This is a genomic window from Streptococcus ovis DSM 16829 (genome assembly GCF_000380125.1).
Taxonomy (GTDB): domain Bacteria; phylum Bacillota; class Bacilli; order Lactobacillales; family Streptococcaceae; genus Streptococcus; species Streptococcus ovis.
In genome coordinates, this window is sequence record NZ_KB904562.1 from 56,945 (window position 1) to 113,480 (window position 56,536).

Annotated in this window: 62 protein-coding genes, 1 tRNA gene and 1 riboswitch (2 of these 64 cut by a window edge); of the genes, 52 read left to right on the forward strand and 11 right to left on the reverse strand. The window is 41.5% G+C overall.

Translation table 11 applies throughout. From position 1 onward, the window contains the following. Positions 1–422, forward strand: the end of a protein-coding gene (locus A3I9_RS0100290; protein WP_018377080.1) for a DNA translocase FtsK. Its footprint begins 1,930 nt before the window's first position; 422 of the gene's 2,352 nt are visible here — the last part of the coding sequence; the start codon falls outside the window, past its left edge; it ends in the stop codon at positions 420–422. A gap of 1 nt (position 423) precedes the next feature. Further along, entirely contained in the window at positions 424–810 is a 387-nt protein-coding gene (gene gloA2 / locus A3I9_RS0100295) for an SMU1112c/YaeR family gloxylase I-like metalloprotein (protein WP_018377081.1), read from the forward strand. Between the two features lie 38 nt (positions 811–848). Here the strand turns inward: gloA2 and A3I9_RS0100300 are convergent, their stop codons facing one another. Continuing rightward, on the reverse strand, positions 849–1,199 hold the full coding sequence (locus tag A3I9_RS0100300) for a DUF3397 domain-containing protein (protein WP_018377082.1): 351 nt from the start codon (positions 1,197–1,199) through the stop codon (positions 849–851). A 154-nt stretch (positions 1,200–1,353) separates the two neighbouring features. Between A3I9_RS0100300 and rplK the strand changes: the two genes are divergently transcribed. From rplK to cvfB, 5 genes are all read left to right on the forward strand, one after another. Continuing rightward, complete coding sequence (rplK, locus tag A3I9_RS0100305) at positions 1,354–1,779, forward strand: 50S ribosomal protein L11 (protein WP_018377083.1); 426 nt, start codon at positions 1,354–1,356, stop codon at positions 1,777–1,779. Positions 1,780–1,873: 94 nt separating this feature from the next. Next, a complete protein-coding gene (rplA, locus tag A3I9_RS0100310; RefSeq protein ID WP_018377084.1) occupies positions 1,874–2,563 on the forward strand; it encodes a 50S ribosomal protein L1 in 690 nt (229 codons plus the stop codon). Between the two features lie 222 nt (positions 2,564–2,785). Further along, on the forward strand, positions 2,786–3,514 hold the full coding sequence (pyrH, locus tag A3I9_RS0100315) for a UMP kinase (protein WP_018377085.1): 729 nt from the start codon (positions 2,786–2,788) through the stop codon (positions 3,512–3,514). Between the two features lie 10 nt (positions 3,515–3,524). Next, the gene (frr, locus tag A3I9_RS0100320) at positions 3,525–4,082 is read left to right on the forward strand and encodes a ribosome recycling factor (RefSeq protein ID WP_018377086.1); all 558 of its coding nucleotides are present in this window, start codon (positions 3,525–3,527) and stop codon (positions 4,080–4,082) included. 100 nt (positions 4,083–4,182) lie between these two features. After that, entirely contained in the window at positions 4,183–5,037 is an 855-nt protein-coding gene (gene cvfB / locus A3I9_RS0100325; protein WP_018377087.1) for an RNA-binding virulence regulatory protein CvfB, read from the forward strand. A 29-nt stretch (positions 5,038–5,066) separates the two neighbouring features. On the opposite strand, the gene A3I9_RS0100330 is transcribed toward cvfB, so the two are convergent. Beyond that, on the reverse strand, positions 5,067–5,969 hold the full coding sequence (locus A3I9_RS0100330; RefSeq protein WP_018377088.1) for a diacylglycerol/lipid kinase family protein: 903 nt from the start codon (positions 5,967–5,969) through the stop codon (positions 5,067–5,069). Positions 5,970–6,113: 144 nt separating this feature from the next. On the opposite strand from A3I9_RS0100330, the gene A3I9_RS0100335 reads away from it, so the two are divergent. The 4 genes from A3I9_RS0100335 to A3I9_RS0100350 all read left to right on the forward strand — a co-directional run bounded on the left by A3I9_RS0100335 (position 6,114) and on the right by A3I9_RS0100350 (position 9,702). Continuing rightward, positions 6,114–6,329 carry a YozE family protein gene (locus A3I9_RS0100335; RefSeq protein WP_018377089.1) on the forward strand — a complete coding sequence of 72 codons (216 nt, stop codon included), beginning with the start codon at positions 6,114–6,116 and terminating at the stop codon, positions 6,327–6,329. Between the two features lie 146 nt (positions 6,330–6,475). Further along, complete coding sequence (locus A3I9_RS12305) at positions 6,476–7,516, forward strand: PhoH family protein (protein ID WP_083903901.1); 1,041 nt, start codon at positions 6,476–6,478, stop codon at positions 7,514–7,516. Positions 7,517–7,528: 12 nt separating this feature from the next. After that, positions 7,529–8,023 carry a GNAT family N-acetyltransferase gene (locus A3I9_RS0100345; protein WP_026217264.1) on the forward strand — a complete coding sequence of 165 codons (495 nt, stop codon included), beginning with the start codon at positions 7,529–7,531 and terminating at the stop codon, positions 8,021–8,023. A gap of 173 nt (positions 8,024–8,196) precedes the next feature. Continuing rightward, positions 8,197–9,702, forward strand: coding sequence for a phosphohexomutase domain-containing protein (locus tag A3I9_RS0100350; protein WP_018377092.1), 1,506 nt, complete (start codon positions 8,197–8,199; stop codon positions 9,700–9,702). 41 nt (positions 9,703–9,743) lie between these two features. Here A3I9_RS0100350 and ald read toward each other — a convergent pair whose 3' ends face one another. Beyond that, positions 9,744–10,856 carry an alanine dehydrogenase gene (ald, locus tag A3I9_RS0100355; protein WP_018377093.1) on the reverse strand — a complete coding sequence of 371 codons (1,113 nt, stop codon included), beginning with the start codon at positions 10,854–10,856 and terminating at the stop codon, positions 9,744–9,746. Between the two features lie 120 nt (positions 10,857–10,976). Between ald and A3I9_RS0100360 the strand changes: the two genes are divergently transcribed. After that, positions 10,977–11,049, forward strand: a tRNA-Thr gene (locus tag A3I9_RS0100360). A gap of 47 nt (positions 11,050–11,096) precedes the next feature. Here A3I9_RS0100360 and A3I9_RS0100365 read toward each other — a convergent pair. Then, entirely contained in the window at positions 11,097–11,474 is a 378-nt protein-coding gene (locus A3I9_RS0100365; RefSeq protein ID WP_018377094.1) for a DUF3021 family protein, read from the reverse strand. A 366-nt stretch (positions 11,475–11,840) separates the two neighbouring features. Between A3I9_RS0100365 and A3I9_RS0100370 the strand changes: the two genes are divergently transcribed. The 18 genes from A3I9_RS0100370 to A3I9_RS0100455 all read left to right on the forward strand — a co-directional run bounded on the left by A3I9_RS0100370 (position 11,841) and on the right by A3I9_RS0100455 (position 28,530). Continuing rightward, a complete protein-coding gene (locus A3I9_RS0100370) occupies positions 11,841–13,568 on the forward strand; it encodes an ABC transporter ATP-binding protein (protein ID WP_018377095.1) in 1,728 nt (575 codons plus the stop codon). Between the two features lies 1 nt (position 13,569). Then, positions 13,570–15,312, forward strand: coding sequence for an ABC transporter ATP-binding protein (locus A3I9_RS0100375; RefSeq protein ID WP_018377096.1), 1,743 nt, complete (start codon positions 13,570–13,572; stop codon positions 15,310–15,312). 168 nt (positions 15,313–15,480) lie between these two features. Next, on the forward strand, positions 15,481–16,185 hold the full coding sequence (locus tag A3I9_RS0100380) for an HAD family hydrolase (protein WP_018377097.1): 705 nt from the start codon (positions 15,481–15,483) through the stop codon (positions 16,183–16,185). A 156-nt stretch (positions 16,186–16,341) separates the two neighbouring features. Continuing rightward, a complete protein-coding gene (gene ybeY / locus A3I9_RS0100385; protein WP_018377098.1) occupies positions 16,342–16,839 on the forward strand; it encodes an rRNA maturation RNase YbeY in 498 nt (165 codons plus the stop codon). Then, complete coding sequence (locus A3I9_RS0100390) at positions 16,820–17,227, forward strand: diacylglycerol kinase family protein (protein WP_018377099.1); 408 nt, start codon at positions 16,820–16,822, stop codon at positions 17,225–17,227. Before ybeY ends, A3I9_RS0100390 begins: the two co-directional genes overlap by 20 nt. A gap of 66 nt (positions 17,228–17,293) precedes the next feature. Beyond that, the gene (gene era, locus A3I9_RS0100395) at positions 17,294–18,193 is read left to right on the forward strand and encodes a GTPase Era (protein ID WP_018377100.1); all 900 of its coding nucleotides are present in this window, start codon (positions 17,294–17,296) and stop codon (positions 18,191–18,193) included. Positions 18,194–18,228: 35 nt separating this feature from the next. Beyond that, complete coding sequence (locus tag A3I9_RS0100400; protein WP_026217266.1) at positions 18,229–18,924, forward strand: toll/interleukin-1 receptor domain-containing protein; 696 nt, start codon at positions 18,229–18,231, stop codon at positions 18,922–18,924. Between the two features lie 21 nt (positions 18,925–18,945). Next, the gene (locus A3I9_RS0100405) at positions 18,946–19,422 is read left to right on the forward strand and encodes an NUDIX hydrolase (protein WP_018377102.1); all 477 of its coding nucleotides are present in this window, start codon (positions 18,946–18,948) and stop codon (positions 19,420–19,422) included. A gap of 194 nt (positions 19,423–19,616) precedes the next feature. Further along, positions 19,617–20,438 (forward strand): DNA-formamidopyrimidine glycosylase, encoded by an 822-nt coding sequence (gene mutM / locus A3I9_RS0100410; protein ID WP_018377103.1) that lies wholly within the window; start codon positions 19,617–19,619, stop codon positions 20,436–20,438. Next, the gene (gene coaE, locus A3I9_RS0100415; protein ID WP_042361573.1) at positions 20,435–21,025 is read left to right on the forward strand and encodes a dephospho-CoA kinase; all 591 of its coding nucleotides are present in this window, start codon (positions 20,435–20,437) and stop codon (positions 21,023–21,025) included. Before mutM ends, coaE begins: the two co-directional genes overlap by 4 nt. Positions 21,026–21,164: 139 nt before the next feature. Then, entirely contained in the window at positions 21,165–22,358 is a 1,194-nt protein-coding gene (locus A3I9_RS0100420; RefSeq protein WP_026217267.1) for a multidrug efflux MFS transporter, read from the forward strand. Further along, on the forward strand, positions 22,355–22,504 hold the full coding sequence (rpmG, locus tag A3I9_RS13095) for a 50S ribosomal protein L33 (RefSeq protein ID WP_083903891.1): 150 nt from the start codon (positions 22,355–22,357) through the stop codon (positions 22,502–22,504). The genes A3I9_RS0100420 and rpmG overlap by 4 nt, the downstream gene beginning before the upstream one ends. 46 nt (positions 22,505–22,550) lie before the next feature. Next, positions 22,551–22,784 (forward strand): preprotein translocase subunit SecG, encoded by a 234-nt coding sequence (secG, locus tag A3I9_RS0100425; protein ID WP_018377106.1) that lies wholly within the window; start codon positions 22,551–22,553, stop codon positions 22,782–22,784. Positions 22,785–22,834: 50 nt separating this feature from the next. Further along, on the forward strand, positions 22,835–25,141 hold the full coding sequence (gene rnr / locus A3I9_RS0100430) for a ribonuclease R (RefSeq protein ID WP_018377107.1): 2,307 nt from the start codon (positions 22,835–22,837) through the stop codon (positions 25,139–25,141). Continuing rightward, entirely contained in the window at positions 25,104–25,571 is a 468-nt protein-coding gene (gene smpB / locus A3I9_RS0100435; protein ID WP_018377108.1) for an SsrA-binding protein SmpB, read from the forward strand. The genes rnr and smpB overlap by 38 nt, the downstream gene beginning before the upstream one ends. A 176-nt stretch (positions 25,572–25,747) precedes the next feature. Continuing rightward, the gene (nt5e, locus tag A3I9_RS0100445) at positions 25,748–27,805 is read left to right on the forward strand and encodes a cell surface ecto-5'-nucleotidase Nt5e (protein WP_018377110.1); all 2,058 of its coding nucleotides are present in this window, start codon (positions 25,748–25,750) and stop codon (positions 27,803–27,805) included. 22 nt (positions 27,806–27,827) lie between these two features. Then, a complete protein-coding gene (locus A3I9_RS13785) occupies positions 27,828–27,956 on the forward strand; it encodes a hypothetical protein (protein ID WP_018377111.1) in 129 nt (42 codons plus the stop codon). Positions 27,957–28,065: 109 nt separating this feature from the next. Next, positions 28,066–28,530, forward strand: coding sequence for a GNAT family N-acetyltransferase (locus tag A3I9_RS0100455; protein ID WP_018377112.1), 465 nt, complete (start codon positions 28,066–28,068; stop codon positions 28,528–28,530). Between the two features lie 11 nt (positions 28,531–28,541). Here the strand turns inward: A3I9_RS0100455 and A3I9_RS0100460 are convergent, their stop codons facing one another. Genes A3I9_RS0100460 through A3I9_RS13310 form a run of 3 tightly spaced genes read right to left on the reverse strand, consistent with a single transcriptional unit; the run spans position 28,542 to position 32,214 of the window. After that, a complete protein-coding gene (locus A3I9_RS0100460) occupies positions 28,542–29,810 on the reverse strand; it encodes a hydroxymethylglutaryl-CoA reductase, degradative (protein WP_018377113.1) in 1,269 nt (422 codons plus the stop codon). Between the two features lie 55 nt (positions 29,811–29,865). Further along, positions 29,866–31,026, reverse strand: a complete 1,161-nt coding sequence (locus A3I9_RS13305; protein WP_018377114.1) for a hydroxymethylglutaryl-CoA synthase — start codon at positions 31,024–31,026, stop codon at positions 29,866–29,868. Positions 31,027–31,029: 3 nt separating this feature from the next. Beyond that, positions 31,030–32,214 (reverse strand): acetyl-CoA C-acetyltransferase, encoded by a 1,185-nt coding sequence (locus A3I9_RS13310; protein ID WP_018377115.1) that lies wholly within the window; start codon positions 32,212–32,214, stop codon positions 31,030–31,032. Positions 32,215–32,432: 218 nt separating this feature from the next. On the opposite strand from A3I9_RS13310, the gene A3I9_RS0100475 reads away from it, so the two are divergent. The 4 genes from A3I9_RS0100475 to A3I9_RS0100490 all read left to right on the forward strand — a co-directional run bounded on the left by A3I9_RS0100475 (position 32,433) and on the right by A3I9_RS0100490 (position 36,315). Beyond that, positions 32,433–33,125 (forward strand): phosphoglycerate mutase, encoded by a 693-nt coding sequence (locus A3I9_RS0100475; RefSeq protein WP_018377116.1) that lies wholly within the window; start codon positions 32,433–32,435, stop codon positions 33,123–33,125. 336 nt (positions 33,126–33,461) lie between these two features. Next, on the forward strand, positions 33,462–34,232 hold the full coding sequence (locus tag A3I9_RS0100480; RefSeq protein ID WP_018377117.1) for a formate/nitrite transporter family protein: 771 nt from the start codon (positions 33,462–33,464) through the stop codon (positions 34,230–34,232). Between the two features lie 73 nt (positions 34,233–34,305). Continuing rightward, positions 34,306–34,689 carry a lactoylglutathione lyase gene (gloA, locus tag A3I9_RS0100485; RefSeq protein ID WP_018377118.1) on the forward strand — a complete coding sequence of 128 codons (384 nt, stop codon included), beginning with the start codon at positions 34,306–34,308 and terminating at the stop codon, positions 34,687–34,689. A 231-nt stretch (positions 34,690–34,920) separates the two neighbouring features. Continuing rightward, entirely contained in the window at positions 34,921–36,315 is a 1,395-nt protein-coding gene (locus tag A3I9_RS0100490) for a polysaccharide deacetylase family protein (protein ID WP_018377119.1), read from the forward strand. Between the two features lie 128 nt (positions 36,316–36,443). On the opposite strand, the gene A3I9_RS12945 is transcribed toward A3I9_RS0100490, so the two are convergent. Beyond that, positions 36,444–37,637: a hypothetical protein gene (locus A3I9_RS12945; protein ID WP_018377120.1), complete on the reverse strand. Its 1,194-nt coding sequence runs from the start codon at positions 37,635–37,637 to the stop codon at positions 36,444–36,446. Between the two features lie 220 nt (positions 37,638–37,857). After that, positions 37,858–38,940, reverse strand: coding sequence for a DEAD/DEAH box helicase (locus A3I9_RS0100500; RefSeq protein WP_018377121.1), 1,083 nt, complete (start codon positions 38,938–38,940; stop codon positions 37,858–37,860). A gap of 170 nt (positions 38,941–39,110) precedes the next feature. Between A3I9_RS0100500 and udk the strand changes: the two genes are divergently transcribed. The 6 genes from udk to A3I9_RS13105 all read left to right on the forward strand — a co-directional run bounded on the left by udk (position 39,111) and on the right by A3I9_RS13105 (position 43,124). Further along, positions 39,111–39,740, forward strand: coding sequence for a uridine kinase (gene udk / locus A3I9_RS0100505; protein WP_018377122.1), 630 nt, complete (start codon positions 39,111–39,113; stop codon positions 39,738–39,740). Position 39,741: 1 nt separating this feature from the next. Further along, positions 39,742–40,290: a PadR family transcriptional regulator gene (locus A3I9_RS0100510; protein ID WP_018377123.1), complete on the forward strand. Its 549-nt coding sequence runs from the start codon at positions 39,742–39,744 to the stop codon at positions 40,288–40,290. 53 nt (positions 40,291–40,343) lie between these two features. Beyond that, positions 40,344–40,634: a DUF1294 domain-containing protein gene (locus tag A3I9_RS0100515; RefSeq protein WP_018377124.1), complete on the forward strand. Its 291-nt coding sequence runs from the start codon at positions 40,344–40,346 to the stop codon at positions 40,632–40,634. 73 nt (positions 40,635–40,707) lie between these two features. Further along, entirely contained in the window at positions 40,708–41,205 is a 498-nt protein-coding gene (locus A3I9_RS0100520) for a GAF domain-containing protein (RefSeq protein ID WP_026217268.1), read from the forward strand. Further along, on the forward strand, positions 41,205–42,869 hold the full coding sequence (gene dnaX / locus A3I9_RS0100525) for a DNA polymerase III subunit gamma/tau (RefSeq protein WP_018377126.1): 1,665 nt from the start codon (positions 41,205–41,207) through the stop codon (positions 42,867–42,869). The genes A3I9_RS0100520 and dnaX overlap by 1 nt, the downstream gene beginning before the upstream one ends. Before the next feature lie 117 nt (positions 42,870–42,986). Beyond that, positions 42,987–43,124, forward strand: a complete 138-nt coding sequence (locus A3I9_RS13105; RefSeq protein ID WP_245538917.1) for a DUF3272 family protein — start codon at positions 42,987–42,989, stop codon at positions 43,122–43,124. On the opposite strand, the gene birA is transcribed toward A3I9_RS13105, so the two are convergent. Next, positions 43,105–44,040 (reverse strand): bifunctional biotin--[acetyl-CoA-carboxylase] ligase/biotin operon repressor BirA, encoded by a 936-nt coding sequence (birA, locus tag A3I9_RS0100530; protein WP_018377127.1) that lies wholly within the window; start codon positions 44,038–44,040, stop codon positions 43,105–43,107. The genes A3I9_RS13105 and birA overlap by 20 nt on opposite strands. Before the next feature lie 67 nt (positions 44,041–44,107). Between birA and A3I9_RS0100535 the strand changes: the two genes are divergently transcribed. Next, positions 44,108–45,142 carry a M42 family metallopeptidase gene (locus A3I9_RS0100535; RefSeq protein ID WP_018377128.1) on the forward strand — a complete coding sequence of 345 codons (1,035 nt, stop codon included), beginning with the start codon at positions 44,108–44,110 and terminating at the stop codon, positions 45,140–45,142. Between the two features lie 59 nt (positions 45,143–45,201). Here A3I9_RS0100535 and ypfJ read toward each other — a convergent pair whose 3' ends face one another. Then, a complete protein-coding gene (gene ypfJ, locus A3I9_RS0100540) occupies positions 45,202–46,110 on the reverse strand; it encodes a KPN_02809 family neutral zinc metallopeptidase (RefSeq protein ID WP_018377129.1) in 909 nt (302 codons plus the stop codon). Positions 46,111–46,274: 164 nt separating this feature from the next. Here ypfJ and A3I9_RS0100545 point away from each other — a divergent pair, with 164 nt between their 5' ends. The 11 genes from A3I9_RS0100545 to A3I9_RS0100595 all read left to right on the forward strand — a co-directional run. Then, on the forward strand, positions 46,275–46,742 hold the full coding sequence (locus A3I9_RS0100545; protein WP_018377130.1) for a deoxycytidylate deaminase: 468 nt from the start codon (positions 46,275–46,277) through the stop codon (positions 46,740–46,742). A gap of 324 nt (positions 46,743–47,066) precedes the next feature. Further along, positions 47,067–47,909, forward strand: coding sequence for a carbon-nitrogen hydrolase family protein (locus A3I9_RS0100550; RefSeq protein ID WP_018377131.1), 843 nt, complete (start codon positions 47,067–47,069; stop codon positions 47,907–47,909). A 304-nt stretch (positions 47,910–48,213) separates the two neighbouring features. Continuing rightward, on the forward strand, positions 48,214–49,416 hold the full coding sequence (metK, locus tag A3I9_RS0100555) for a methionine adenosyltransferase (RefSeq protein ID WP_018377132.1): 1,203 nt from the start codon (positions 48,214–48,216) through the stop codon (positions 49,414–49,416). 261 nt (positions 49,417–49,677) lie between these two features. Next, positions 49,678–50,937, forward strand: a complete 1,260-nt coding sequence (locus tag A3I9_RS0100560; RefSeq protein WP_018377133.1) for a UDP-N-acetylglucosamine 1-carboxyvinyltransferase — start codon at positions 49,678–49,680, stop codon at positions 50,935–50,937. Positions 50,938–51,009: 72 nt separating this feature from the next. Then, positions 51,010–51,546, forward strand: coding sequence for a GNAT family N-acetyltransferase (locus A3I9_RS0100565; protein ID WP_018377134.1), 537 nt, complete (start codon positions 51,010–51,012; stop codon positions 51,544–51,546). Between the two features lie 14 nt (positions 51,547–51,560). Further along, the gene (locus A3I9_RS0100570; RefSeq protein WP_018377135.1) at positions 51,561–52,421 is read left to right on the forward strand and encodes a methionyl aminopeptidase; all 861 of its coding nucleotides are present in this window, start codon (positions 51,561–51,563) and stop codon (positions 52,419–52,421) included. A 30-nt stretch (positions 52,422–52,451) separates the two neighbouring features. Then, entirely contained in the window at positions 52,452–53,408 is a 957-nt protein-coding gene (locus A3I9_RS0100575; protein WP_018377136.1) for a YihY/virulence factor BrkB family protein, read from the forward strand. A gap of 75 nt (positions 53,409–53,483) precedes the next feature. Further along, the gene (locus tag A3I9_RS0100580) at positions 53,484–53,930 is read left to right on the forward strand and encodes a MarR family winged helix-turn-helix transcriptional regulator (RefSeq protein WP_018377137.1); all 447 of its coding nucleotides are present in this window, start codon (positions 53,484–53,486) and stop codon (positions 53,928–53,930) included. Positions 53,931–53,942: 12 nt separating this feature from the next. Further along, positions 53,943–54,653 (forward strand): B3/B4 domain-containing protein, encoded by a 711-nt coding sequence (locus tag A3I9_RS0100585; protein WP_018377138.1) that lies wholly within the window; start codon positions 53,943–53,945, stop codon positions 54,651–54,653. 219 nt (positions 54,654–54,872) lie between these two features. Next, positions 54,873–54,970, forward strand: a riboswitch (PreQ1 riboswitch). Beyond that, positions 54,968–55,483, forward strand: a complete 516-nt coding sequence (locus tag A3I9_RS0100590) for a QueT transporter family protein (protein ID WP_018377139.1) — start codon at positions 54,968–54,970, stop codon at positions 55,481–55,483. (Overlaps the previous riboswitch by 3 nt.) 198 nt (positions 55,484–55,681) lie before the next feature. Then, on the forward strand, positions 55,682–56,536 hold the 5' portion of the coding sequence (locus tag A3I9_RS0100595; protein ID WP_018377140.1) for a glycoside hydrolase family 1 protein. It continues 522 nt past the right edge of the window; the window shows 855 of its 1,377 coding nt (coding positions 1–855); the start codon lies at positions 55,682–55,684; its stop codon lies off the right edge, out of view.

Consider the following 56,536-nt stretch of genomic DNA (forward strand, 5'->3'; position numbering starts at 1 on the left):
CGATTTTAGATGTCAATGGCGCAGAAAAGCTTCTCGGAAGAGGAGATATGCTCTTTAGTCCGATTGGGGAAAGTCATCCTGTCCGCTTACAAGGCTCCTTTATCTCAGATAGCGATGTCGAAGCTATTGTGACCTTTATCAAGAATCAGGCAGATGCTGAGTACGATGAGAGTTTTGATCCTGGAGAGGTCTCTGAAAATGATTTTGAGACAGGTTCCACAAGCGTTGAGGAAGGCGATCCTCTATTTGCAGAAGCTCGTGCCCTTGTCGTAGAGACACAAAAAGCTAGTGCGTCTATGATTCAACGTCGCTTGTCAGTTGGCTTTAATCGCGCTACTCGACTGATGGAAGAATTAGAAGAAGCAGGAGTGATTGGCCCTGCAGAAGGCACTAAGCCACGAAAAGTATTGGAGACGCAATAGAATGACATTCGATATCCTTCATCATGTAGCTATTATTGGTCGTGAATATGAAAAAACGCGGACATTTTATGTGGATAAGCTTGGCTTTGAACAGGTGGATGAGCATATTCGCCCCGAAAAAGAAGATATTTTATTTAATGTCAAGAAAGGGGAGTTGGTATTGGAAATCTTTATCAAACCAGATGCGCCCCCTCGACCTACTATTCCAAATCCTGAACATACAGGCTTGCGGCATCTAGCTTTTCGAGTAAAGGATGTCGAAGACTGTTTAGCCTACTTTGATAGTGTGGGCATTCCACATCAAGGTCTTAGGACAGATGATTTTGATGGTAAGAAGATGGCCTTCTTCTTTGATCCAGATGGGCTTCCCCTAGAAATTCATGAATAAGAAAAACCTCCTCAGTTATAACTGAGGAGGTTCATGTTTTAAACGAAGAAAATAGCGATCACCAAAGTGAGGTAGAGAAAGAAGGTCAACAAAAAGCCAGCTCGCCAAAAGAATTTGAAAAATCGGGTATAAGAAAAATCACGCTTTTTTACTAAAAAATACGTCGCAATCGCAATAGCGAGCAAAGATAAAGCTAAGACAAGATGGGGGAGTAAGCTGTGATAGTAAACCTTGTCTGAAATTAGGTAAAACTCTGCTACAAACATCGGAAAGGCGATATCTGCAAAATTCCATCCTTTTTTTTGCAACCCTAGCAGTTTGACCAGAATGATAGCAATCGTCAAGGTTAGTACGATAAACAAAATTGAAGCAACTCTTAAGAATAACATATCCTTATTCTATAAAAATTGTAGAAAAAAGTAAACTTATATCTTGCTTTTTCTGTAAATTCCTGTATAATAAAAAGGTATGTGTATTTCACATACTTGTGGGAGGTAAAAATCTTTAATTACCGCCAAAACCACAATAGGAGGATTTTATATCATGGCGAAAAAAGTCGAAAAACTCGTAAAACTTCAAATTCCTGCAGGTAAAGCTACTCCAGCTCCACCAGTCGGACCAGCACTTGGTCAAGCAGGTATCAATATCATGGGATTCACAAAAGAGTTTAACGCTCGTACAGCTGATCAAGCTGGTATGATTATCCCAGTCGTTATCTCTGTGTATGAAGATAAATCATTTGATTTCATCACAAAAACTCCACCAGCTGCAGTTCTTTTGAAAAAAGCTGCTAAAGTGGAAAAAGGATCAGGCGAACCTAACAAGAAAAAAGTTGCAACAGTGACTCGTGCGCAAGTACAAGAAATTGCTGAAACAAAAATGCCTGACTTGAACGCTGCAAATCTTGAAGCTGCAATGCGCATGATTGAAGGTACTGCTCGTTCTATGGGATTCACTGTTACTGACTAATCAGCAAGGATTCCGAAAAACCGCAGCCTTCATCAATTTTGGATGACGAATGTGGGAGATGATTTCGATTTAACATTACAAGGAGAATAATATAATGGCTAAAAAAGGCAAACAATTGCGTGCTGCACTTGAGAAAATCGACAGCACAAAAGCGTACAGCGTAGAAGAAGCTGTAGCACTTGCAAAAGAAACTAACTTTGCAAAATTTGATGCAACTGTAGAAGTTGCTTACAACTTGAACATCGACGTTCGTAAAGCAGATCAACAAATCCGTGGTGCAATGGTATTGCCAAACGGAACTGGTAAAACACAACGCGTTTTGGTTTTTGCACGTGGTGCAAAAGCTGAAGAAGCAAAAGCTGCTGGTGCAGACTTTGTTGGTGAAGATGACTTGGTTCAAAAAATCCAAGGTGGTTGGTTAGACTTTGACGTGGTGATTGCAACACCTGACATGATGGCACTTGTAGGTCGTCTTGGTCGTGTGCTTGGTCCACGTAACCTCATGCCAAACCCTAAAACTGGTACAGTAACTATGGATGTTGCAAAAGCAGTTGAAGAGTCTAAAGGTGGTAAAATCACTTACCGTGCTGACAAAGCAGGTATCGTACAAGCTATCATCGGTAAAGTATCATTTGAAGAAAATAAATTGGTTGAAAACTTCAAAGCTTTCCATGATGTAATGGCAAAAGCTAAACCAGCTACTGCAAAAGGAACTTACATGACTTCTGTAACCATCACTACAACACAAGGTGTTGGTATCAAAGTTGATCCTAACTCACTTTAATCAGTCTTTAAAAAGAGCGTGATGAAAATCATGTTCTTTTTTGTTTTAGATAGATGCGCTGTAGCCTCAATTCTTGGATAGAAGGTTAGAACTTTTGAGGTGAAACGAACAGTTAAAATGACCGCTTGGTGGATTTTCCCTTTTTAATGGAAATAATACTATATAAAAATGATTTTTTATGATAAAATAGATAAGATAAAAAAGAGGAGTAAGACAATTAGCATGAAACCCAAATATGAACGTATTCTCATTAAATTATCTGGTGAAGCTTTAGCCGGGGAACGTGGTATCGGAATTGATTTACCGACTGTTCAGGCAATGGCAAAGGAAATTGCAGAAGTTCATGATTCTGGCATTCAGATTGCTCTTGTAATCGGTGGCGGAAATCTATGGCGTGGGGAACCTGCGGCAGAAGCAGGGATGGATCGAGTACAGGCCGATTATACAGGGATGCTCGGTACAGTTATGAACGCTTTGGTAATGGCAGATAGCTTACAACAATATGGTGTGGATACACGAGTACAGACTGCTATTCCAATGCAAAATGTGGCTGAGCCGTACATTCGTGGACGTGCCCTTCGTCATTTGGAGAAAAATCGGATTGTCATCTTTGGAGCAGGGATTGGTTCTCCTTATTTCTCAACAGATACAACAGCTGCTCTTCGGGCTGCTGAAATCGAAGCTGATGCCATTTTGATGGCGAAAAATGGTGTAGATGGTGTCTATAATGCGGATCCGAAAAAGGATGCTAATGCAGTAAAATTCGATGAATTGACTCACCGTGAAGTTATCAATCGTGGGTTGAAGATCATGGATGCAACAGCCTCTACTCTTTCAATGGACAATGACATTGACTTAGTTGTCTTTAATATGAATGAGCCAGGTAATATTCGTCGTGTTGTCTTTGGTGAAGCCATCGGAACAACTGTTTCAAATAAAGAAGATAAATAAAGGAGGACATATGTCAAAAGAAATCGTAACAAAAGCAAAGGAACGGATGGCGCATTCTCATCAAAGTTTGGCGCGTGAATTTGCTTCTATTCGTGCAGGTCGAGCGAATGCTAGCCTATTGGACCGTATTCAAGTGGAGTACTACGGTGTACCAACTCCTCTTAATCAGCTTGCTGGGATTACAGTGCCTGAAGCACGTGTACTTCTCATCACTCCATTTGATAAATCTATTTTAAAAGATATTGAGCGTGCCTTGAATGCTTCTGACCTTGGTTTGACGCCACAGTCTGATGGTACAGTGATTCGCTTGGTGATTCCAGCCTTGACGGAGGAAACTCGTAAAAGTTTGGCAAAAGATGTGAAAAAAGTGGGCGAAAACTCAAAAGTTGCCATCCGTAATATCCGTCGTGATGCTATGGACGAAGCAAAAAAAGCTGAAAAAGCCAAAGAAATCACAGAGGATGAATTGAAGACTCTTGAAAAAGATATTCAAAAAGTAACAGACGATGCCATCAAAACGATTGATAGCATGACAGCTGACAAAGAAAAAGAATTGTTGGAAGTGTAATCTTCTCATATAACAGGTGGTTAGAAAAGTCCTAGCCCATTATCACAAACAAATAGCAGGGTCAGTGACGTATTCACTGGCTCTGTTTTAGAAAGAAATTATGAATACAGTATTAGCAACTTTTGTCACTGGTTTGGTGACAGATGAAAATAAGGATTTTTATTTTGTCCAGAAAGATGGCTTAACCTTTGCGTTGGCAAAAGAGGAAGGAGAACGCCGTCTGGGAGAAGCTGTCAAGGGCTTTGTTTATACGGATATGAAACAACGTCTCCGTTTGACAACGAAAGAAGTAACAGCTACTCGCACAACATTTGGCTGGGGAACAGTGACAGAAGTCCGTAAGGACCTGGGTGTCTTTTTGGATACAGGTTTACCGGATAAAGAAGTGGTTGTTTCACTGGATATATTGCCAGAAATCAAGGAACTTTGGCCTAAAAAGGGAGACCAGCTCTATGTAAAATACTATGTGGATAAAAAAGACCGTATTTGGGGGCTTCTTGCCTTTTCAGAGGATTTCCAGCGCTTGGCAGGTCCTGCCTATGACAATATGCAAAATCAAGAATTGCGTGCCATTGTCTATCGCTTAAAATTGAACGGAACGCATGTTTATTTGCCAGATAACAATATGCTAGGCTTTATCCATCCAAGTGAGCGGTACACAGAACCGCGTTTGGGGCAAGAGCTAAAAGCGCGGGTCATTGGTTTCCGTCAAGTAGATCGGACTTTAAATCTTTCTTTGAAACCTCGTTCCTTTGAGATGTTGGAAAATGATGCGCAAATGATTTTAACTTATTTGGAAAGTAACGGAGGCTTCATGACCTTGAATGACAAGTCTTCACCTGAAGATATCAAGGCGACCTTCGGGATTTCCAAAGGACAATTCAAAAAAGCCCTTGGTGGGCTGATGAAGGCTGGTAAAATCAAACAAGATAGTTTTGGGACGGAATTGCTATAAGAAAAAAAGAGATTGGAATTCAATCTCTTTTATTTTGGCACGATTGTGGTAATCGCCTGGGGATGGATAGTAATGGTGGCGGGAAGGCGTGAGCCTGTATCTCCATCAATGCGGACAACAGGATTCTTAGCGCGTGATTTGCGACGATTGATGATACGTAATTCTCCTGTCCGGAAGTGTTCCCAGTGTCGGTATTGGTTAAAGTGTCCTTTGCGGATGAAGAAGAACCACAGGAAGCGAAGGAAATGGAGTTTTTTCAGAGAATACACGCTGAAGAGGCCATCATCTGTGTCTTCATGAGGGGTAAATCCTTGCTGGCCTGCGATGGTATTGCTCATGGTGATTAGAAGAAGTTTGGTCTTGATTTTCCGTCGTTGGCCGTTGTATTGCAAGATGAGTTTGTAGCTACGTTGGCGGATCCAGATTTTCCAACCGGCCTTGATAAAGGATAATGGACCTAACTTTCGCTTGTCCTCTGGTGTAACGCCTAAGGCCATATCCGCCATCAGACCCAATGTCAAGCTGGATACCATGTAATCATCATTGACTTGAGCGATATCAAAGGCTTTTTCTTGCCCCTGAAGGAGATTGTTGAGAGCAGAAGAGAGGTCTAGGGGGATGTTGAGGGATTTGGCTAGATTATTGACAGTACCAGAAGGAATAATGCCAAGTCGTGAGTGACCGCCCCCTTCAAAGATGCCAGCACAGACTAAATTGATGGTCCCATCTCCTCCTAAAGGGATAATGAGATCCACCTTATTTTCACAGGCTTCTTTGGCAAATTGTCGGGCCTCATCTGGACTTTCAGGAGAAAGAATGGTGATGGAGTCAGTACCAGCTTTCTTTTCAAAAAATGTTTGTATCTCGTGGATAAGGCTGTTTTTGCTCTCTTTTCCAGATTGTTGATTGACAATGATGACAATATCTTTCATAGAACCTCCTTCCTAATTAGTGTTATTATAACATAGTTTCTATAGCTTTTGACATAGCATTCGATATGGATGGTCTAGGTCAGACATTTTTTCTATTTTCTGCTACAATAGGACAATAATAAAGTGAAAATGAGGTCGGAGAGAATGAGAAAATCCTTTTATACTTGGCTGATGACCCAGCGTAATCCCAAATCAAATGAGCCAGTCGCAATTCTAGCGGATTTAGCCTTTGAAGACACAACATTTCCCAAGCACACAGGTGAGTTTGAAACGGTTAGCCGTTACTTAGAAGACGAAGCCAGCTTTTCCTTTAATTTGGGCCAATTTGACCAAATTTGGGAAGACTATCTGGGACATTGAAAAGCGAAGGAGTTAGTAGTTAAAATTTTTCCGTATTGAAAGAAATTTATTTCTGTTTTTATAAAAACTTGTCACGCCTTGGCGTGATTTTTTAGGATAAATAGATTATAATGAAACTAGAAAAAGGAAAGAAAGAGGAATTCTGTTTGCAAGAGTATTCTGTTGAAATTACATTACAACATCCTGATGATGTGCTGGCGCTCTTTGGAAGCAACGAACGCCATTTGCGCCTGATGGAAGAAAATCTGGGAGTCGTCATTCATGCGCGGACAGAGCGAGTACAGATTTTGGGAGATGAAGAAGAGGCAGTTGAGGTGGCTCGTCTGACCATTCAAGCTCTCTTAGTGCTTGTCGGTAGAGGCATGATGGTCAATACCTCTGATGTCGTGACAGCTTTATCCATGGCGCAAAATGGCACTATTGACAAGTTTGTGGCTCTTTATGAAGAGGAGATTATCAAGGACAATGCTGGGAAACCCATTCGGATTAAAACTTTGGGGCAAAAGGTCTATGTTGATAGTGTCAAAAATCATGATGTGGTGTTTGGGATTGGTCCAGCAGGAACTGGGAAAACTTTTCTGGCAGTTACGCTAGCTGTTACGGCTCTGAAACGTGGTCAGGTCAAACGGATTATTCTCACTCGTCCTGCGGTGGAAGCAGGAGAAAGTCTCGGGTTCTTGCCGGGTGATTTGAAAGAAAAGGTTGATCCTTACTTGCGTCCGGTTTACGATGCCCTTTATCAGATTTTAGGCAAGGAACAGACGACGCGTCTCATGGAGCGCGAAATCATTGAGATAGCTCCCTTAGCCTATATGCGTGGTCGAACCTTAGATGATGCCTTTGTCATCTTGGATGAGGCGCAAAACACGACCATTATGCAGATGAAGATGTTCTTGACCCGTCTTGGTTTTAACTCCAAGATGATTGTCAACGGGGATATTAGTCAGATTGACTTGCCTCGTCAGGTCAAGTCTGGCTTGATTGATGCGACACAGAAATTGCAACATATTTCGCAGATAGATTTCGTATATTTATCTGCAAAAGACGTGGTCCGTCATCCTGTTGTTGCAGAAATTATCAATGCCTATGAAGGTGCGGTAGAAACCGAGCAGGGTTCTATTCGTGGAAAGCATAGAGAATTAGCCAGCGATGAAAGAACCGAAGAGTCTGCTGAGAGTAAAAAGTAGAGCGGGGAGAAGATAGTGAAAACATTGTCATCACGTTTTAGGGTAACTTCTATTAAAGAGGATACCTTGCAGCAAGTGTTAGATTTGTATGAGAGCAATCCGCTGTTTTTCAAATATTGCCCACCCAGACCAACTTTGGAGACAGTCAAGGAAGATCTGTCTCGTTTACCAGATGGGAAATCTCTTCAAGATAAGTTTTATGTTGGTTTTTGGGATGAAAATCATTTAGTTGCGGTGATGGATTTTGTGCGTGCTTATCCTGATGATGAAACGGTGTTCATTGGATTTTTTATGCTCCATAAAATGTATCAAGGAAAAGGATTGGGAAGTTCCCTATTTCAAGAAGCCTCTGCTTATTTTGCGAAGGATTTCAAGAAAATCGGTCTAGCCTATGTAAAAGGCAATCCCCAAGCGCAGCATTTTTGGGAAAAGCAAGGCTTTTTGCCAACTGGTAGAGAAGTAGAACAAGAACTCTATACAGTGGTAATCATGGAAAAGGTATTGTGAGATGGAGTGATTGGCTTCGTTAGTAAATTAGTATTGATATTAAGCCCTCTGGGCTTTTTTTGTTGATGTAAGCAGAAGAAATTTTTTAAAATTTAGGGTGAGTTTTCCAATAAAAGGCGAGATATGGTAAAATGATGGTATTGAAAACGTCATCATTTTAAGGAGGATGGTCTATGTCAGATTTGACAAAATTGCAAAATGGTTCAGATATTCGTGGTATCGCGATTGCGACAGAAGAATGGTCTGTCAATTTAACAACTGAAGCAGTCAAACAGATTGCAGCAGGCTTGATTCGTTGGTTGCGCGAATCTAATGAGGCAGCCTATCAAGCAGGTAGGTTGCGGATTGGTGTAGGGCGAGATAGCCGCTTGAGTGGCCCTGCTCTAGCCCAAACCTTGATAGAAGAGTTGGTGGCACAAGGAGTAGAAGTGATTGACTTTGGTCTAGCGACGACACCCGCTATGTTCATGGCGACCCAGTACGAGCAGTTTGCTTGTGATGCTGGCGTTATGATTACGGCTAGTCACTTACCATACTATTTCAATGGGATTAAGATTTTCAGCAAAAATGGCGGAGCGGAACACGAGGATATTGACTTTATTTTGGAACATACAGAGCCAAATGACAATGGTCAGACAGGTAGTCAGACAAGTGCTGATTTGCTGACACCTTATGCTGCGGATTTGGTAGAGAAAATCCGCAAGGGTAGCAAGACAGAATCAGATCAACCTCTTAAAGGTATGAACATCATCGTAGATGCGGGAAATGGTGCTGGTGGGTTCTTTGCGGAGAAGGTTTTGGCTACTCTCGGAGCTGACACGACGGGCTCCCAATTCTTAGAACCAGATGGCACCTTCCCAAACCATATTCCAAATCCTGACAATAAGGAAGCCATGGCAAGTATCAAGTCAGCAGTCTTAGCAACAAAGGCGGATTTGGGAATTATCTTTGATACCGATGTGGACCGTGCAGCGGTTGTGACTAGCAAGGGCGAAATTCTCAATCGGAACAATCTCATTGCCATCCTTAGTCAGATTGCCCTATCAGAACATCCTGGAACCAGCATTGTCACTAATTCACCAACGTCAGACCATCTGAAAGACTTTATCGAAAAATTAGGTGGCAAGCAGATTCGCTATATTTCTGGCTACCGCAATGTCATTAATCGCGCGATTGAGGCCAATGAAGCAGGTGTAGATTGTCAACTAGCTATTGAAACGAGTGGACACGCTGCTTTCAAGGAAAATTATTTCCTTGACGATGGTACTTACGCAGCTGCAAAAATCCTCATGCTCCTACCACAGCTTGCAGAAAAAGGCCAATCTGTAGATGACTTGATTGCGGATTTGAAGCAACCTGTTGAAACACAAGAAGTCCGCTTCAAATTGGAAACTGAGGAGTTCAAAGCACTTGGAAAACAAGTGATTGCGGATTTTGCACATGTCGATGTGGCAGGCTGGGCAGTTAATCCTGAAAATGAAGAGGGCATCCGTTTCACCCTGTCAGAACCATTTGGCCAAGGCTGGTTCTTGCTTCGTCTTAGTCTGCATGAGCCACTCCTTGTTTTGCAAGTAGAAAATGATGAGGCAGGTCATATCCCCTCTGTCCTCAAAGAAATTAGTAGTTTATTGGATGTTTACCCGGCAGTTAATCAAAGCAAATTACTAGAATTAGTGTAACTTAAAAAGGTTTGAGAATTCCTCAAACCTTTTCTAGTAGATTAGATCAAATCTGCAATGGCTGTATAGTCATAGCCAAGTCCTTCAGCAACAGGAAGGCTAGTGATGTTTCCTTGGTAGGTTGTTACACCTTCTAAGAGGCCTTTGTCAGCCTTAATAGCTTCTTTGAAGCCTTTATTTGCCAATTCCAGTACGTAAGGAAGGGTGACATTGGTCAAGGCTAGAGTTGAAGTCCGAGCGACAGCACCTGGGATGTTGGCAACCGCGTAATGGAGGACACCGTGTTTTTCATAAACAGGCTCATCATGTGTCGTGACCTTATCAGCAGTCGCGATAACCCCACCTTGGTCTACAGCAACGTCTACGATAACAGAACCTGGACGCATTTGTTTAACCATTTCTTCTGTAACCAATTTAGGCGCTTTAGCACCTGGGATAAGGACTGCACCAATGACCAAATCGGCATCCTGTACAGCTGTTGCAATGTTAAATGGATTGGACATGAGGGTTTGGATTTGATTTCCAAAGATATTTTCTAGCTCTGCCAGACGTTGTGTTGAAATGTCAAGAATGGTCACTTTTGCTCCGAAGCCAAGGGCTACACGCGCAGCCTGTGTTCCTACAACACCACCACCGATGATCGTAATATTTCCTTTAGGAACACCAGGTACCCCACCGAGGAGAACACCAGAACCGCCCTCTTGCTTTGTCAAGAAATGAGCACCAATTTGAACCGCCATACGGCCAGCAACTTCGCTCATCGGAATGAGCAGGGGCAGTTGACCATTGTTATTACGCACAGTTTCATAAGCAATCCCTGTTGTTTTAGCAGCTAACATGGCATCCGCTAATGCTGGAGCAGGTGCCATATGAAGGTAAGTGAAGAGGGTCAAATCTTCACGTAAAAAACCATATTCTTCTTTGAGGGGTTCTTTCACCTTTAAAACCATTTCTGCAGCCCATGCCTCAGCTGGACCAGAGACGATTTGAGCCCCTTGTTTTACATAGTCGGCATCTGTAAAACCAGAACCGAGCCCGGCATTTGTTTCAACAAGGACAGTGTGTCCGTCTTGGACAAGAGTGTAAACGCCAGCTGGTGTCAGAGCTACACGATTTTCATGATTTTTAATTTCTTTTGGTACACCAATAATCATATCTTTACCTCGCATGTTTTTTTGTTTTATTCTATGAAAAAATACTTTAAAAATCAAGTGAAAACAGTGTAGAAAAAATGATTGACAAACCGGTAGTTTATGATACAATAAGATAGTATTGCTGGTTTAGCTCAGTAGGCAGAGCGCATCCATGGTAAGGATGAGGTCGCCGGTTCGATCCCGGCAACTAGCATGAAAATACAAAGAAAACCCTTGTAAATCAAGGGTTTTTATTTTGGATTATTTATTGCGAAAGGCAAAGTAACCAACTGTCCAAAAGACGATGCCAAAGCCAACAAAGGAAGCAAATCCAATGAGGACATCCCCAATTCCTCTGATGGGAAACCATCCGCTGACAAAGATAGTAGGTAGTACTACAATCCCCATAATAATGGTATGGAGAAAGGAGCGTTTCCAAAGTGGCCAAGAATTAATGTCATAAATATTCCATGTTGCTGCAACGGTAGCAGAGATTATGCCAGCACAGAATACCTGCCAAGCTAAGCTAGGATTATCTTGTCCCTTCCAGATAGAGAAAGAAATAGCCCCAAATATCATTAAAACAACCACTGTACGAAGAATACTAGGTTTGATATAGGGTTGAAATTCCTTATTCATCAGATTGCCTCCTTTGTTTTTCCTTCTTCTTTACAGATAGTATAACAGGATTTTTAGGGGAATAATAGTAACAAATGTCATATCAGGAAGAGGATTTTGTCAGAAAAGGCCTTGACATCATGCTGATTTGTGTTAGAATGAAAACAATACAACAGAAAGGAGCACAATAAAATGAACAACAAAGAATTTTCAACTGTTTCATTTTTATATATTCTCCTTTCTGACCGAGATAGTTAGTTCTTTTTAGGACGACTAAAAAAGAAGCCCGCGGTAGGAAGGTGTATCTTGCTGCGGGCTTTTTGCGTGCCTTTGATATTATTTCGTATCTGGGCAAGATGATGAGGAGAGAAAAAGAAGGAGATTATTGTGTTACGACTCGTATTAGATTATGTCAAAAAGAACAAATGGGTTTACCTAATTATCACACTGAATCTAATCATCTATGATGCGACCTTGGTCATTCCAACACAGGTCGTTCAACGTTTGGTAGATGCTATTAGTGCACAGGTTTTGACACAGGAGAAACTGGTATCCACTGTTGCCTTTTTAGTATTGGCAACTTTGGTAAATTATGGGACAGCCTTTATATGGCACTTGAAATTATTTCAGCAGTCCATTCATTTTAAGTTTGATATGCAACAGCGAGCCTTTCATAAGTTAGTGGCTATGCGGACCCCTTTCTATGAAAAATTTCGGTCTGGAGATATGATGACTCGTTTTTCAACAGACGTGGAAGGTCTGATGGAGATGGTCGGTTATGGCTTGATGATTGTGCTCTATGCTGGTGGGATGGTGGCCTTTATCATTCCGGTCATGTTTTTGATTTCTTGGCAAATGGCTCTTTTGGGAATAATACCGATTCTGATGATGACTTATGGGACGTACAAGATTTCACAGCCATTAGAAGATAAAGTGGAAATGGCGCGTGATGCCATTGCTGATTTGAGCAACGAAGTACTAGAAACGGTAGAGGGCATACGCGTCATACGAGCTTATAGCAAGAAAACCAACCAAAGCAACCGCTTTGCTCAGCGGACAAGAGAACTTGCTCGTCAATGGAACGATGTGGCTCGCTATCGAGCGCTTTATATGCCTCAATACAGCATCCTTTTGGGATTGAGTACGATTCTTATTTTAGGATCTGGTGTCTATTTTATGCGGCAGGGGCAGGTGAGTTTGGGGCAAGTTGTGGCCTTGCAACTGTATGTGGTGTCTCTGGTTGAACCTTTTGCTATGTTGTCAGACTTCATCTTGGTCTACCAAACAGGGAAAAATTCCTTTGGAAAACTCAATGAACTAATTGAGACAGGTGATGATATGGAAGAAGATGGCACCAAAGTGTTGGGTGATATAGAGGAATTTGAATTAAAAGATTATGATTTTGCTTACCCTCAGGCCAGCCAGAATAGTCTGACAGGAATTAATCTCCACTTGCAGTCAGGGCAGACTCTGGGAATTGTTGGCAAAACAGGATCTGGGAAAACGACTTTGGTCCGTCAATTTTTACGCCAATACCCTCTGGGGTCCGGAAAATTCTTGGTGAATGGACAGCCGATAGCTGATTTTTCACGAAAATCAGTGGAAAGTAGGATTGGCTATGTGCCACAGGAGCATATTTTATTCTCACGGACAGTGGGAGCCAATATTGCTATGGGCAAGGTCAATGCGGACGAAACTGACATTCTTGCTGCGATTGAAACAGCAGCTTTTACAGATGATTTGAGTCGAATGGCAAAGGGAATGGATACGACGATAGGTGAACGTGGAGTATCTATTTCTGGTGGGCAGAAGCAACGGATTTCAATTGCGCGTGCCTTTATTAGAAAACCAGAATTACTCATTCTTGATGATTCCTTGTCAGCTGTGGACGCTCGAACAGAGCAGCAAATTATCCAAAATATCCAGAAGGAGCGGGCAGGGAAAACCAATATCATTGTGAGTCATCGCCTGTCTGCGGTTCACCATGCAGATTGGGTGATTGTCTTAGATGGAGGACGGATTGTCGAAGAGGGTAGGCCTGACGATTTGTTAGCTGCTCAGGGGTGGTATTACGAGCAATACCAACGCCAACAAGCACAAGGAAAGGAGGGATAAGATGCAGGTGATTATCAAATTAGTTTCGGAGATCAAGCATGTATTTGGATTATTTGCAACAGGTCTTTTCTTACTTCTTTTAGCAACAGCTGGGGCTCAGTTGGCACCGCTCCTTTTGCAACATGTGATTGATACGGATTTGGCAGCTGTGTCACGTCATCAAGTGTTTCACCAAGATGAATTTGTCTTGAAATTAGCTATTTATATCGGGCTTCTAGTGATTGCAGGGATTTTTCGCTATGCTTCTTTCCGAATGTTGGTGGCCTGTGCCAATCAGATTGCGACCAATCTTCGAAATAGAGCCTATGATATTATGCAACGTCTACCCATTTCTTACTTTGATGATAAGCCAGCAGGAAAAATTGCCACACGGATTGTCAATGATACAGAAACTCTGCGCAATCAATTTTACAACACGCTATTGTCGCAAATGTTTATCACCTTGGTGCAAGTGGTCTTTATCTATATTGTCTTAATGGCAATGGATATAACAGTTGGTATCGCCTTGTTACTTCTGATGCCCGTCTTTTATGGTCTGCAAATTCTTTACAAAAAATTAACAGATCAGCCCATGAAAGATTTCTATGATGCCCGAAGTGAGCTTAACACCCAGGTCAATGAAACCATGAATGGGGCTAGTATCATTCAACTTTATCATCAGGAAGAGGCAGTGCTGGGACAATTTGACCAAATCGCTTCAAAAATGCGAGCGGCAGATAATCGAATTGTCTTGGTAGATTCAGCTGCTTCATGGACTTTGACAGAATTACTGAAATATACAGTTATCGCAGCCATTCTGACCGTTATTGGAATGCAGTTTTTAGGTGGAAATACAGGTGTTACAGCAGGTCGTCTTTTTCTCTATATGAATTACGTTACAACCCTTTTTGATTTGTTAGGAATGTTGGTACGTCAGCTACCAAATATCCAACGCTCCTTAGCAACAGGTAGTCGGGTCTTGGATTTGCTGGATGAAAGGGTAGAAGAAGACAGTGAAGCAGAGCTAGATGTTCATGAAGCCAATGTCATCTTTGACCATGTGGATTTTTCTTACGATGGCAAGCAACAGGTGTTGAAAGATATTTCCTTTCAAGTCAAAGAAGGGGAAACCTTGGCCTTGGTAGGACATACGGGCTCTGGCAAGTCTTCCATCATGAATTTGCTCTATCGTTTCTACGATCCGCAAAAAGGGAAAATTTGGATTGATGGGCAGGATATCCGAGAGTATTCGCGAGAAAGTGTTCGTAGCCAGATGGGAATTGTCTTGCAGGATCCTTATCTTTTTACAGGGACTATTGCCAGCAATATTACTATGGATAATGACCAATTTTCTGAAGCAGAAATTATTGCTGCCTTGAAAAAGGTGGGAGCAGGAGAGATGTTGAGACGCTTAGAAAAAGGGATTTACGAGCCGGTTGTTGAAAAAGGTTCTGCCTTCTCCAGTGGAGAGCGTCAACTGATTGCCTTTGCCAGAACTCTGATTGCCAATCCAAAGATTCTGATTTTGGATGAGGCGACATCACATATTGATACAGAGACAGAAGAAATGATTCAGAAAGCGATGGAGGTTGTCAAGGAAGGGCGGACCACCTTTATCATCGCCCACCGTCTTTCTACCATCCAAAATGCCAATCAAATTTTGGTCCTGGATGCTGGACAAATCATCGAACGTGGCAATCACGACGAACTGATGACGTTAGGTGGTCGCTATGCGGAGATGCAAAAAATACAACAGAAAGTGTAAATAAAAAAAGACAAGTCAGTTTAGCCTTCTTTAAGCTTTTCCTGTTATACTATCTTCATCCTAGCAATAGGGCAACAAATTTTCTTTTTCATATTATCTCCTAGGAAAGACGCCTTGCGGGGCGTTTTTCTGATGTTTTCATAGTTAAAACATGGTATAATAGATAGCATGAAAGCACTGATTTTTGATGTGGATGATACCTTGTATGATCAAGTCCAACCCTTTCAACGAGCCATTGCAAACTTTCTCCCCCTGAATGATGAAGAAGAAATAGTAGCCTTGTATAAAACCTTTCGCAAGCGAGCAGATGAGGTCTTTGTCGCCTCTGCAAGGGGAGAAATGTCTATGAAGGACATGCATATTTACCGAATGAAGAAAGCTTTAGAGGATAGAGGCTATTTTGTGACAGATCAAATGGCCTACGAGATTCAAGAAGCCTACCAAAAGGAGCAAGGACAGCTGGAGTTGATGGCAGGAGCTGAATCTCTATTCGCCTATTGTCAGAAGAACGGCATTCAACTGGGTTTGATTACCAATGGACCTCATCTTCACCAGTTACGAAAAATTCAGGCTTTGGACTTACATCAGTGGATTCCAGAAAATCGAACGATTATCTCTGGTCAGGTCGGTGTCATGAAACCTTCTACTGAAATTTTTAGAATGATGGAAACACAATTAGCCCTCCCTCCTGAGGAAATTTGCTACGTCGGTGATTCCTTTGAAAATGATATAGTTGGAGCAAAGGGTGCAGGGTGGAAAGCTATCTGGCTAAATCATCGAAAGCGGCAGTGCTCTGACTATTCAGTTACACCTGACGCTACAATCACCAAGCTGGAAGAAGTACAGGATTGGCTAAGGAAAACAAGAAAATGAAGAGATGAGCTAAGGAAACTTGGCTTTTTCTTTTGGGAAGTTAGGCTTTATGGTATAATGAAGTGATAAGATTAAAACGAAGGAAAGACAGAAAATGGCTATCTACGAAAGATAAGTACCTGTGTGTGGTCCATTTCCTGCTCAAAATGAAACCATATGTATGTAGAAATAATCGATGAGACTGGGCAAGTTTCTGAGGAAATCAAACGTCAGACACTAGACTTGCTTGAATTTACAGCTACAAAGCTGGGGAAGGAAAACAAGGAAATGGCTGTGACTTTTGTGACCAATGAGCGCAGTCATGAACTAAATTTGGAATACCGTGACACAGATCGTCCAACGGATGTCATTAGTCTGGAGTACAAGCCAGAAGTGCCGTTTTCATTCGATGAGGAAGATTTAGCTGACAATCCAGAATTGGCAGAAATGTTGGATGAATTTGATAGTTATATTGGTGAATTGTTCATTTCCATTGACAAAGCGCGAGAACAAGCAGATGATTATGGACATTCCTTTGAGCGGGAGATGGGCTTTTTAGCCGTACATGGTTTTTTGCACATCAACGGTTATGATCACTATACGCCTGAAGAAGAAAAGGAAATGTTCACCTTACAGGAAGAGATATTGACAGCCTATGGACTTACGAGACAATAACCCACAAAGAAAGTGGAAAAATAGGGATTTGGTAGCCAGTATGGAATTTGCTATCACTGGGATTATAACGGCCTTTAAGGAAGAACGCAATATGCGTAAGCACGCAGTTTCCGCCGTATTAGCATGTTTGGCTGGTCTGATTTTTCAGATTAACGCCATGGAGTGGCTCTTCCTTTTTTTGGCAATTTTTTTGGTGATTACCTTTGAAATCATCAATTCTGCCATTGAAAATGTGGTGGATTTGGCTAGCGATTACCATTTCTCCATGTTGGCTAAGAACGCCAAAGACATGGCGGCGGGTGCGGTGCTTGTTATTTCAGGTTATGCAGTCGTGACAGGTTTGATTATTTTCATTCCGAAGATTTGGTATTTGATTTTAGGGAAATAGCAGAGCGAAAAGACGAATTTGCTTGCTTAATTTTGCAGTATTTTAATATAAGAAAAGAGAAAAAAGATGACTTTTAAATCAGGTTTCGTAGCCATTCTAGGTCGTCCCAATGTTGGGAAATCGACCTTTTTAAATCAAGTGATGGGGCAAAAAATTGCCATCATGAGCGACAAGGCGCAGACGACCCGTAACAAGATTATGGGTATTTACACGACTGAGACGGAGCAAATTGTCTTTATCGACACACCAGGGATTCACAAGCCAAAGACGGCTCTGGGTGATTTTATGGTAGATGCGGCCTACTCGACTCTGCGCGAAGTGGAAACCGTGCTCTTTATGGTGCCTGCTGATGAGAAGCGGGGCAAGGGTGATGAGATGATTATGGAGCGCTTGAAGGCAGCGAAGATTCCTGTCATTTTGGTTATTAACAAGATTGATAAGGTTCACCCTGACCAATTATTAGAGCAGATTGATGATTTCCGCAGTCAGATGGACTTCAAGGAAATTGTACCGATTTCGGCCCTCCAAGGCAACAACGTGGATACCTTGATGAATATTCTTAAAGGGAATCTGGAAGAAGGTTTCCAATATTTCCCAGAAGATCAGATTACCGACCACCCAGAACGTTTCCTTGTATCTGAAATGATTCGCGAAAAAATCCTCAAATTGACCGAGCAAGAAGTGCCTCACTCTGTCGCTGTTGTGATTGAATCCATGAAGCGCGATGAGGAGACAGACAAGGTTCATATCCGTGCTACCATCATGGTGGAACGCGACAGCCAAAAAGGGATTATTATCGGCAAACAAGGTGCTATGCTCAAGAAGATTGGCAAAATGGCCCGTCGCGATATTGAACTCATGCTAGGCGACAAGGTCTTCCTAGAAACCTGGGTCAAAGTCAAGAAAAATTGGCGCGACAAAAAACTCGATCTCGCTGACTTTGGATATAATGAGAAAGAGTACTAAAGATTAACTCTATATCTTTATTTAGAAAGAGATGAATGATGGCAGTATCACTAGAAGCAGAGCAAGTTTTAAAAGATATCATTGATAATGAGGATACGGATAATTACTGGCGTAATCGATTTGAAAAGTTGAATAGAAAAGACGATACCATCCTTCGAGGATGTTTTAAAGAATTAAAAGAAGCTGGATTGATTTCAGTAACTTGGGCTGATAACATGCCTTATGATCTCCAAGTTTTAAAAGATGGTTACTCTTATGAGAGAACTAAAGAAATGAGAGAAGTAAATATGTCTTACAAAACTACCTCTACCTATGATGTTTTTTTATCACATGCAAACAAAGATAAATTAGATTTTGTTGATGAATTAAACCGTTCTTTGGAGAAGTTAGGTGTCAATATTTTTTATGATAAGAATTCTTTAGAGTGGGGAGATAATTGGAAGCAACGCATATTAGATGGTGTAAAGAAAGCAACTTTTGCAATTATTGTCATTTCTGAAAATTTTTTTGATAGAGAGTGGACTGAAAAGGAGTTAAATGAGTTTTTAACTAGACAAACTAGCGAGGGACAAAAATTAATTTTGCCTATAATTCATAATATTTCTCATGATGATTTACATGATAAATATCCCGAAGTTGGAGATATTCAAGTAATATCTTCTTACTCGTATAGTTCTGATGAAATTGCATTATTATTTGCTAAGCAACTAATTAAGAGACTAAAAGGGTGATGGCATTTAGGAGGAGAACACATGAACCAAGACTACATTTCCTACATTCGTTCTAAGGTGGGGCATGATAAGGTTATTCTCAATTTTGCTGGTGGAATCTTGGTTAATGATGAGGGCAAGGTTTTAATGCAACTTCGTGGGGATAAGAAAACGTGGGCGATTCCTGGTGGTGCCATGGAGTTGGGAGAAAGTTCGGTAGATACAGCCAAACGTGAGTTTTTTGAAGAAACAGGTATTGAAGTTGAGCCGATTCGTTTTCTTAATGTTTATACTAACTTTGAAGAAACCTATCCAAATGGCGACAGTGTGCAGACGATTGTCTTCATTTATGAATTGAGAGCAATTTCTGACATTAGGATTGAGAACTTTCAAAATGAAGAAACCCTCAAATTGCAATTTTTCTCACGAGAAGAAATCGCACAACTAGAATCCGTATCTACCAAACACCGCCTGATGCTAGAAGAATATTTCACAAATACCTTTGCGCTTGGGCATTAAATGAATGAAAAGTTGGGCTTGGCTCGGCTTTTTTGGTAGAATGGTGTATAGAAAGAAGAGAGAAAGGAGCGAGCCAGCGAGCTCAACTGAACTCGCCTACAAGGATTGGAAAAAGGTAAGATATCCTAGGTGCAAGTACCTGTACCATCTTCCTATTTTTCTGTGTCTTGCTTAACGGCTATGTATCTTAATTTATGCCAGAATTACCAGAGGTGGAAACGGTCAGACGAGGGTTGGAACGCTTGGTGGTTGGAAAAGAGATTACAAACGTTGAAGTCCGTGTCCCCAAGATGGTCAAGATGGATACGGATGAATTCAAATTGGCTTTGGCAGGTCAACGCATTCAATCAGTCCGACGCCGTGGAAAATATCTGCTCCTTGATATGGGGCAATTGGTGTTGATTTCTCACTTGCGGATGGAGGGGAAATACCTCCTCTTTGAAGATGAGATTCCTGATAATAAACATTTTCATGTCTTCTTCCATTTCACAGATGGGGCAACCTTGGTCTATCAGGATGTCCGGAAATTCGGGACTTTTGAACTACTTGCTTCATCAGAAGTAGAGCCCTATTTCAAAGGGAAGAAAATCGGTCCAGAACCAAACGCGAAAGAGTTCAAACTGGCTTCCTTTGAGCGGGCTTTAGGCTTGTCCCAAAAACTTATCAAGCCACTCCTTTTGGAGCAAAAATTAGTGGCAGGTCTGGGAAATATTTATGTGGACGAGGTGCTTTGGGCCAGTAAGGTCCATCCTGAGCGTGTGGCGAGCAGTCTCAAAAAGGCGGAAATCAAACGTCTGCACGATGAGACGATTCGGATTTTGCAGTTGGGAATTGAAAAGGGTGGTTCGACCATTCGCACCTATCGTAATGCCTTGGGCGAAGATGGAACCATGCAGCAGTATTTACAGGTCTATGGAAAAAAGGGAGAGCCATGTCCGCGGTGTGGCACTCCGCTTCAGAAAAAACAAGTAGGAGGGCGGGGCAGTCATTTCTGTCCTAAGTGTCAGAAACTATGAGTCAAATAATTGGTCTTACAGGTGGGATTGCTTCGGGAAAATCAACTGTTGTTGAAGCCATTCGTCAGGCAGGTTATCGGGTTATTGATGCAGATCAGGTCGTGCATGATTTGCAGGCCAAGGGTGGGAAGCTCTATCAGGCCTTACTGGCTCATTTTGGTGAAGAGATTTTAGATGATGAAGGCAATCTTAATCGCCCCAAATTGTCGCAACTGATTTTCTCTAGTCCAGAAAATTTAAAAGTATCATCAGACTTGCAAAATCAAATTATTCGAGAAGAATTGGCTTCTCGAAGAGATAAGTTGGCCCAGACAGAGGATGTTTTTTTCATGGATATCCCGCTTTTAATTGAATTGGGGTACCAAGATTGGTTTGATGCGATTTGGCTGGTGTATGTAGAAAAAGAGACACAGGTACAACGTCTGATGTCCCGGAATGGCTATAGTTATGAGGAAGCTAACCAGCGTATTCATGCGCAGATGCTCTTGGAAGAGAAGCGGGCTTACGCGGATGTTCTAATAGACAATAATGGAAGCTTAGCAGATTTGACAGGACAGGTTCAAATCCAATTGCAACAGTTACAATAAATCCAATAAGGAGGAACTTTTGACGGAAGTTCTTCTTTATTTTGTGATATAATAGGTACGTTTGAAAAAAGTTTCAGCTGCCATCTATTAGTGATGACAAAGGAAATATTGGAAAGAAGATGATAGTATTTTAAGCGAAATAGATTGGAAACAGAATTTACGGATTGCCTGGTTGGGGAATTTTTTAACAGGTGCGAGTTTTTCCTTAGTCATGCCCTTTATGTCTCTTTATGTAGAGGAGCTAGGTGCGCGTGGAAGTCAGATTGAATTTTACTCGGGCTTAGCAGTGTCTATCACAGCCTTAGCATCAGCTATCATGTCGCCTATCTGGGGGAGTTTGGCAGACCGTTATGGAAATAAACCAATGATGGTGCGCGCTTCGGCCTTTATGCTCTTTACCATGGGAGGCTTGGCCTTTGTTCCTAATGTTTTCTGGCTCTTGGTCTTGCGGCTATTAACAGGGATTTTTGCTGGTTATATCGCCAATTCAACAGCTTTGATTGCTAGTCAGGTACCACGTCACCGTGCAGGCTATGCCTTGGGAACCTTATCAACAGGCCTTGTGACAGGCAATCTGATGGGACCCCTGTTAGGAGGCTTATTGGCAGACACATTTGGGATGCGAAATGTTTTTCTGATTGTTGGGTTTCTCTTAGCTGTTTTAACAGTATTGACCATTTTCTATATCAAGGAAGATTTCACACCAGTTGAAAAGGGGCAGGAAATGCCGATGAAAGAAGTCTTAGCTCGTGTGAAGGATAGAAAAATTCTACTGGGCTTGTTTGTGACAAGTATGATCATTCAGACGTCTGCCCAGTCGATTATTCCGATTTTGACCCTTTATATTCGTCATCTAGGTCAGACCAGCAATCTCATGTTTGTGGCGGGGCTGATTACCTCTGCGATGGGGATTTCCTCTATTATGAGTTCTGGTTTTTTAGGGAAAATTGGAGACCGTATAGGGAATCATCGTCTCTTGCTGACAGCTTTAGCTTATAGTTTTTTGATGTACTGGCTCTGTGCTCATGCTAACACACCGTTGCAACTTGGGATTATCCGTTTCTTATATGGATTTGGTACGGGGGCACTGTTGCCATCTGTGAATTCCCTCTTAACGAAGTTGACGCCCAAGGAAGGAATGGCCCGCATTTTTTCCTACAACCAAACCTTTACCTATATGGGAAGTGTCTTGGGACCAATGCTAGGTTCGAGCGTAGCAGCGTATTTTGGCTACCGTTGGGTCTTTTATGCAACGTCTTGTTTAGTGGCAGTGAACCTTATTTGGTCATTTATCAATTTTAGAAAATATTTGAAAGTCAAGGAAATCGCGTGAGAGTAAAAATTAACCTGCAATGTTCCCAATGTGGGAGTAAGAATTATCTGACCAGTAAAAATAGTAAGACCCATCCACAAAAGATTGAAGTCTTGAAATATTGTCCAAAAGAAAGAAAAGTAACACTCCATGTTGAAACTAAATAAATTTTATGGTATACTATAACGAGTTATCAAAGAAAGTGAAAGAAATATGTATCAAGTTCTATTAACCATCCTTTTAGTTTTGTCTGTCCTATTGGTTGTTGTGATTTTCATGCAACCAGCTAAAAACCAATCTAGCAATGTATTTGATGCGTCAGCTGGTGCCTTGTTTGAACGTACAAAAGCTCGTGGCTTTGAAGCTGTGATGCAACGTTTAACAGCTGTCTTAGTCTTCTTATGGCTATTGATTGCGTTTGGTTTAGTGATTATTTCAAGTAGATAAATATGAGGGCTGGGACTTGTTCTTGGCTCTTTTTTATAGTAAAGGAAAATATGAAACAACAAATAAAAACATTATTAGAAACGACTGGTCCATTAGAGATGGATCAGTTGGCAGATGCCCTGGGAGCAACGAGGGCACAGGAATTTACAGAATTAGTCAAATTGATTTCCAAGATGGAAAGTCAGCGTGACCTCGTGTTTACTCGTGAAGGAAAGGTGGCCCTGCCTGCCAAGAAAGAAAAGAAACAACCGACAGTGACGGGAATTTTTCGATCTCATAAAAATGGCTTTGGATTCGTGACGGTAGATGAGGAAGAAGACGATCTTTTTGTTGGGCGAAATGATGTCAATCATGCCATTGAAGGGGATACGGTTGAAGTCATCATCAAGAAGGTAGCTGACCGAATGAAAGGGACCGCAGCAGAAGCCAAAGTCATTGACATTTTGGAACATGCCCTCAAGTCAGCTGTGGGGCTCCTGGTATTAGATGAGGAAAAGCCCAAATATGCAGGCTATATTAAATCAAAAAATCAGAAAATCAGCCAGCGGATCTATGTCAAGAAATCTCCACTAGTCCTTGATGGTACAGAGATTATCAAGGTAGATATTGACAAGTATCCTAGTAAGAAACACGACTATTTCATTGCGACCTTGCGTGAAGTAGTGGGCCATAAAGACGATGCGGGAATTGATGTTCTCGAAGTATTAGAATCCATGGATATCGTGTCAGAATTCCCAGAAGCTGTTCTAGCTGAGGCAAACCAAGTCCCTGATGCGCCGTCTGAATCGGATATGAAAGGCCGTTTGGACTTAAGAGAGGAAATTACCTTTACCATCGATGGAGCGGATGCCAAGGACTTGGATGATGCGGTTCATATCAAGCAACTGAAAAATGGCAATCTTGAATTGGGTGTTCACATTGCGGACGTGTCTTATTATGTGACGGAAGGTTCTGCCTTGGATAAGGAGGCCCTTAGTCGTGGAACTTCTGTTTATGTGACAGATCGAGTGGTCCCTATGCTACCAGAGCGTCTGTCAAATGGAATTTGTTCCCTCAATCCAAATGTGGACCGCCTGACACAATCAGCCATCATGGAAATTGACCAAAAGGGCCGTGTCGTCAAGTATTGGATTGGGCAAACGGTCATCAATACAACCTTTCGTATGACCTACTCAGATGTCAACGATATGTTGGCAGGCGATGAAGAAAAGCTAGCGCAATTCAAGGCTATTGTGCCAAGTGTTCATCTGATGGCAAAACTTCATGCGACCTTGGAAGCTATGCGGATTCGTCGTGGGGCATTGAATTTTGACACCAGCGAAGCCAAGATTTTGGTCAATAAGGAAGGTTTGCCAGTGGATATCGTTCTACGCCAACGTGGTGTGGCAGAACGCATGATTGAATCCTTCATGCTAGCAGCCAATGAGACAGTGGCAGAAGCCTTTGCTAAGCAGGAATTACCGTTTATCTATCGGATTCACGAGGAGCCAAAGGCAGAAAAATTACAGAAATTCATTGATTATGCTCGTTCATTTGGTCTGCCAATCTATGGAACTGCCAACTCGATTAGCCAAGAGGCTTTGCAGGACTTGATGGAGCGGATCAAAGACGAGCCGTTTGCAGATGTGTTGAGCATGATGCTCCTACGTTCCATGCAGCAGGCTCGCTATTCAGAGCACAATCATGGGCATTACGGGCTGGGAGCAGCGTTTTATACTCACTTCACCAGTCCAATTCGCCGATATCCCGACTTGTTGGTTCATCGTATGATAAGAGAATATCGTCAGTTGACAGAGGAAAAAGTCGCACACTTTGAAGCAGTGATTCCAGAAATTGCTAAGCAAACATCTAGTTTGGAACGTCGCGCCATCGAGGCAGAACGTGAAGTAGAAGCCATGAAGAAGGCTGAGTATATGCAGGAGTTTGTTGGTCAGGAATTTGACGGTGTCATCTCAAGCGTCGTGAAATTTGGTCTCTTTGTCGAGTTACCAAATACAGTAGAAGGTCTCATTCATGTGACCAATCTACCAGAATATTTCCATTATAATGAGCGTACTTTAAGCCTACATGGAGAAAAGTCTGGTTTGCTATTTCGTGTGGGACAGCCAATTCGGGTGAAATTGACGAAAGCAGACAAATTAACGGGAGAAATTGATTTTGTTCACCTCCCTTCTGATCTGGATGTGGTTGAGAAAACGAGGAAAAATCTTAAAGAAAAGGGTAATCGGAAAAAAAGAAGCCTGTCTGAGAAAAAGATTTCTGTCCGTAAGACAGACAAGAAGAAATTTTACAAAGAAGTAGTCAAAAAAGGAGGCAAGCATGGCAAAAGGCGAAGGACAAGTCGTCGCGCAAAATAAAAAAGCACGTCATGATTATACAATTGTAGATACGGTGGAGGCAGGTCTTGTTTTGACTGGAACGGAAATCAAATCTGTTCGCGCAGCTAGAATCAATCTAAAAGATGGATTTGCCCAAATCAAAGGAGGGGAAGCATGGCTGGTGAATGTCCATATTGCTCCCTACGATGAAGGCAATATCTGGAATCAAGATCCGACACGGACCCGTAAACTCCTTCTACGCAAGAAGCAAATTGCTCAGTTAGAGGGAGAGGTGAAGGGAACAGGAATGACCCTTGTCCCACTAAAGGTTTACATCAAGGATGGTTTTGCTAAAGTCTTACTTGGCCTTGCCAAAGGAAAGCACGATTATGATAAGCGTGAATCGATCAAACGCCGCGAACAAGATCGCGATTTACGACGTACCATGAAAGCAGTCAATAACCGATGATAAAAAGCAGGGAGCCAGATGTTGAATGCTGGAGGACCTGCTTTTTTAATTTTCGAAAAAAATAATAGGAATCCCCCCAAATTGGGGGTGCAAAAGTCTTTGAGAGATGATATAATAACAGTAAGCGCTTTTATAGTCGCCCGATTTGTTTTATTAACCAGTAAATGGAGGACGTTATGAAGAAAACAGCAGCCCTTTCCCTTTTGTCGACGCTATTGCTGTCAACTGTTGCTCTTAATACAGTTGCTTATGCAACAGATGAGCAAGCTACGACAACTGCCAGTACAACGATGACTAGCAAAACCGTATCTAGTGCATCAACTGCCGCCACTACAACTCCTGCACCCGTTGAAAACACTACGCCTAAGACGTTGTTAGAAAATGATGCAGCTCCTATTATGACTATTTTGCACACAAATGATATTCACGGACGGATTGTGGAAGAAAAATCGGTCATTGGGATGGCGAAATTAGCCAGCATTGTAGCAGCTAGTAGAGCACAGGGAACAACTTTGGTGTTGGATGCAGGGGATGCTTTCCAAGGGCTTCCAATTTCCAATAGTACCAAGGGTGAAGATATGGCACGTATTATGAATGAGATTGGTTACGATGCCATGGCTGTGGGAAATCACGAATTTGACTTTACACTTGAGCAGGCGACACGTTACAAAGAGTTGCTAAACTTCCCGCTTCTTAGTGCCAATACCTATGTCAACGGAGCTCGTTTATTTGAAGCCTCTACAATTATTGACAAGGATACCAAGGTAACAGGTGACGAAGTTGTAGTGATTGGGGTCACAACTCCCGAAACTTCTACCAAAACTCACCCTAATAATGTCAATGGTGTGACCTTTGCGGACCCAATTTCTGAAGTGAATAAAGTCATTGCGGAAGTTGAAGCGCGTGCAAAAGCTGAGGGCAAGGAATACAAGAATTATGTCATTTTGGCCCACTTAGGAATTGATTCTACTACACCAGTTGAATGGCAAGGGTCTACCTTGGCACAAAACCTTTCAGAAAATCCTCAATTAGCCAATAAAAAAGTAGTGGTGTTAGATGGGCATTCTCATACAGTAAGCACGGCTACTTATGGGAATGTAACTTACAATCAAACAGGTAGTTATCTCAATAATGTCGGAAAGGTGACCTTGAATTCTGAGAAAGTCTTATCAGCTGGCCTTATTACGACAGCAGAAGGACAGGCCTATGAAGCCGATCCAAAAATTGCAGCACTAGTTGCAGATATCAAAGCAAAGTATGATGCTGAAAATGCCGTAGTAGTACGTGATACGAACCCTGTTGAATTGAGCGGGAAACGAGAACATGTACGTGTGCGCGAAACCAATCTTGGCAACTTGATAACAGATGCTCTCTTTGCTTATGGGCAAACAGGATTTGCTCATCCAAGTAATCTTGCTGTAACAAATGGTGGTGGAATTCGTGAAACCCTGGCCAAAGATGCTCCAATTACTAAAGGTAGCATTATTGCTGTATTGCCATTTGGAAATAGTATTTCTCAAATTCAAGTGACTGGTCAGCAGATTCAAGAAATGTTCCAAAAATCATTGAGTTCTGTTCAACAAGTGAAGGATGGCGCGCCTGTTCTTGATGAGAATGGACAACCTCTCCTTGAAGCTAGTGGTGGTTTCTTGCAAGTATCCGGCGCCAAAGTGTACTATGATACAACATTACCAGTGGAGAAACGTATTCTAGGGATTCAAGTATGGGACCATGCTAGTCAGTCCTATCAAAATCTTGATGTTGCAAAAACTTATTACCTAGCAACCAATGATTTCTTGGCCGCAGGTGGAGACGGTTACACCATGCTTGGTGGAGCGCGTTCAGAAGGTCCATCAATGGACTCAGTCTTTGCAGACTACATAAAAACTGCAAAATTAGAAAACTATGCTACTATCAATCCTAATTCACGGGTGATCTCTATTTCGGAAACAGCAGATGCTAATAAAAATGGGATTCCAGACTATAAAGAATTCCTCGGATTGGTTACTCCACCAGCATCTACGACAGTTACTACAATGAACACAACCATCACCACATCAAATCCGACCACAAGTCAGACACCAGTAGTTGATGGCAATGTGCCTACAAAACCAGGACAAAAAGGCTCTAAGAAAATTTTGCCACTAACCAATGCAACAAACTCTATCTGGCTAGTTGTACTAGGAATTCTCTTAGCAGGTGTAGGAGTCTTTAAATTGTCTCACCGAGACTAGACGTATATAAAATAAGAAAAAAATGATAGAACAGCTATCATTTTTTTCTTATTTTATATGGGATGAAGGACTTGCTGATGTTCTAAATAAAAAACGAACAGCCAACTCAGAAAATGAGCTGGCTGTTCAGGAGATTTATGAAAAATTTTAGGATACACTTATAGTATACAGGATTTTTTAGGAAGTGCATCCGTCTTGGGACCTATTTTACAAAAAAACAGATTTGTGATAAGATGAAAATCAAAAAAAGGAGATTTCAAATGAGCATTCGTCCAGCAAGAGAAGCAGATATTCCAGCCCTTCAAGAGTTATTAAAAGAAATTTTATTGGTCCATCATGAAGCACGTCCTGACTTATTCCAGGCTCAAGGACAGAAGTTTAGTGAGGAGGATTTGAAAGAAGTATTGGAAAAGCCGGATTGCCCAGTTTTTGTTTATGAAGAAGATGGGCAGGTCTTGGGGCATCTCTTCTGTGAGATTCGTGTACCAGATGATAGTGTCCGAAAACCTGTTAAGGCACTTTTTATTGAGGACCTTTGTGTGGTGCAGACTGCGCGTGGAAAAGGGATTGGACAACAACTCTATCAATTCGCTTTGAATTATGCTCGAGAAATTGGCTGCTATCATCTGACCTTAAACGTCTGGAATGACAACCAAGGTGCTTTACAATTTTACGAAAAAATGGGAATGACTGCTCAACAAACACAGATGGAAATTCGCTTATGAGAAAAAGAGGCTTAGGCCTCTTTTTCTTGTCTCAATAGTTGGAGCAATCTTTTTGCGGTTTCGAGATTGGTGTGTTTTTCTTTGCGGAGTTGCTGGGCAATGGTGTCTACTTCAGCCTCAGTTGCACCTGCCAGAATAGCGAGTGATTTGGCGTGGAGTTTCATATGGCCCTGCTGGATACCAGTTGTGACAAGGGCACGAAGAGCCGCAAAGTTTTGGCATAGGCCAGTGGCAGCTATCAAACCAGCAAGTGTTCGTGCATCAGGTTGCCCAAGGATATCAAAAGCGACCTGTACCTTAGGATTGAGGCCGATGGAGCCCCCGACCGTCGCAATGGGAAGTGGTATTGTCAATTGCCCGACTAATTCTTCTCCCTCGATCTCCCAGGTAGAAAGGCCACGGTATTGTCCATCGCGGCCTGCATAGGCATGGGCACCCGCTTCGACAGCACGCCAGTCATTCCCAGTCGCAAGAACAAGGGCATCAATCCCATTGAAAATCCCTTTATTATGGGTCGCTGCCCGATAAGGGTCCACTTGGGCCAAACGGCTTGCTAAGGCAATTTTTTCAGCTGTTTCTTGGGCAATGGCGGAGCTGGTAGCAAGTGTTGAAATCGCTATTCGGCATTCGGCTGTAACTAAGGATTCTGTTGCATAGTTGGAAAGAATGGCCATGAGGGCCTTGCCCTTTGTCAAATCTTCCAAATAATCCTTCATCCCTTCCAACATAGTATTGAGGATATTGGCCCCCATGGCTTCTTTGACGTCAACAGATAGATAGACAATCAGAAATTCGTCCTTTTCTTCTACCTGTATTTTCCGTGCGCCTCCTCCACGTTTGACGATAGACGGGTGGCCTTGATTCGCAAGGTTTAAAATGGTATCTGTTTCGGCTAGGATTTGTTGTCTGGCTTCTGCGGAATTTGGAATATCATAGAGAGCTACTTGACCAATCATGAGGCGTTCGTGAATAGTCGCTGTAAATCCAGATGATTTTCCAATGATTTTAGCTCCAAGTGAACAGGCTGCCACAACAGAAGGCTCTTCTGTTACCATTGGAAGGCTGTATTCCTGGCCATTGAGCCAAAATTCAGGAACAACAGAAAATGGGAGAGCAAAGGTTCCTAGATGGTTTTCTGCCATCTTTCCTGCAATCGTCTCTGGCAGATTATGGTCCTGTTGGAGAATGGCAAGACTTTCTTCAGAGAGCGCGCGTTCATGCACAAGAAGGTCTATTCGCTCTTGACGTGATTTTTTATAAAATCCTGAAAATGTGGACATAAGGTCTCCTTTATAGGGAAAAAGCCAGTTGGATTTGCCAACTGGCTTGATGTGGCTAGTTTATGCGGTAGATCCGTTTGTAATCTTGGATGCCTGTAAGTGCAAAAGTTGTAGTGTCTATTGGAAGGTTTACCGCATTTCCGTTCTCGTCTATATCAATTTCTTCAAAGAAAATTGATTCGTATTCTGAGACAGTCAGAATTGTGCGTTCTTGCAATTCTGCAAGACGGTCATTCCGCAATTTCTCACGGTAACCTTCTACAAGTCGTCCGCTAAAGATTTCACAGACGGCACCACTACCATAACTATAAAACAAGACTTCATCTCCTGTCTTCAAAGCAGCGCTATTTTCCAAAAGAGAAAGAAGTGATAGGAAGATAGACCCTGTGTAGATATTCCCAACGATTTGGTTGTAAACAATCGCTTCGTAGAATCGTTCTGTCAGGCGATCCAGAGTTTCGGGGTCGTCTTGAGCAATGGCACGAAGACCCTTTAGTCCTTGTTTTGAGAAAGGAATATGGAGGCACATGGCTGCGAAATCGGCTAAGACCTTCCCTGTCCGTTTTTGGTATTCCGTAAAGGTTGTAGTCAGACAGTCGGTGTACTGCTCTGTCGAATACTTCCCGTCTACACGAGGGTACTTATCATCATTTGGACGCCAAAAGTCCATGATATCACGGGTTTGACACACATTATCATTGTTCAAAATGAGAATGTGTGGATCAGCCGCAACAAGCATGGCAACGGCTCCTGCCCCTTGAGTAGACTCACCAGCTGACGCAATGCCGTATTTGGCAATATCACTGGCAATCACTAGGACTTTAGAGTTTGGAAATTGTGCGATATGACTTTTAGCTAAACTCAAACCTGCAGTAGCTCCGTAGCAGGCTTCTTTGATTTCGATAGAGCGGGCAAAGGGTTGGATATTTAATAGGCCATGAATGAAGACGGCCGATGCCTTACTTTGGTCAATACTGGATTCAGTTCCTACAATGACCATGTCAATTTGTTTTTTGTCTTCTTCTGTTAAAATAGCTTGTGCGGCTTGTGCACCTAGTGTCACGATATCCTGTGTCACAGGAGCAACAGCCATTTGACTTTGAAGTAAACCAATTTTAAATTTATTAGGGTCAATAGATCGTGCTTCCGCTAAATCTGCCAAATCTAAGACATAATTCGGTGCGGCAAAGCCGATTTTATCAATACCAATATTCATAACTTATCCTTTTTGTGCATTGGAAATAATCAGTGAAATCCCCTGACCCCCACCAATACAGAGGGAGCAGAGGCCAAAATGACCTTTCCGTTTTTGTAATTCGTGTATCAAACTGACGAGGATGCGGGTACCACTTGCTCCAATTGGATGACCAAGGGCAATTGCCCCTCCATTGACATTTACTTTTTCAGAGGAAATTCCTAATTCATCGATAACTGGGATAGCCTGTGCTGCAAAGGCTTCATTGAGCTCGACAAGATCCATGTCTACAATGGTTTTACCTACTTTTTGTAGCGCTTTTTGACTGGCTTCAATCGGTCCTAAGCCCATATAGGCAGGATCCAATCCGCTAGTTGCATAAGCTTCAATATAAGCAAGTGGTTGAATGCCTAGCGTAGTAGCTTTTTCTTCAGACATTAAGACGACGACAGCACAACCATCGTTAATACCTGAAGCATTGCCAGCAGTAACGGTCCCGTCTTTTTTAAAGGAAGGGCGTAATGCAGCGAGCTTTTCGAGTGATGTTTGGCGAGGATACTCGTCTGTATCAAAGAGACGCTCTTCACGTCCGACTTTTACAGTCAAAGGAACAATTTCATCTGCAAATCGTCCAGTCGTTACCGCTCTGAGTGCTTTTTCTTGACTAGCAAGTGCAAAAGCATCTTGCGCTTCACGTGAAATCTGATATTTTTCCGCAATATTTTCAGCGGTGATACCCATATGAAGTCCACTAAAAGCATCGGTCAAGCCATCTTTCAAAAGACTATCTTCTAACTGGATATTGCCTAATTTTTTACCAAAACGGCTGTCTGTTGACAGGTAGGGAGCCTGACTCATTAGTTCAATGCCACCTGCAACCACAACATCTTGGTCACCCAAGAGGATAGACTGAGCAGCTAGCAGAACTGATTTTAGTCCCGAACCACAAACCTTATTGACAACGAAGGCAGAACTGGTTTCAGGAATACCAGCTTTCAGCGCGATTTGACGGGCAATATTTTGTCCTTGACCAGCACCTAGTACGTTCCCAAAAATAACTTCTTCTACTAAAGTGGGATTTATATGTTGTTTTTCTAGTGCGAAGCGAAGAACTTGAGCGCCTAGTTCAGCCATTTTGCTGTTTTTTAGACTTCCACCAAAGCTTCCAATTGCTGAGCGATAGGCAGAGACAATCGCAACTTTTTTCATTTTTCCTCCCATGTTCTAGTATATATATTTCTTTTCAACCTTACCATTATATCATTTTTACCATGAAAATCGAAGAAATATTCTCAGACTTTAGACCTATTTTTAAGAAATAGAGATGAAAACGCAATCAGCACTAGGAAAGGCTAGCTTTTTCTATGCTTTTTGTGTAAAATAGAGGAGTAAAAAGGCTAAAGCCTGAAATTTAAAGGAGAATACGAATGGTAAAATTGGTTTTCGCTCGCCACGGTGAGTCAGAATGGAACAAAGCTAACCTTTTCACTGGTTGGGCAGACGTTGATTTGTCAGAAAAAGGGACACAACAAGCAATTGATGCTGGTGCTTTGATTAAAGAAGCAGGTATTGAGTTTGACCTTGCTTTCACATCTGTCTTGAAACGTGCGATCAAAACAACAAATTTGGCACTTGAAGCAGCAGATCAACTTTGGGTTCCAGTTGAAAAATCATGGCGCTTGAACGAACGTCACTACGGTGGTTTAACTGGTTTGAACAAAGCAGAAGCAGCAGAAGAATTTGGTGATGAGCAAGTTCACATTTGGCGTCGTTCATATGATACTTTGCCACCAATGATGGCTAAAGATCATGAACATTCAGCACACACTGACCGTCGTTATGCACACCTTGACGATTCTGTTATTCCAGATGCAGAAAACTTGAAAGTTACTTTGGAACGTGCACTTCCATTCTGGGAAGATAAAATTGCGCCAGCTCTTAAAGATGGTAAAAACGTGTTTGTAGGTGCACATGGGAACTCAATTCGTGCCCTTGTAAAACACATCAAACAATTGTCTGATGACGAAATTATGGATGTCGAAATCCCTAACTTCCCACCACTTGTCTTCGAATTTGACGAAAAATTAAACGTCACTGCAGAATACTACCTTGGAAAATAATAGATAAAAATTGCTTAAACAGCCCAGTCCGGGCTGTTTTTTTGAGCCCGAAATGAATAATCTAGGGGAGTGAAACAGTCCGGGGGACTGTTTCAGCCTAGCTCCAAGAAATGAGAGAGAGCTAGTTAGTCCGGGGGACTGTTTCAGCCTAGCTCCAAGAAATGAGAGAGTTAGGAAAAACTAAGTAGCTGGTAATGTTTGGGTTAACCATGTTTCACATTCGATTCTAGCATCCGATACTATCAATAAATTATCTTTTCTTTGTGAAAAGTATTGCAATCTTTTTTTCTCTTGATATAATAGTAACGGTAATAGAGTAATAGAAAAGGAAATGGTATGTTTACACCAGAAGAAATTTTAGAAAAGACGATTCATACAGGCGAGCACAAAATCGAAAAAACTTTTTTGCAAAAAGCCATTTTAGGCTTTATTGGTGGGGCTATGATTAGTTTGGGCTATCTTCTTTATATTCGTATTGCTGCTGCGGGGATGGATACGCTGGGACATTTTGCCGGTGTTGTCGGAGCAGCTGCCTTTCCAATTGGTTTGATTGTCATTCTTTTAGCTGGTGGAGAATTGATTACAGGAAACATGATGGCTGTATCTGCTGCCTTTTTTGCGAAGAAAATTTCCCTATCGGATCTTGCTAAAAACTGGCTTGTTATCACTATTTTCAATGTGATTGGTTCAATCTGTGTGGCGTATTTCTTCGGTCATGTAGTTGGTCTTACAGCCTCAGGGCACTATCTGGAAGAGACCATTGCAGTAGCGCAGGCTAAGATTGCCGCAAATCCTCTGCAAGCTTTCATTTCTGGAATTGGCTGTAACTGGTTTGTCGGTCTTTCTTTGTGGCTTTGCTATGGCGCTAAGGATGCGTCGGGTAAAATACTAGGGACATGGTTTCCAGTGATGACTTTTGTTGCGATTGGTTTCCAGCACAGCGTGGCTAATGCCTTTGTGATTCCAGCTGCTATTTTTGAAGGTGGAGCGACTTGGTTGGAATTTTTACAAAATTTTGTCTTTGTCTATGCGGGAAATATTATCGGTGGTGCAGTTTTTGTTAGCCTATTTTACTACCTTGTCTATGGTCAAAAAAGCACGCATTAAAAGCAAGCCTATCAGTAGTTGGTAGGCTTCTTTTTATGATATACTATTCTTATCAAAAATTGAGGAGGTTTTTATGGCTAGTCTTAAAATGTTGCATGCATGTCTGCGTGTTGAAAATTTAGAAGCATCACAAAAGTTCTATGAAGAAGCTTTTGGTTTCGAGGTAACACGTCGCAAGGACTATCCTGAACATAAATTTACCTTGGTGTACATGGCGTTACCAGGCGATGAATTCGAGATTGAATTGACGTATAATTATGGACATGGTTCATATGTAGTTGGAGATGGTTTTTCTCACTTGGCCTTGTCTTCTAATGATTTAGAAGGGGATAATGCAAAACACAAAGCTCTTGGTTATCCAACGACAGATCTTTCTGGTCTCCCTGGAAATCCAGGACATTATTACTTTGTTACAGATCCAGATGGTTACCGTGTAGAAGTGATTCGTGCTGACTAAATGAAACAGGTCAGAGGCGCAGAATAAACGACAGTCCAATTGGGCTGTTTTTTGTTTGTCTGTTATTGATCATAAAAATAAGTGCGATTAGTTTTTAGGCTGACAGAATTAGGCAGGTAAGCTATCCAATGGAATGTTGAAATAAAAATTTGCTAAATTTGAGATAGATTGACAAAAAACAATAAATATAATAGGATAATAGATAAGAGTTTTTTTGGAAAGATGGAATGAATGAAAAAGATAGGATTGATTCTAATAAACTTATTATTGCTTGCCTTGATAGTTGGAGCAGGGAAATACTTGATGGCAGTCTGGCAAGAGAGACAAGTTACTGATTTTCTTCATGAGAAACGAACAGCCTTAGCACCTAACAATCAATATGTTCTGCAAGAAGGAAATGTTGGTAGTACGCATGTCATAGCTTATGTTCCTACCAATGAAAAAAGAGAGCGAATCGCCACAATGGGAGAGGCGATGCAGAGTCATGTACGAGAATTGATTGGGGAGCGCAAACCTGTTGGGAAGATTGATGAGTTCTTATTTGTGGTACCGCAGGAACTGGATACCCATTTCAGCAAGGTGAAGCAGCTAGAGTTGGTCACTCACCGCTTTGAGATGGATCATTTTAAAATTTCTGAAGAGAAAAGTGAGCGCACTCCGTCAATTTTGATAGCAGAAGACCTGCAAGTCTTTACTCTTGACCGCTTATTTACCAATAAGGATGCTGTCAAGGAAGTGATAGCCAACCAAGTGAAAAAAGTGTTGGAAGAAAAAGTACTACCAGCGGATCAAGTTACTGCGTCAGTTGAAAAGGTAAAACAACTTAATCTAGGAGAGTTGGCGTTTTCTTATGAAAATAGCCAATTGAGTCTCGTATTGCCTGAGCAAAAAATCGGAATAGCAACTCTTTCTCTGAATATCTCAGACTTATTTGAAGTATTAGATATTTCGTATTTAGCAGCAGAAGACCAAAAGAAATATGAAGAATACCAAGCGGAAAAGGCACGTAAAGCTCAAGAAAAAATGATTGCATTAACCTTTGATGACGGACCAAATCCAGCCACAACTACGCGAATTTTGGATTTATTGAAAAAGTATAATGCCAAAGCAACCTTCTTTATTTTGGGTCAAAATATCGCTGGAAATGAGGACATTTTGAAACGGATGGTGGCAGAAGGTCATGAGGTCGCAAACCATTCATGGAGTCATCCGAATTTAACAACGTTACCGCCTGAACAAGTGAAGCAAGAAGTGGAGCAGACACAGGTGGCGATTGAAAAAGCGATTGGAAAACGTCCGACTATGATGCGTCCACCTTATGGAGCTGTCAATCAGATGGTCATGAATACGATGAATTTGCCCGCAATCTATTGGTCTGTGGATAGTTTAGATTGGAAAAGTCGCAACCCGCAAGCGATTTTAAGTGTGGTACAGGCCAATACACAACCTGGTAGCATCATTCTGATGCACGATATCCATGCGCCAACCGCAGATGCTTTGGAACCCGTCTTACAGTATCTTCAATCACAAGGATTGACGACTGGGACGATGACGGATTTAGTTGGAAAAAATTTAAATCCACAATATGTGTATTATGATCGGACAAGTGCGAGACCTGCTCAATAGGCCCCTAGTTTGAAAGAATCTACTAATAGATTCAAAGGCAGCTACACTGGTTTGAAAGATTCTATAGTAGTATGTTAAAAAAGTAAAAGACCATCATTCTAGTGAGAGATGATGGTCTTTTTTTGGCTCTACGGTTGGCCGTACCAAGCGATTCCTTCTTGTTTCCATCCGCGGGTACCAAGTACCTTGTACTCATTGGCATCTTTTGTGAAGAGATGTTTTCTTAAACCTGCATGGTAGAGACGATAAACAGGGACAGTTCCTGATGAGCGATAGGCAATGCCTTCTTGTTTCCATCCGCGGGTACCAAGTACCTTGTACTCATTGGCATCTTTTGTATAGAAGTGGTACTTAATAACTGGATGATACAAGCGGTAGACAGGTTCACCCTTTTCTTTTTCGGTCTTCCAAGCGATTCCTTCAGATTTCCAACCTCTCGTTTGGAGTATCTTGTGTTCATTCTTATCCGTTGTGTACAAATGAACTTTCAAGCCTGCGTGGTAGAGGCGGTAGACTTCGCTCAGCTGAGTGGTTGGTTTTGTTGTCGATTTCGTTACTGGTTTCGTTGTAGCTTTTGTTGTCTGCGTTGTAGTAGCCTTAGTTGTTGGTTTTGTTGTGCTGACAGTTGTAGTTGTCGGTTTCGTCGTGCTTACAGTTGTGGTTGTTGGACTTGGTGTGACAGTTGTTGACGGTGTTGGAGCAGGGGTGTTGGCCGATTTTTTAGGAATGGAGCCGTGTTTAGCTTTGTACTCTGACCACCCCCACACAAACATGGTAACAGGATGTTTATAGAAAACACCGTCTGTGTTTAAAACATTAGTACCGTCAGGCAAAATAAGTGCCGTAATTCTGTTCTGACTTGCATCATAGTAGATATAGTCAGAAACCTCTGCATAGGTAATATCATATCTAACTAAGCTACTAGTTATGCCAAAACGAGGGTCATCTTCTGCATAAAATTGTCGAGCATACTTATTTACTTCTTCTCCTATAGCATTTAGTCGCTGATAGAGTACTTGGCCCTTAGCTTCATGCTCAGCCAGCTCTTGTTCAAGTTTTTTTAGCTGTTCGTCTGTCAATTGAGTTTGATAAGGTCGTCTTTTTAGTTCATCCCATTTTGCACTATATTCGTCCAAAGCTGCGGTTACTGTTTTATACATAGCAGAAATCTCTGCTGGGGTTAGAACTTTGTCCTTCTCAGTGATAGCTGTATCATCCGCAAAGGTCACTTTTGCTCCGATGGAGGGTGCTACTACTCCAGTAGCTAAAAGTACTACTGTTGATGCAAGTGTGATTTTCGAAAACAATGCCTGGTTTTTCATAATCGAAAACTCCTTTAAAAATTTTTAATAGTGTCAAATCCTCTTGACAGCCTTACTTTACCATATCGTATAGCAAGCATATTGCCAGAAGGAGGGGAGTGAAAAATTTTTTAAACTTTTTTAAAAATTTTTATCAAATTTTATTCGACTGTGGGGTGAAAACTTAGAAACCGGCTTGATAATCCAAATTGGCAGAAAAAAAGCAGCCACAAGGACTGCTTTAAACAGTATAAAGTTGTTGATTCTTCAAGATGATTTCAGTGACGGGGGCATATTTTTTCAATGTTTTTAAGTCATTTGGATGGGAGACGAGAGTGATGACAAGGCCGGCCTTGCCCATCCGTCCCGTTCGTCCTGCGCGGTGAGTGTAGGCTTCCTTGTCACGAGGTATTTCAAAATTAAGGACACATTCTAGATTGTCAATATCAATCCCGCGAGCCACTAAGTCGGTCGCAAGTAAAAGGGCTATTTCCTTATTCTTAAATCGTTCAAGGATGACTTTGCGGAATTTAACATTGACATCAGAGGCGAGCGACACTACATTGGCTTGATGATAGCTGAGTTTGTCTTCCGTTGCTCCAAGGTCTGACAAGCTATTGAAGAAAGTCAAAGCTCTGAAATCAGGGATATTCGAGAATTTTCGCAAGAGATCGAGACGATCTCGCTTGTCGACCATCATATAGCAATGCTGGATATGATCCAGTGGTTGTTGAGTGAGGTCAATGGTCAGAATATCATCGTCTATTTTATTGGTATCAAATTTGGCAGTCGCACTCATGTAGATGAGTTGATGATCACGAGGAGCGTAATGAAGAATTTTATCTACAAAGTGATATTGAGAGTCGCTAAAGAGCTCGTCAAATTCATCCAGAATGATGGTGTTGATATTCATCATCTTGATTTTTTTCAGTTTGATGAGTTCAAAAATCCGTCCTGGAGTGCCGATGAGGATTTCAGGTCCTTTTTTCAAGCGTTCAATTTGTCGTTTTTGACTAGAACCTGATAGAAATAGTTGAGCAGTTAAGCCAAGGGGTTCTGCCCAAGTTTTACAGACATCAAAAATCTGTCCTGCCAGTTCAGTGTTTGGGGATAGGATAAGTAGTTGTTGGGCTTTTTTAGCTTGCAATTGTAAGAGACTAGGCCAGAGGTAGGCAAGCGTCTTGCCAGTTCCAGTAGGACTGATTCCTAGAAGATTTCTTCCCTCTGTAATCGGAGCGAAGGCTTGAACTTGGATAGGAGTAGGTTCTGTAAATCCAAATTCTTGTAATTGTTTTTGCCAGATAGCTGGAAATTCGTGGTACATATTGGGTTCCTTTTTCTTTTCTATAATGGTGCGGAATTGGTTCTATCTTTCATTATACCATGATTCGTGGTAAAATAGAAAAAGCAATAAATTGGATTAGGGATTAGGTACTATTCTCATGAGAAAAAGAAAATTGGAGTAATACCTAATCGAACATTATAGGAGTAAGCATGACGAAAAAACCGATTATTATTGGCGTAACAGGCGGTTCTGGTGGAGGTAAAACAAGTGTCTCACGAGCAATTTTAGATAGTTTTCCTGATGCACGAATTTCCATGATTGAGCATGATTCTTACTATAAGAATCAATCGCATTTGACTTTTGAAGAGCGGGTCTTGACAAACTATGATCATCCTTTAGCTTTTGATACGGATTTGATGATTTATCACTTAAGTGAATTGTTGGCAGGCAGAGCAGTCGAAATTCCTATTTATGATTATACGCAACATACTCGAAGTGATAAGACTTATCTACAAGAACCACAGGATGTCTTTATCGTAGAGGGGATCTTAGTACTTGAGGATAAGCGCTTGCGGGACTTGATGGATATCAAACTGTTTGTGGATACGGATGATGACATTCGGATTATTCGTCGGATTAAACGCGACATGCAGGAGCGTGGACGTAGTTTGGACAGTATCATTGAACAGTATACGAGTGTGGTGAAGCCGATGTACCATCAATTTATCGAGCCAACCAAGCGTTATGCGGATATTGTCATTCCAGAAGGAGTATCCAATGTTGTTGCGATTGACCTAATTAATACCAAGGTTGAAAGTATTTTGAGAGAGAGAAGTTAGTATGCCAAGACAACGAATTTTGCCTCATATTATCATGGGGGTGATTTCTGCTTGTGATACGCGAGTAACTGGCAAGCAGATTACAGATTATGTATACCGTGAGATTGGAGAATTTTGGCAGGTAGCCCATAGTCAAGTTTATCCTGAACTCAAGCGGATGGTGAAAGAAGGGACATTAGAATGCCATCCAGTGCCAGATAATGACAAGGAAAAACACTATACTTTGACTACTCAAGGCCGCGAAAAACTGGAAGAATGGCTGGCAGTACCTAATGAGGAAACTCCTCAGCAGAAAGATATTTTTTCCTTGAAAATGTTCTTTATTCGGACGATGGACGATGAGAGAATTACAGGCTTGTTAGAAGGTCAGATTGCACTTTTAGAAAAACATTTGGCCCATTTGCTTGACCGCAGAGAGTGTTTGTTTTCAAGTGAGGATATGATAACAGAGAATTACGGTCATTATCTCGTTTTGGAGCGAGCTATTGCACGTAATGAAGCACAGTTAGAGTGGTTGAAAAGGACTTTGTCACAACACACAGGCAAATAATATGTGCCTCTTGATCAGTGACATAAGTTAAAAGAAGATCGAGGAAAGAAAAGATGTCCATGCAACAGGGAATAACGCTTGTTTTGCTGATGTGGAATATGGTTGTATTTGCAACCTATGGCTTAGACAAAGGGAAAGCACGTCGGCAGGCATACCGGATTCCAGAAAAAGTATTATTAGGGATGGCTATTGGTCTAGGCGGTCTAGGCGCAATGACTGGAGGTTATTTTTTTCATCATAAGACTAAAAAATGGTATTTCAAATTGATTTGGCTATTGGGTTTAGTTGTGGAATTTGCCTGTCTGTATTGGATTTGGCATGCCTCTATTCAACACCTTTTTTAATAAGGGGTAAGGAAAGCAACAGAAAGGCAGTGTGTCTTTCTGTTTTTTGTTGATTTTGTGCTATAATAGAACCATGTTACAAAAAGAAAAAAAATCAAATTATCAATTACTTTTAGCTCAGCTGGAGGCCTTGCTTGAAGGGGAGACCAATGCACTTGCGAACTTGTCAAATGCCTCTGCATTGCTCAATCAAGCCTTGCCCAATTCGGTCTTTACAGGATTTTACCTTTTTGACGGAGAAGAGTTACTTTTAGGTCCCTTCCAAGGCGGTGTTTCCTGTGTCCATATTGCTTTAGGCAAAGGTGTCTGCGGTGAATCTGCTCAAAAGCAAGAAACCATTATTGTAGACGATGTGACCACACATGAAAACTATATTTCTTGTGATTCAGCAGCCATGTCTGAGATTGTAGTACCTATGCTGAAAAATGGAAAATTGCTGGGTGTTCTTGACTTAGACTCGCGTTTGAAGACAGATTACGATGCAATAGATAAAGAATATCTAGAACAGTTTGTTGCTATTCTAGTTGAGAAAACAGACTGGAATTTCGCTATGTTTGGAGAAAAGCACTAATGTATCAAGCTCTTTATCGGAAATACCGAAGCCAAACCTTTGAAGAAATGGTAGGCCAAGAAGTGGTTGCTACAACCCTTCGTCAGGCTATTGAACAAGGGAAAATTAGCCATGCCTATCTCTTTTCTGGCCCACGTGGAACAGGAAAAACATCCGCTGCCAAGATTTTCGCTAAGGCCATGAATTGTCCAAATCAAGTCAATGGTGAACCTTGCAATGACTGTTATATCTGTCGGGCTATTACAGAAGGTAGTCTGGAAGACGTCATCGAAATTGATGCGGCTTCTAATAACGGGGTTGATGAAATCCGTGATATTCGTGACAAATCAACCTATGCACCAAGTCTTGCCAAATATAAGGTTTATATCATCGATGAAGTGCACATGTTATCCATGGGGGCTTTCAATGCTCTCTTGAAAACATTGGAAGAACCGACTGAGAATGTTGTCTTTATCCTTGCAACAACCGAACTGCATAAGATTCCAGCGACGATTTTGTCACGGGTACAACGTTTTGAATTCAAATCGATCAAGGTTAAAGACATTGAGCGACACCTAGTAACCATCTTGGATAAGGAAGGCTACACGTATGAGCCAGAGGCTATTGCGATGATTGCTCGACGAGCTGAAGGTGGAATGCGGGATGCTCTTTCTATTCTAGATCAAGCACTGAGTTTGAGTGCTGACCAGCATCTTCTTCTTGAAACAGCTGAAGAAATTACAGGGTCCATCAGCTTGCGTGCCTTGGATAACTACCTAGCTCATATCCGTCAAAAAGAAGTGCCAGAGGCCTTGAATCAACTGCAGATTATATTTGATAATGGCAAAAGCATGAATCGTTTTGCGACGGATTTGCTCTATTATTTGCGAGATTTGTTGATTGTCCAAACAGGGGGTGAAAATACCCATACAAGTTCGACATTTACTGACAATCTGGCCTTTTCACGCGAGAAAATTTTTGCCATGATTGAGACTGTGACCAAGGGACTGCAAGACATCAAACAAAGTCCCCAACCAAAAATTTACGCAGAAATGATGACCATCCGTCTTTCAGATGAACCCCAAGTCGTTGAAGGTAGTAGCCTTCCAACGACCGTCACAGCGGAAATTGAACAATTAAAAACGCAGGTAGCCCAACTGCAGGCAGAATTAGCCAAAAGAACCCATGCTGCAGTAGAGGTCCAACCAGTTTCTCGCAGACCGCAACAACCTAAAAAATACCGTTTAGATACAAACCGTGTCCATACGATTTTACAGGAGGCGATGGAAAATCCAGCTCAGGCCAGAGAAAATTTGACCCGTCTACAAAATGCATGGGGGGAAGTCATCGAAAGCCTGTCAGGAGCTGACAAAGCTTTATTGAGTGGTTCGCAGCCCGTTGCGGCTAACGAGCACCATGCTATCCTTTCTTTTGATTCTGCCTTTAATGCAGAACAGACCATGAAACGGGATAATCTCAATACCATGTTTGGTAATATTCTCAGTCAGGCTGCCGGTTTTTCACCTCAGATTTTAGCGATAGCCCAAGAAGATTGGGTGCATATCCGTGCAGAATTTTCGGCTAAAGCACGAGGTCAAAAAGAAGAAGTAGAAACAAGGCCGTCAAATGATGTTCCAGAGGCCTTTCAATTTTTAGCAGACCAAGCAACAATCGTTGACGATTGATATCTTCTAAATGCAAATTAAAAATCAGCTAAAATGCTGATTTTTTGTTATACTGGTCCTATGAGAATTTCAGAATTTGTACTACTAGCCCTTTTTACCTGTTTGGCGACTTACTGGATGAACGATGCAATCTTGACAGGAAGTGTGTTTTGGGCTATCTTATACGGAAGCATCGTAGCCCGGAATTTATCATTTGCCTATAAAGTGACGAGGTTTATTCGATTGGTGGAAACTGCTACCAAGAAGAAAGACTAATTTCTCCACTGGTCAGGGTTGCTTTTTGACCATCTTCTAGCTGTACCACTAAGTGACCGGCATCTGTTATTTCAATAGCATGGCCAGAGTAGGTTTTTTCTTGTCTTACAAAGCTCACTTGTTTTCCAAGGACAAGTGATTTTTCTTTGTAGAGAGCAACTAATTCTTCTTCTGGCGTATTTTGAAAGGTTTTCCAAATTGTTGTAATCAACTCTTGTCGTGTCAAATTTGGTTTTGTATCAAATAAATTCCCAGCCTTGTTCTCTAATTCCTTTGGGAAATGAGGTAAATAGAAATTCAGTCCCACTCCGATAATGACATCGGTAACAGTTTGATCTTCAATTGATGAAATAGCTTCCGTCAGTATGCCGGCGATTTTTTTTTCATTGAAATAGATATCATTCACCCATTTGATCTGAACAGATTTTCCCGTCAACTCTTGTATGGCCTTGACAATAGCTGCCGCTACCAATATAGTATAGGGTTTGAAATCTACCAAGGGGGTATTCGGTGTTAGGTGAAGGCTCATGTAGATGCCTCCGCGGTCTGTTGCATGAAAGGACCGTCCATTCCGTCCTTTGGCTGCTAGTTGATGAGGGGCAAGGTAAAGGGCTGGTGCTGGATGATTGTGTTCAATTCCTATTTTAGCATCTAGCTGGGTTGATTGACTATTCTCGTGATAGAAGACAGGGATATCCAAATCCTTACTTAATTGGCGAGGGACAAGTAAGTCTCCTTCTACCAGTTTGTAGCCAGAATGACGGGCGGATTCAACGACTAATCCCTTTTTTTCTAACATCTGAATAGCCTTCCAGACAGAAGTTCTGGAAATTTGGAATTCTTGGGCTAATGCTTCACCACTTATGTAGCCCGATTCTTTTAATAATCGATAATAGATTTTTTCGTAGGTTTTCATAGTCTCATTATAGCAAAATTCTTATCTAAAATGGTAGAATAGTACTAATGATTGAGAAGGAGACATTATGAATACACTAGATTACATTGTGAAATTGACCAATACGCCATCGCCAACGGGCTTTACCAGTGGTATTATGCAGTATGTCAAAGAAGAAGTCGAGGGTTTTGGCTACACAGCGTTGAAGACACCAAAAGGTGGCGTGATGGTGACGGTTCCAGGGGAAAATGATACAGAGCACCGCATGGTAACGGCTCACTTAGATACATTAGGGGCAATTGTACGAGCGATTAAACCAAGCGGCCGTTTGAAGATGGACTTGGTTGGAGGATTTGGTTATCCATCTATTGAGGGGGAAAACTGCTTCATTCATGTGGCTAAAAATGGGAAAACCTATACAGGTACAATTTTGATGCATCAAACTTCTGTGCATGTTTACCGTGATGCCAGCACAGCGGAGCGCAATCAGACCAATATGGAAATTCGTCTGGATGAAAAGGTAACGTCAGAAGCTGAAACCCGTGCATTAGGAATTGAAGTGGGTGATTTCATTTCTTTTGACCCAAGAACAGTGGTAACGGAATCAGGATTTATCAAGAGCCGTCACCTGGATGACAAAGTGTCTGCGGCGATTTTACTTCATCTACTCAAACGCTACAAGGAAGAAGGAGTTACCCTACCTTATACTACCCATTTCTATTTCTCAAATAATGAGGAAATTGGCTATGGGGCAAATTCGAGCATTCCTGCTCCTGTGGTTGAATACTTGGCAGTTGACATGGGCGCAATGGGTGATGACCAGCAGACTGATGAATACACAGTATCCATCTGTGTCAAGGATGGTTCGGGACCGTATCATTATGAGCTTCGTCAGCACTTAGTAGCCTTGGCAGAGGAAAAAGGAATCCCCTATAAGTTAGATATCTATCCGTATTATGGAAGTGATGCCTCAGCAGCCATGAGAGCTGGGGCGGATGTTCGTCATGCCCTTCTTGGAGCTGGTATTGAATCCAGCCACTCTTACGAACGGACCCATCTAGATTCTGTTGATGCTACTGAAAAGATGGTAGATGCCTATCTATTATCAGATATGATCGAATAAAACCAATAAACCCACCCTACAATTTCTGTAAGGTGGGTTTTTCATGTGATGCAGTGACCTTAAATATTTTCAGAGAAAGTATCACCGTGTTGAATATCTCCGTATTGATAGCCACGATTAAACCATTTCTGACGTTGAGCAGAAGTTCCGTGTGTGAAACTATCAGGAACGCTCTTGCCATAGGCTTCTTCCTGAAGAGTATCGTCTCCAACTGCATGAGCTGCGTTCATGGCTTCTTCGATGTCTCCCATTTCGAGTAAGCCCTGTCCTTCAACATAGTGTGCCCAAGCCCCTGCATAGTAGTCTGCCTGTAATTCTAGACGGACATTGAGGGCATTGGCAGCTTTTTCTAAAAGACCACGGCGTTCTTTATTGTAACGATCCATAATGCCTAGCTCATTTTGTACATGGTGGCCAACTTCATGGGCGATGACATAGGCCATGGCAAAGTCACCAGAAGCACCGTATTTTTGAGACAGGTCTTGATAGAAGGTTAAGTCAATATAAACCTTATTGTCACCAGAACAGTAGAATGGTCCGGCACTCGCAGATCCTACGCCACAACCACCAGTTGGTGTTTGTTGGTCGTAGATGACAAGTGTTGGTGCATGATAAGTACGCCCTTCTTTTTTGAACTCTTGTGTCCAAAAATCTTCTGTTGAGTTAAAAACCTTGCTGATGAAGACCGCATCTTCATCCGAAACTTCCGATGGGGAATAATTGGTTTCGTAATTACTTTGGGTAGCGTTTAAACCGAGCAAGTCTCCTAAACCAACCCCACCTCCAAGTAAACTAAAGGCCAGAATAGCGATAATTAACCATTTGCCTTTACCAGATGAAAAGAGGAGTTGCAATAAGAGCCCCATCATGCCTGAGCCGCCACCAACAGGACTTCCTCCATATGAGCCACCTGATTGGCCTCGTCGATCCTCGACATGTCGACTTTGTTCTAAATCATCTATTTTCATAGTATTTCCTAACTTTCTTTTTCTTATCTATATTATAAGGGAAGAAGGGCAAAAAGAAAAGCAAATAAGAGCAGAGAACTAAGATTTTTGAGAAAAATCACTCCGTCACTTTTTTTCTCAAAAAAGAAATAGTATAATACTAAAAAAGGGGTGTGAGGTGAGTCATGGTTGAAAATCGATTAGCGTGGGATGAATATTTTGCAGCGCAAGCACTGCTGATTGCCAATCGGGCAACTTGTAACCGTGCCAAGGTCGGAGCAGTACTGGTCAAAGATAATAAGGTTATTGCAACAGGGTACAATGGTTCTGTGTCTGGAACGGAGCACTGTTTAGATCATGAATGTCTAGTCGTGGATGGACACTGTGTACGGACCCTTCATGCAGAAGTCAATGCCATTTTGCAAGGAGCAGAACGTGGTATTCCAAAAGGTTTTACGGCTTATGTCACGCATTTTCCATGTCTTCATTGTTCGAAGCAATTATTGCAAGTTGGTTGCAAACGGGTGGTGTATATCAACGAGTACCGGATTGATGATTATGCTCGTTACCTTTATACAGAGAAAAAATGTGAATTAGTCCATTTGCCACTTGAGGTTGTCAAAAAAGCCATTTTGGATGCGGAGTTTATTTAGAAGCGATAGGTATTTTGGGAGGTGCTGTTGGCTGACAAACAACTGACGTTAGAGTCAACGAAACAGATTTTAAATCAGTTGTAGGTATGTTTCTTTGCTCTCTTCCATCTATTATTTATATTTTTGCTTCAGAGAATTTTCAAGAGTACCATCCATACTGACTCTTGGGGGAATTGTAGAGTTGTTGACAACATTTTTTGCGATCTATGGCATGTTACTGATTAAAACTAAGACAGGAAATGCTTGGGGCTGTGTGTTTGCCTTCACTTTTATTTGGAATGCCATATGAGTTAGAAATTTGAGTTAGAAATTTTGGAGAGAAATATGATTTTTAAAGTAGCGATTTTACAAGCTCGTGCAGAAATTTCAAATATCAAAAGAAATATTGATACTATAATCTGCTCTATGAAGGAAGCATCAAAAAATGGAGCAGACATTTTGCTACTTCCGGAATGTTTTGTGACAGGTTATGAACTTCCGATGGCGTATGAAAAAAGTATATCCTGTGGTGACGAAGTGATTATGAAAATATGCGAAGTGGCAAAAGAGTACGCTATAGGTGTTGTACTAACATCATTTACAAAAGGAAAAAGGCAACCTCAAAATACAGCTTTTGTCATCAATAGGTCCGGCGAAATATTGATGAAATACTCAAAGGTACATACTTGTGATTTTGCTGATGAAAAAGATGTTGAGGCAGGAACTGAATTTAAAGTTTGTGATGTTGATGGAATAAAAATTGGTCTAATGATTTGCTATGATAGGGAATATCCTGAGAGTGCAAGAATACTGATGTTAAAGGGTGCAGAAATTATTCTTGTACCAAATGATTGTGGTTCGATGAGGCCACGTATTCAAGCTTTGTCCACCCGAGCGTATGAGAATATGGTTGGAATAGCTATGGCAAATGCTAATGGGGAGAACGCAGGTTGTTCTTGTGCATACAGTCCTATTTGCTGGGACAAGAACGGGATTTGTCTTGATAATACAATTATGTTAGCAGATGATGTGACAGAAGGATTGTATTATGCAGATTTTGATATGGATGCCATAAGAGAATATAGGAATAGTGAAATGATGGGGAATACATTCAGAAAGGTAGTCGCATATAAGGAATTATTGGACACTACAATTTCAGAACCATTTATAAGAGGTGGACAAAAATAGATTTCTCCTACAAATTCTAATTTTTCTTAGCCAAACAACGAAATAAAAGTAATCACATAGCAACTTATGAAACAGCAGATTGTTTTCTGCTGTTTTTTAGTAAAAACGTATGATTTACAAGACGGAAAGGACCAAATCATGTTATAATAAGTGAGTTATTAAGTCCCGAAAAGGTAGTCGTATGACGGATATTTGGAGGATGCCAAATGTTTTTTTGCGACTAGTGCTTTGTAACCTAGTAACGCGTAGTGAATCAATCGTTCAAGAGGAACTACGAGATTTTTATTAAAGGGGGGACATGTTTATGTCAGAACGGAAATTATTTACGTCTGAGTCAGTTTCGGAGGGACATCCGGATAAGATTGCTGACCAGATTTCAGATGCGATTTTGGATGCGATTTTAGAGCAAGATCCAGAAGCGCACGTTGCAGCAGAAACAGCTGTCTACACTGGATCTGTTCATGTGTTTGGAGAAATATCAACAACAGCTTATGTGGATATTAATCGAGTAGTACGGGATACCATTGCAGAAATTGGTTATACCAATGCAGAATATGGCTTTGCTGCAGAATCAGTTGGTGTGCACCCATCATTGGTAGAACAATCACCTGATATTGCCCAAGGGGTTAATGAGGCTTTGGAAGTTCGTGGAAATGCAGAGCAGGATCCACTGGATTTGATTGGTGCAGGAGACCAAGGTCTCATGTTTGGTTTTGCCGTTGATGAAACGCCAGAACTCATGCCACTTCCTATTTCGTTATCACACAAATTGGTGAAGAAATTGGCTGATTTACGAAAAACTGGAGCGATTTCTTATCTGCGTCCAGATGCTAAGTCACAAGTAACGGTCGAGTATGACGAAAATGACCAACCTGTTCGCGTGGATACGGTTGTTATTTCAACGCAACATGACCCCGAAGCAACGAATGAGCAAATTCGTGAAGATGTGATTAATCAAGTGATCAAGGCTGTTATTCCTGCGAAGTATCTTGATGACAAGACAAAATTCTTTATCAATCCGACAGGTCGTTTTGTTATCGGTGGCCCTCAAGGGGACTCTGGTTTGACAGGGCGGAAGATTATTGTTGATACTTATGGTGGGTACTCACGACATGGTGGCGGTGCCTTCTCTGGTAAAGATGCGACAAAAGTGGACCGCTCTGCTTCATATGCTGCACGTTATATTGCAAAGAATATCGTTGCCGCGGGTCTTGCTAAGAAGGCAGAAGTGCAATTAGCTTATGCAATTGGGGTAGCTCACCCTGTGTCAGTCCGTGTGGATACCTTTGGTACTAATACAGTAGCGGAAAGCGCTATTGAAGCGGCGGTACGCAAAGTCTTTGACCTTCGTCCCGCAGGGATTATCCAAATGTTGGATTTGAAACGTCCAATCTATCGTCAAACTGCGGCCTACGGTCACATGGGACGAACGGATGTTGACCTACCATGGGAAAAGTTGGATAAGATGGATGCTTTGAAGGAAGCAATTCATCCATCAGGGAAATAAAATTTCAAAGACTAGAGATGACAGCTCTCTAGTCTTTTTTAGAATGTATTTGGACAACAATTTGGAATACGATTCACTTATAAAGGATTTCAGTATGGGGCGTTAATATAGTCTATGTGTTTGCTTCAAATTTGGATAAAACTTTGGATGAACTTTAGATGAAAAGGTTTGCTTTTTCAAAATACTAGCTATTTTTCAGGGACTATGGTACAATGAACTGTATGCCTATTTGGCGAAAAGTCAGAAAAGAGAATCGTTTGTATGAGAAAGATTATCATCAACGGCGGTCGGCCGTTAAAGGGAAAAGTGACTGTAAGTGGAGCGAAAAATTCAGTTGTTGCCCTGATTCCAGCTATTATTTTAGCTGATGGCGTTGTGACATTGGATGGTGTTCCGTCCATATCTGATGTGGACAGTCTAGTGGATATTATGGAAACCATGGGTGCTACTGTTCGACGTGACGGGGAAACTCTCGAAATTGACCCACGTGGCGTGCAAGATATGCCAATGCCTTTTGGTAAGATTAACAGCTTACGAGCTTCCTATTATTTCTATGGTTCCTTATTGGGACGCTTTGGACAAGCAATTGTTGGGTTGCCTGGAGGCTGTGATTTAGGACCGCGTCCGATTGACCTTCATTTAAAAGCTTTCGAAGCCATGGGAGCTAGCACAACTTATGAAGGGTCCAATATGCATCTTGTCGCTGAGAACAAGGAGTTGCATGGGGCTCACATTTATATGGATACAGTCAGTGTGGGAGCGACCATCAACACCCTATTAGCGGCTGTGAAAGCAACAGGTCGGACTGTGATTGAAAATGCAGCACGTGAGCCTGAAATCATTGATGTTGCGACCTTATTGAACAATATGGGAGCCCGCATTCGCGGAGCTGGTACAGACATCATTACCATCGATGGTGTGACAAGCTTACATGGGACAAGACACCAAGTGATTCCAGATCGTATTGAAGCCGGAACCTATATTGCCCTCGCTGCAGCGGTTGGGGAAGGAATTCAAATTGACAATGTTCTATATGAACATTTGGAATCCTATCTTGCAAAATTAGAAGAGATGGGTGTGCGAATGACAGTTTCCGAAGACAGTGTCTTTGTGGAAAAACAGACAGAGTTGAAGGCTGTTTCTGTTAAAACCGCTCCTTATCCAGGTTTTGCAACAGACTTGCAACAGCCAATTACGCCTCTATTGTTAACGGCTAAAGGGACTGGTCGAATTATGGACACCATTTACGAAAAGCGGATTGGTCATGTGGCTGAGTTGGCTAAAATGGGAGCTGATATTTCGACAAGAAGCAATTATATCGCTTATCAAGGACCAAACCAATTGGTTGGGGCAGCTGTAAAAGCAACGGATTTACGAGCAGGTGCGGCGATGGTAATTGCTGGATTGATGGCTAGTGGTCAAACTGAAATCACAAATGTAGAATTTATTCTGCGTGGTTATTCGGATATTATTGAAAAACTTGTCAATCTTGGAGCAGATATTCAATTGATTGAGGAATAGTGAAGAGAATTTTTGGGTGAGAGTTGTTTTTAAGAAAACAGCCATCTCACTCTTTTTCATAGGAGAACAAGGATGAGTGTGTGGCAAAAATTAGCAGCCTACTCTTACTTAGAAACAGAACGGTTGATATTACGACCTTTTCAATATGATGATTGGAAGGATTTTTATACGATTGTTTCAAATCCTGAGAATTTGTCCTTTATTTTTCCACAGGTATTGACTCCATACGAAGCTCAGGAATTGCTGGTTCTTCGTTTTATGAAAGAACCATTAGGACAATGGGCGATTGTTGATAAAAGGACTGGGCACATGATTGGTGCCATTGGTTTTGAAAAGCTAGATGACCATCATAGGCAAGCGGAGTTAGGGTATTTTATACTGAAGGATGTGTGGGGACAAGGTTTTGCTACAGAAGCTGTCAAAAATATCTGCTTTTTAGCCTTTCAGGAATTAGGCCTACGAGAATTGAGCATTATAACTCATCTAGAAAATATTGCTAGTCAGCAAGTGGCTTTGAAATCTGGTTTCAAACTCTTGCGGCAGTATAAAGGCAGTGACCGTTATACCCATCAAATGAGAGAGTACAAACAATATCATTTAAAAAAATAGAAAGAAAGTAATACATGATTACAATTAAATCACAAAGAGAAATTGCAGCAATGGATAGGGCAGGTGATTTCCTAGCTAGTATCCATATTGGTTTGCGGGATTTAATCAAACCAGGCCTAGATATGTGGGAAGTCGAAGAATATGTCCGGAAACGTTGTAAGGAAGAAAATGTCCTTCCTCTTCAAATCGGAGTAGATGGTCATATCATGGACTATCCTTACGCGACTTGCTGTGGTTTAAATGATGAAGTGGCCCATGCTTTTCCACGACACTATATCTTAAAAGATGGAGATTTGCTCAAGGTGGATATGGTATTGAGCGAACCATTGGACAAATCTGTGGTCGATGTGTCTAAGTTGGATTTTAATAATGTTGAACAAATGAAACAATATACAGTTGATTATGCAGGTGGTTTAGCGGATTCTTGTTGGGCTTACGCAGTTGGAAATGTCTCACAAGAGGTAAAAGATTTGATGGACGTGACCAAAGAAGCCATGTATATTGGGATTGAAAAAGCTGTTGTGGGCAATCGGATTGGCGATATTGGCGCGGCTATCCAAGAATATGCAGAAAGCCGTGGTTATGGTGTTGTACGTGATTTGGTAGGACACGGTGTTGGGCCTACGATGCACGAAGAGCCAATGGTTCCTCATTACGGCCGTGCAGGTCGAGGCCTTCGCTTGAAAGAAGGAATGGTTCTTACCATTGAACCAATGATCAATACTGGTACATGGGAAATTGACACTGATATGAAAACTGGTTGGGCGCATAAGACGCTAGACGGTGGTTTATCCTGTCAATACGAGCATCAGTTTGTGATTACAAAAGACGGACCACAAATTTTGACCAGCCAAGGCGAAGAAGGAACTTATTAAATAAGTGAGAAAAGGAAGGAGTGATGAATCATGCATAAGAGACAGAAAAAGTCTAAGATAAAGCAGTTCTTCACGACCTTCTTTTCTTTGTATATGTCAGCAGATTTAGATATTACAAGTGTTGCTGTGGCCTACTATATCCTAATCTCTGCTTTCCCAGTACTGATGTTGTTGGCCAGTTTGTTGCCATATTTTCAATTTGATGTACATCAGATTTTGCTATTTTTAGAGGATATGTTTCCTGATAAGCTTTATCCGACTGTAGAGCGGATGGTGCTGGCCGTTTTGACCAAGCCGTCTTCATCTTGGTTGGGGGTTTCGATTGTCACAACTTTGTGGACGATTTCGCGTAGTATGGCGGCCCTTCAAAAGGCAGTGAACAAGGCTTACGGTGTAACAGAGCATCGAGATTTTATTATTAGTCATATTGTCGGAGTCTTTTTGGGCATTGGTCTGCAACTGATCATCACGCTTAGTGTGTTGATGATTGCTTTTGGCAACAGTGTCTTGCGTGCTCTTGATCGATTGATTCAATTTGACCATGGCTTTTTTGTGAAATTAGCGAGTCAGACAACCCCAGTTGTCTACATCTCCCTCTTTTTAGCTTTGGTTATGCTCTACTTTTTCTTACCCAATGTGCGAATCAAAAAAATTCGCTATGTATTGCCAGGTGCGGTCTTTGTTTTGCTCATTATGGGTACAGTGGGCCACCTATTCTCGCTCTACGTAGATGCCTATGTCCTTCGGTTGATGGATTTCCGTTTTGTGACATCGGTGATTATATTGGTCCTCATGCTTTGGTTTGTTTTCATGGCAAATATCTTGATTACAGGAGCAGTATTGAATGCGACTGTCCAAAGTCTGTTTGTGGATGAATTTTATACTCGTGATGGAGATGTCGTTTCGATTCTCAATCGGATAAAAGCTCGGATAAGAAATGTGGAATTAGACGAAGTTGAACAGAAAGAAAATGCAAGCAACTCTTGAAGAGTTGCTTTTTTACAAGAAAATGTTGCAAATGCAACAAAAATAGGTTACAATGATAGACACAAAGGAGGAAATGTGATTATACGAGAAATAGGGATTATAGCCCGCAGTTTGGATTCAATCGCCAATATTGAATTTCGGGATGTTCAACTAGCCAAGGGCCAGTATGCGTATTTGGTGCGTGTGTTTGAAAATCCGGGAATCATTCAAGAGGAATTATCCGAAATGCTGAAAGTGGACCGTTCGACAGTGGCACGTTCTGTACAAAAATTAGAAAAGAACGGCTTGATTGAGCGGACATTTTCTTCAGAGAACAAAAAGAATAAGATGCTGTTTGTGACTGAAGAAGGACATCGATTAGCACAATTTCTCCTGAGTGAACATCGTTACTCAGAAGCCCAAGCTGTAGCAGGATTGACGGCAGAGGAACAGGAAATTTTAGAGAGATTACTGTCCAAGGTTCGATCAAATATCGTAAAAGATTGGGAAGCTGTGAAAAAAGGTGAAAAAAGAAATTATTAAAAAGGAGTTCAAATGAAAGTAGTTGTAGATCAAAATTTTTGGGAAATTTTTCCAGAAGCACAAATTAGTATTTTAGCAGTGAAGGGGTTGAATAACCAAATTGATGAAAGTAAGGATCCTTATTTTCAAAAGTTACTCAATCAGGCTGCAAAAAAAGCAGAAGATTTTGTAGAAGAAGAACCATTTACACAAAATGATGTGATAAAAGAATGGCGTGAAGCTTTCACAAAATTTAAAACGAAAAAAGGTGCCCGTTCTTCTATCGAAGCACTTCTAAAACGTGTTAGCCAAGGTCGAGAATTTCGCCCGATTAATCCGCTTGTAGACTTGTACAACAGTGTTTCTCTTTCTTATGGTGTGCCATGTGGTGGTGAGGATCTTCAACGTATTGAGGGAGATATGCATCTAGGTAAAGCGACAGGTGGAGAAGCCTTTTTCCCACTTGGTGCAGAAGAAGATTCTCCAGCTTTGCCTGAGGAAATCATCTACTATGATGAAGGCGGAGCGATTTGTCGTAATTTTAACTGGCGTGAAGCCCAACGGACTATGTTGACAGAAGATACAACGGATGCTGTGTTAGTCATTGAAGCAGTGAATGCTGGACAAAAAGAACGAGCACTTCTTGCAATGGAAGAACTTCAAAAACTTGTAGCAGACTATTTTGGGGTAGCGGGTGAAGTGACGCACCTTACGATTGATGAACCAAGTGTGACAATTGAATAAGAAAAAGCCTGAATTTAGGCTTTTTTTGATGACTTCTTATGACGAAAAATGGACATGTATAAACGAATTCTTCGGATTATAGCAGATTATCTTGTGAAAATATTGTGATATTCTCAGAGATTAAGTTTCGCTTTGTAATGTGGAGTCGAACTTGCTTTGAGAAATTCTGATAGAAAATCTTGTAAGCTAGTGGAAAAGACCTGTCAATTTTAAAAAATTTATGTTATACTAGACAAGTTGTGAAAACAACCCTTGGCACTTCCTCCCTTTAGCCAAGCATATTAGAAGCGGTATAGCCGCCAAAGGAGAATAAGATGAATAACAATAAATGGACTGTGCGCGATATGGCAGAAATTGCCCTTGTCGCTGCAATTTATGTGGTGTTGACGATTACGCCACCGCTCAATGCAATTGCTTACGGTGCTTATCAGTTCCGTATTGCAGAAATGATGAACTTTTTAGCGTTTTATAATCGGAAGTATATTGTTGGCATTACGATTGGCTGTATGATTGCCAACTTGATTGGCTTTGGCTGGATTGATGTCTTTGTCGGTGGAGGATCCACTTTAGTCTTTGTGACCTTGGGTGTCATTTTATTTGGAAAATATATGAAAGAGCCACTTTTTGGTGGACTCATGAACAAAGCCTTTTTCTACTTTGCTATTTTCTTCTCTCTTTCTATGTTTACGATTGCGATTGAATTGAATGTACTGTATCAGAGCCCTTTCTTGTTCACATGGTTTACAACAGGTATCGGTGAATTTGCTTCCTTACTTGTAGGGGCAGTTATCATTACGAACTTAGCGAAACATATTGATTTTACACGATAATCAACTATTCGGGAGGCAACAGCTAGATTTCTAGCTGTTTTTTTGTGGGATAGATAAAAATTCCATGTCTGTTTTTATTTGATGGGGAATAATGGGAATTTAGTTAATTTCCACTTCATTTTGGAAATTTATTGTTTATGAAAACCTTTACATTCTAAAGAAAATTCGTTATTGTAATAGTAAATAAAGGAGGTTACTATGATTCATTTTCCAGATGGTTTTCTTTGGGGAAGCTCTACTTCAGGTCCTCAAAGTGAAGGTCGTCTTTCAGGTGATGGGAAAGGTGATAACACATGGGATTATTGGTTTAGCCAAGCACCTGAAAAGTTTCATAATCAAATTGGACCTGAAAATACTTCAACATTTTACACGCATTATCAAGAGGATATTGACTTACTTGAGGCAACTGGTCATACTGCGTTTAGAACTTCAATTCAATGGTCACGTCTCATTCCTGATGGCGATGGCGAGGTAAATCCACTCGCAGTTACATTCTATCGTGATGTTTTTCAAAGAGTGAAAGATAAGGGGATTACTTTGCTTGTCAACCTTTATCATTTTGATTTGCCAATGGTATTAGAGAACAAGGGTGGTTGGACACAACGTGAAACGGTACTTGCCTATGTACGCTATGCCAAAGTTTGCTTTGAAGAGTTTGGCGATCTGGTTGATCGCTGGATTACATTCAATGAGCCGATTGTACCAGTAGAAGGTGGTTATCTCTATCAATTCCATTATCCTGCTGTGATTGATGCTAAAGCGGCAGCACAGGTTGCTTACCATACACAACTGGCAAGCTCTATGGCAGTACAAGCAAGCCATGAGATAAATCCTGATAAGAAAATCGGAATCGTTCTTAATTTGACACCCGCTTATCCACGTAGCCAGCATCCAGCAGATGTGAAAGCAGCTCGGATTGCTGAACTATTTCAGGCTAAGAGTTTTCTTGATCCTTCAGTTAAGGGTGAGTATCCACAAGAGTTGATTTATATTCTGAAAAAACATCAACTCATGCCAACCTATTTACCTGAGGATTTAGAAGTGATAAAAGCT

Excerpts from the sequence above, each read along its gene's own strand:
- gloA2 (WP_018377081.1), top strand. The coding sequence starts at position 424 with ATGACATTCGATATCCTTCATCATGTAGCTATTATTGGTCGTGAATAT.
- A3I9_RS0100300 (WP_018377082.1), bottom strand. The coding sequence starts at position 1,199 with ATGTTATTCTTAAGAGTTGCTTCAATTTTGTTTATCGTACTAACCTTG.
- rplK (WP_018377083.1), top strand. The coding sequence starts at position 1,354 with ATGGCGAAAAAAGTCGAAAAACTCGTAAAACTTCAAATTCCTGCAGGT.
- rplA (WP_018377084.1), top strand. The coding sequence starts at position 1,874 with ATGGCTAAAAAAGGCAAACAATTGCGTGCTGCACTTGAGAAAATCGAC.
- pyrH (WP_018377085.1), top strand. The coding sequence starts at position 2,786 with ATGAAACCCAAATATGAACGTATTCTCATTAAATTATCTGGTGAAGCT.
- frr (WP_018377086.1), top strand. The coding sequence starts at position 3,525 with ATGTCAAAAGAAATCGTAACAAAAGCAAAGGAACGGATGGCGCATTCT.
- cvfB (WP_018377087.1), top strand. The coding sequence starts at position 4,183 with ATGAATACAGTATTAGCAACTTTTGTCACTGGTTTGGTGACAGATGAA.
- A3I9_RS0100330 (WP_018377088.1), bottom strand. The coding sequence starts at position 5,969 with ATGAAAGATATTGTCATCATTGTCAATCAACAATCTGGAAAAGAGAGC.
- A3I9_RS0100335 (WP_018377089.1), top strand. The coding sequence starts at position 6,114 with ATGAGAAAATCCTTTTATACTTGGCTGATGACCCAGCGTAATCCCAAA.
- A3I9_RS0100350 (WP_018377092.1), top strand. The coding sequence starts at position 8,197 with ATGTCAGATTTGACAAAATTGCAAAATGGTTCAGATATTCGTGGTATC.
- ald (WP_018377093.1), bottom strand. The coding sequence starts at position 10,856 with ATGATTATTGGTGTACCAAAAGAAATTAAAAATCATGAAAATCGTGTA.
- A3I9_RS0100365 (WP_018377094.1), bottom strand. The coding sequence starts at position 11,474 with ATGAATAAGGAATTTCAACCCTATATCAAACCTAGTATTCTTCGTACA.
- A3I9_RS0100375 (WP_018377096.1), top strand. The coding sequence starts at position 13,570 with ATGCAGGTGATTATCAAATTAGTTTCGGAGATCAAGCATGTATTTGGA.
- A3I9_RS0100380 (WP_018377097.1), top strand. The coding sequence starts at position 15,481 with ATGAAAGCACTGATTTTTGATGTGGATGATACCTTGTATGATCAAGTC.
- ybeY (WP_018377098.1), top strand. The coding sequence starts at position 16,342 with ATGTATGTAGAAATAATCGATGAGACTGGGCAAGTTTCTGAGGAAATC.
- A3I9_RS0100390 (WP_018377099.1), top strand. The coding sequence starts at position 16,820 with ATGGACTTACGAGACAATAACCCACAAAGAAAGTGGAAAAATAGGGAT.
- era (WP_018377100.1), top strand. The coding sequence starts at position 17,294 with ATGACTTTTAAATCAGGTTTCGTAGCCATTCTAGGTCGTCCCAATGTT.
- A3I9_RS0100400 (WP_026217266.1), top strand. The coding sequence starts at position 18,229 with ATGATGGCAGTATCACTAGAAGCAGAGCAAGTTTTAAAAGATATCATT.
- A3I9_RS0100405 (WP_018377102.1), top strand. The coding sequence starts at position 18,946 with ATGAACCAAGACTACATTTCCTACATTCGTTCTAAGGTGGGGCATGAT.
- mutM (WP_018377103.1), top strand. The coding sequence starts at position 19,617 with ATGCCAGAATTACCAGAGGTGGAAACGGTCAGACGAGGGTTGGAACGC.
- coaE (WP_042361573.1), top strand. The coding sequence starts at position 20,435 with ATGAGTCAAATAATTGGTCTTACAGGTGGGATTGCTTCGGGAAAATCA.
- secG (WP_018377106.1), top strand. The coding sequence starts at position 22,551 with ATGTATCAAGTTCTATTAACCATCCTTTTAGTTTTGTCTGTCCTATTG.
- rnr (WP_018377107.1), top strand. The coding sequence starts at position 22,835 with ATGAAACAACAAATAAAAACATTATTAGAAACGACTGGTCCATTAGAG.
- smpB (WP_018377108.1), top strand. The coding sequence starts at position 25,104 with ATGGCAAAAGGCGAAGGACAAGTCGTCGCGCAAAATAAAAAAGCACGT.
- nt5e (WP_018377110.1), top strand. The coding sequence starts at position 25,748 with ATGAAGAAAACAGCAGCCCTTTCCCTTTTGTCGACGCTATTGCTGTCA.
- A3I9_RS13785 (WP_018377111.1), top strand. The coding sequence starts at position 27,828 with ATGATAGAACAGCTATCATTTTTTTCTTATTTTATATGGGATGAAGGA.
- A3I9_RS0100455 (WP_018377112.1), top strand. The coding sequence starts at position 28,066 with ATGAGCATTCGTCCAGCAAGAGAAGCAGATATTCCAGCCCTTCAAGAG.
- A3I9_RS0100460 (WP_018377113.1), bottom strand. The coding sequence starts at position 29,810 with ATGTCCACATTTTCAGGATTTTATAAAAAATCACGTCAAGAGCGAATA.
- A3I9_RS13305 (WP_018377114.1), bottom strand. The coding sequence starts at position 31,026 with ATGAATATTGGTATTGATAAAATCGGCTTTGCCGCACCGAATTATGTC.
- A3I9_RS13310 (WP_018377115.1), bottom strand. The coding sequence starts at position 32,214 with ATGAAAAAAGTTGCGATTGTCTCTGCCTATCGCTCAGCAATTGGAAGC.
- A3I9_RS0100475 (WP_018377116.1), top strand. The coding sequence starts at position 32,433 with ATGGTAAAATTGGTTTTCGCTCGCCACGGTGAGTCAGAATGGAACAAA.
- A3I9_RS0100480 (WP_018377117.1), top strand. The coding sequence starts at position 33,462 with ATGTTTACACCAGAAGAAATTTTAGAAAAGACGATTCATACAGGCGAG.
- gloA (WP_018377118.1), top strand. The coding sequence starts at position 34,306 with ATGGCTAGTCTTAAAATGTTGCATGCATGTCTGCGTGTTGAAAATTTA.
- A3I9_RS0100490 (WP_018377119.1), top strand. The coding sequence starts at position 34,921 with ATGAAAAAGATAGGATTGATTCTAATAAACTTATTATTGCTTGCCTTG.
- A3I9_RS12945 (WP_018377120.1), bottom strand. The coding sequence starts at position 37,637 with ATGAAAAACCAGGCATTGTTTTCGAAAATCACACTTGCATCAACAGTA.
- A3I9_RS0100500 (WP_018377121.1), bottom strand. The coding sequence starts at position 38,940 with ATGTACCACGAATTTCCAGCTATCTGGCAAAAACAATTACAAGAATTT.
- udk (WP_018377122.1), top strand. The coding sequence starts at position 39,111 with ATGACGAAAAAACCGATTATTATTGGCGTAACAGGCGGTTCTGGTGGA.
- A3I9_RS0100510 (WP_018377123.1), top strand. The coding sequence starts at position 39,742 with ATGCCAAGACAACGAATTTTGCCTCATATTATCATGGGGGTGATTTCT.
- A3I9_RS0100515 (WP_018377124.1), top strand. The coding sequence starts at position 40,344 with ATGTCCATGCAACAGGGAATAACGCTTGTTTTGCTGATGTGGAATATG.
- A3I9_RS0100520 (WP_026217268.1), top strand. The coding sequence starts at position 40,708 with ATGTTACAAAAAGAAAAAAAATCAAATTATCAATTACTTTTAGCTCAG.
- dnaX (WP_018377126.1), top strand. The coding sequence starts at position 41,205 with ATGTATCAAGCTCTTTATCGGAAATACCGAAGCCAAACCTTTGAAGAA.
- A3I9_RS13105 (WP_245538917.1), top strand. The coding sequence starts at position 42,987 with ATGAACGATGCAATCTTGACAGGAAGTGTGTTTTGGGCTATCTTATAC.
- birA (WP_018377127.1), bottom strand. The coding sequence starts at position 44,040 with ATGAAAACCTACGAAAAAATCTATTATCGATTATTAAAAGAATCGGGC.
- A3I9_RS0100535 (WP_018377128.1), top strand. The coding sequence starts at position 44,108 with ATGAATACACTAGATTACATTGTGAAATTGACCAATACGCCATCGCCA.
- ypfJ (WP_018377129.1), bottom strand. The coding sequence starts at position 46,110 with ATGAAAATAGATGATTTAGAACAAAGTCGACATGTCGAGGATCGACGA.
- A3I9_RS0100545 (WP_018377130.1), top strand. The coding sequence starts at position 46,275 with ATGGTTGAAAATCGATTAGCGTGGGATGAATATTTTGCAGCGCAAGCA.
- A3I9_RS0100550 (WP_018377131.1), top strand. The coding sequence starts at position 47,067 with ATGATTTTTAAAGTAGCGATTTTACAAGCTCGTGCAGAAATTTCAAAT.
- metK (WP_018377132.1), top strand. The coding sequence starts at position 48,214 with ATGTCAGAACGGAAATTATTTACGTCTGAGTCAGTTTCGGAGGGACAT.
- A3I9_RS0100560 (WP_018377133.1), top strand. The coding sequence starts at position 49,678 with ATGAGAAAGATTATCATCAACGGCGGTCGGCCGTTAAAGGGAAAAGTG.
- A3I9_RS0100565 (WP_018377134.1), top strand. The coding sequence starts at position 51,010 with ATGAGTGTGTGGCAAAAATTAGCAGCCTACTCTTACTTAGAAACAGAA.
- A3I9_RS0100570 (WP_018377135.1), top strand. The coding sequence starts at position 51,561 with ATGATTACAATTAAATCACAAAGAGAAATTGCAGCAATGGATAGGGCA.
- A3I9_RS0100575 (WP_018377136.1), top strand. The coding sequence starts at position 52,452 with ATGCATAAGAGACAGAAAAAGTCTAAGATAAAGCAGTTCTTCACGACC.
- A3I9_RS0100585 (WP_018377138.1), top strand. The coding sequence starts at position 53,943 with ATGAAAGTAGTTGTAGATCAAAATTTTTGGGAAATTTTTCCAGAAGCA.
- A3I9_RS0100590 (WP_018377139.1), top strand. The coding sequence starts at position 54,968 with ATGAATAACAATAAATGGACTGTGCGCGATATGGCAGAAATTGCCCTT.